The sequence below is a fragment of the Streptomyces sp. NBC_00273 genome, from assembly GCF_036178145.1.
Taxonomy (GTDB): Bacteria; Actinomycetota; Actinomycetes; order Streptomycetales; family Streptomycetaceae; genus Streptomyces.
Genome location: NZ_CP108067.1, coordinates 922,747 through 978,776 on the forward strand (window position 1 = coordinate 922,747; position 56,030 = coordinate 978,776).

A 56,030-nucleotide genomic window follows, 5' to 3' on the forward strand; every position below is an offset into this window, starting at 1 on the left:
GCTCCCGCCGAGGCAGCACGCTGATCCGACCCGGTGAACCGGCGCGTCGGCTCCCGTAAGCTGCTGCGCCGGGTCACGGGGATCCGGTCACGGGGGCTCCGGTACGTCGGGGCGCCGGTACACGGGGCTCCGGTGCACGACGCTCCGGTCACAGGTCGCGAGGGACTGTCTATGCACGCGCTTCTCGTCGAGGACGACGACCGCATGGCCCAGGCCCTCGGCACGGCCCTCGCCCAGCGCGGACACACCGTCCGCCGGGTCGGGCGCGCCCTGGACGCCCTGCGGCACGTCCGCGAAGCCGAGTTCGTCCTGCTCGACCTGGGCCTTCCCGACCTCGACGGGCTGGAACTGCTGCGCCGGCTGCGGACCGTCTGCGACGCGCCGCTGATCGTGGTGACCGCGCGCTGCGAGGAGCGCGACATCGTCCAGGGGCTGCGGGCGGGTGCCGACGACTACGTGGTCAAGCCGTTCCGGATGGCCGAGCTGATGGCCCGCATCGACTCCGTACGGCGCCGGACGGATCCGCACCCGGGCCGGGACCCCGCCCCGACCGGGTCCCGGCCCGTGCGCACCGGCGACGTCGAGGTGGACCTCGCGGGTCGCACCGTCACGGTGGCGGGCGCCGCGGTGCGCCTCACCCGACGCGAGTTCGACGTCCTCGCCTTCCTGGCCGCCCGCCCGAACGAGGTGCATTCCCGCGAGGTGATCCTGGACCGGATCTGGGGTGACGCCTTCCTCGCGGCCTCCCGCTCCCTGGACGTCCATGTGGCGGGCATCCGCGCCAAGACCGGGCGCTCCGGCCTGGTGCGTACGGTCCGGGGGTTCGGCTACCAGCTCGGCTTCCCGGCCCCGACTCCGGCCCCGGCTCCCGTCCCGACTCCGGTCCCCGGCGCCGACCCCGCCCCCGACGTGCGGGGCGGCGAGCGGTGAGGCGCAGGCTGCTGGCGGTGCTGATGGTGCTCATGGGGGCGGCGGCGCTGCTGCTGTGCATCCCCCTGGCCGATGCCTACGCGCGCGGGCGCACCGAGCACCTGCTCCTGCAACGGCGTTCGGAGGCCGTACGGTTCGCCGACCTCGCCGACCGGATGCGTACCGCCGCCGACCGGGCGGAGCTCTCGGCCGAGATCGGCCGCTACGCCCAGCTGTACGGGGCCGGAGTGGTCGTGGTCGACTCCGCGGGGGCGACGGTGGCCCGGGCCGGGACCGGACCGGCGGCCGAGGCCGCCACGAACGCGGCCACCGACGCCGATTCCCCCGAGGGCGGCTCCTCCGAAGGGACGGAGGCCCGTCGCCGTGCCCTCACCGGCCGCTCGACCGACCGGCTGCCCACCCTTCGCCCCTGGGGACCGCGCACCGTCGTGCTGGCCGAGCCGGTGGGCCGGGACGAGCGGGTGAGCGGGGCGGTCCTGATGGCCGTGCCCACCGAGGTCGCCCGCCGGGACGTGACCGTGCGCTGGTCGCTCATCGCCGCCGGGGCGTTCGGCGCCTTCGCGGCAGCCGCACTGGTCGCGGCCGGGATCACGCGCTGGCTGATGCGCCCGGTACTGGACCTGGACCGGGCGGTCGGGCGGCTGACCGCCGGCAGCCTGCAGGCCCGGGCCGTGTCCGACACCGGTCCGCCGGAACTGCGCCGTCTGCGGCAGCACTTCAACACCATGGCGGAGGCGATGGCCGACTCCATCGGCCGGCAGCGCGACTTCGTCGCGGACGCCTCCCACCAGCTGCGCAATCCGCTGGCCACTCTGGTGCTGCAGCTGGAGAACGTCGAGCCGCACCTCGTACCCGGGCCGGGCCTGGCCGAGCACGGCCGTGCGCTGGACGAGGCGGAGCGCCTGGAGGAGCTGCTCGACGGTCTGCTGGCACTCGCCCGCGTGGAATCGGGCGCGGCGGAGCTGGGCGACGAGGACGTGTCGCGGGCGGTACGGGACCGGGTGACGGCCTGGACCCCGGTCTTCCGCGCCGCGGGGGTGGAGCTCGTGGCCACCGGCCTCGCCGAGGGCCTGCCGGCGCGCGGCCTGCCCGACGCGGCGGGCCGGATCCTCGACGCGCTCCTCGACAACGCCGTGAAGTTCGTCCCGCGCGGCGGCCACGTCGAGGTGTGCGCCGCGCACGCGGCCGACGGGAGCGCCGACGCCGTCGTACGGGTCGCGGACGACGGCCCGGGGGTGCCGCAGGAGCAACTGCCGCTGCTGCTGCGCCGTTTCGCGCGCTCCCCGGAGCACCAGAACGTCCCCGGCAGCGGCCTGGGGCTGGCCATCGCCGACGAGATCGCCCGGATCAGCGGCGGCCGGCTCGACGTCCGCGGCAACGAGCCGCACGGCCTGGTGGCCGAGCTCCGACTCCCGTCCCCTCCCCCCGAGTGAGGTCTCAGCCGTACACCGAGCGGTAGTGGGCGGCCGCGCCCGGGTGGAGCGGGACCTCGCCGGTGGAGATGGCGAAGCGGGGCTCCAGCCGGGCCCCCGCCGTCACCTCCCGCAGCAGGTCGCGCCACCGCGCGAACACCACCTCGAGCAGGTCACGTACCGCGCCCTGCGGTACGTCGGTCCGTGCCAGGAGGTAGTTGCCGACGCCGACGGTTCCCACCGGCTCCGTCAGCCCGTAGACGCCGGCCGGCAGCGTGACCGCCGTGTAGACGGGGCCGTGGCGTTCCCGCAGCGCACCGACGTGGGCGTCGAGCGGCAGGAACCGCAGCGGCAGCTCGCGCGCCAGGTCCGCCAGGGCCGGTGTGGGCACCCCTCCGGACCAGAACAGCGCGTCGACCGAGCCCTCGCGCAGGGCGCTCACGGAGGCGGCGAGGCCCAGCTGCCGCTCGTCCGCCACCGGCGCCGCGGGCACCGGTGCGGGCGCGGGTGCGCCGCTCAGCCCGGCCGCCCGCAGGACCCGTTCCGCGACGACCTGCACCCCGGAGCCTGCCGCGCCCGCCGCGACCGGGCGTCCGGCGAGGTCCCGCACCGAGCGCACCGGCCCGTCGGCCGGGACGATCAGGTGCGTGTAGTTCACGTAGACCCTGGCCAGGGCCGTCACGGCGGCCGGCCGGGGGAACGGCTCGCGCCCCAGCACCGCGTCCTCGGCCACGTCCGCCATGGCCAGGGCCAGCTCGACGGAGCCCTCGTCCAGCTTCCGCAGGTTGTTCACGCTGGCCGCGGTGCTCACCGGGACGATCTCTATCCGGCGGCCGCTCTCGGCAACGGCCTGCGCGAGGGCCTGCCCGAACGCGTTGTACGGTCCGCCCTCGGGACCCGTCGCGAGCCGCAGTCGCCGTACCGGTCCGGAATCCCCCGAGCAGCCGGCCGGCAATGCCGCCAGGACACCGAGGCCGAAACCCATCACCCGCCGCCGGGTCACTTCTGAGCTGGTCACGCCGGAAGCCTAGGCCCAGATGTCAAGCCACGGGATTCCGGGGCGTGACCTGTCCTTTCTCATCCTTTTCCCTGAAAGAGGCAATTACTCCGGATCGAACAGGATCGAACAGGAGAAACGCGTGCGCATCGCGATCATCATTGGAGCAGCCGCCATCGCGGCGGTCGCCAGCGTCATCTACATCCGACATCTCTCAAAAATCGACTGCCGAGACCGGTACATTCTCCCGACATTCCTCAACCACGGAATCGTTCCGTTCCGGATCGAAATCACCTACGGGTTCGTGTTGGGCGTGAGCCTGGTCGTGCTCAACAACGTGCTGCCGCTATGGGCGAGCCTCGCCGTCTTCTTGGCAGCGGTACTGCCCTCCACGGAACTGACACGCCGCCGCCACAATCGCCGTGTCGAAAGCCTCACCACATCGGCCGGCGATTCCGACGTCCCCTAGTGCTGCGGGCAGCCCTGATGGCACACGGCCGCGCGCAGCGCAAGGCGCCGACTCCACCCACCCCGACCGCGGCCCCACCGCGGCCCGACAAGACGCTCGACGATCTCGGCGGTGTCCACGTCCCCACGGGGCTTACGGAGCACGGCGGCGCGGTGACGGCGTTCTTCCGGCCCTGGACCGTGGAATTCGAGCGAGTGACCGCCCCGTACGGACCCGGCCGGCCGGGCAGCCCCCCGGTAGCGTCGCCGCCATGCGCTACCACCACGTCGACGTGTTCACCGACCGCCCCTACAGCGGCAACAGCCTCGCCGTGTTCCCCGAGGCCGATCCGCTGACCGGCGCCCAGATGCGGACCATCACCCAGGAACTGCGCCACTTCGAGTCCGTCTTCCTCATGCGCGACGGCTCGCCCGGGCGGCCGCGCTCGTGGCGGGCGCGGGTCTTCGACCTCGCGGGGGAGCTGGACTTCGCCGGGCACCCCCTCATCGGCGCCGCCGCCGTCCTGCACGCCCTCCACGGCGCGGCCGACCACGAGGCCTGGACCCTGCACCTGCCCGACCGTCCGGTGGAGGTCGCCACCGAACGCCGGGGCCCCGGCCGGTACGCGAGCCTCCTCGACCAGGGCGCGGCCGCCTTCCTCGGCCGCCCCGAACCCGAAGGCCTCGCCCCCCTGTTCGCCCTCGACGCCGGTGACCTGGACCCCGGCCTGCCCCCGGAGGTGGTCTCCACGGGGCTGCGCTACCTGGTGGTCCCCGTCCGCGGCGACGCGCTCGCCCGCGCCCGCGTCACGCAACCGCTCGACGCACCCCTGGCCCGCCTCGGCGCCGAGTTCGCCTACTTGCTGGACGCCGCGGCCATGGAGGGCAGGCACTGGAACAACGACGGGATCGTGGAAGACGTCGCCACCGGGAGCGGTGCGGGGTGCGTCGCCGCCTATCTGCGCAGCCACGGCCGGATCGGCGCCGGGGAGCCGAGCCTGCTGCATCAGGGCCGCTTCACCGGGCGCCCCGCCGCGATGACCGTCAGCGCCGACGGCCACGGCCGGGACATCCGCTCGGTACGCGTCGGCGGCGGTGTCGCCCTCGTCGGCGAGGGACGCCTGCGCGAGCTCCCGCAGCCCTGAGGCTCTCCGGCGGCGGACGGCTCCCCTCGCGACCGGGGGCCCGTGCACCTAGCCTGAGGGTGTTGCCCGGGGCCCTCGGACGGCAGGAGACCATGCCGTGAAGCCAACCCACCTCCGGCTGCGCCGGGCCTGCGCGGCCGCCGCCGCAACAGGAGCGCTCCTCGTCCCGGCCGCGGGCTCCGCAGCCGGGACGGACCTTCCCGGGCGGTCGGCTCCCGCTCCCGTGGCCGCCGCCGCTCCCACCCCGCCCCCGCCCCCTTCCCCGGACACCGGTACGGGCTTCACACCGCTCACACCGGCCGTCGCGGCGCAACTGGACGCGGCCGTGCGTCAGGTCATGCGCGAAGCGCAGGTGCCGGGCGTGACGGTCGGACTCTGGGCCCCCGGCAAGGGAAGCTACGTACGGTCCTTCGGCGTGGCGGACAAGGCGACCGGCGCGCCGATGGCTCCCGACCTCCACGTGCGCATCGGCAGTGAGACCAAGACGTTCACGGTCACCGCCCTCCTCCAACTGGTCGACCAGGGGAAGGTGGGCCTGGACGACCACATCGGCGCCTACGTCACGGGCGTTCCGAACGGTGACCGCATCACCCTGCGCGAGCTGGCGGGCATGCGCAGCGGACTCTTCAACTACAGCATGGACGGGGACTTCATCACGCAACTCCAGGCCCATCCGGAGAAGTACGTCCCGCCGCGGCAGTTGCTCGACTACTCCTTCAAGCACCCCGTGCAGTTCGAGCCGGGCGCGGAGTTCGAATACAGCAACACCAACCTGATCCTGCTCGGTCTGGTGGTGGAGAAGATCACCGGCCGGCCGCTCCACGAAGTGATCACCAAGGACGTCCTGGGACCGGCCGGACTCCGCAGCACCGTCTTCCCGACGAGCCCGGCCCTGCCGGTGCCCTACGCGCACGGCTACACCGACCAGACGGCTTCGGGCAAGGTCGAGGACTCGACCCGCTGGAACCCGTCTTGGGCCTGGGCCGCCGGAGAGATGGTCTCCGACCTCCAGGACCTGCGCAGCTGGGCCCGCACCCTCGCCACGGGCACGCTGCTGAAGCCCGCGACCCAGGCGGAGCGCCTGAAGACCACCCCGATGGACATTCCGGGTGCCGGCTACGGACTGGGCATCTTCGACGTCCAGGGCTGGATCGGCCACAACGGCTCCATCCCCGGATACGAGGTCCTGCCCGTCTACCTGCCGTCGGCGAGGGCGACGATGGTCATCGTCTTGAACACCGACAACCAGTACAAGGGCCAGGAGCCCAGCACGCTCTTCGGCGAGGCGGTCACCAGCATCGTCACCCCCGACCACGTGTATCCCGGCCACAAACCCGTCGCACCCAAGAGCGACCGGCCGACCGACCGACCGGAATAGCCCGCAGTTCCAACGGGCCTTGAGGGTCCATCAGCGTCGAGTCCCGGCCAGAATCGACCGGGAGGAATTCCGATCGGCCGACCGATTCCATACGGGTGACCGTTCCGGAAACACCCGGTGAAACGCGGTCAACAAGCCGCCGCCAGGGCCGGATCGGCCGCGCTCAGAAGGTGCCCGGGTCAACTGTGTTGTCCGACAGATGAGTTACTACCCAGAAGACATGGAACGTCGCTCAGAGTTCGGGTAGCTTTCCTTCACGTCGCCGCCACACCCGGGGCACAGGGCCCCATGGGACTAGCGGCGCAAAGGACCCGACCCCTGTTGACGACAGCAACCGAAGTCTTCACAGTCCGGCCGTACACCCCGCATTGCCAGGTGATCAGCACCGAAGGCGATCATGCCGTCATCGGTATTTCCCCGGGGAACAGTTACTTTTCGGCCCAACGTGTCAATGACCTTGCCCACTGGGGCCTGCGCAACTTCGAGCAGGTCGACCTCATCTACACCGACATGCACGTGGCCGAGATGTACGAGGCTCTCGGCTACGGCGAGGACGAAGCGCGCCGGAAGGCGGTGAAGAACCTGCGCGGCGTCCGCGCCAAGGTGAACAACGCCGCCGCAGAGGCCGACCCCACCGGCACCCGCCTCCGCGCCCGTCCGATGTCGTCCCTCACCGACATCCCGGCCTACCGGGCGCTCCACAGTCACCTGACCACCCTGCTGGACACCGACCCGGAGTTCCGCAAGACCAGCAACTCGCTGGTCGACGCGTTCCTCTCGTCCAAGGTCCTGAACGGGAAGGCCGCCACCACACGGCAGCGCGACGTGTGCTTGGAGTACGTCTGCGCCGAGATGCCGCTCTTCCTCGACACGCCGGCCATTCTGGGCGTGCCGTCCTCCCTCAATTGCTACCACCAGCTCCTGCCCATGGCGGAACTGCTCTACTCACGCGGCTCGGGCCTGCGCGCCTCGCGCAACCAGGGTCACGCCATCATCACCCCCGCCGAAGGAGCTCCCGATGTCCGCTGACACCCTGCTCGACTTCCCCTTCTCCGCGCGCGGCGACCAGCTCCCGCCCGAGGTCGAGGAGCTGCGCGCCGAACCGGTGAAGCGGGTGCGCACGATAGCCGGGGACGAGGCCTGGCTCGTCTCCTCCTATCCGCTGGCCAAGCAGGTCCTCGAGGATCCCCGGTTCAGCCTGAAGGACACCTCGGCCCCGGGCGCGCCCCGCCAGTACGCGCTGACGATCCCGCCCGAGGTCGTCAACAACATGGGCAACATCACCGGCGCGGGACTGCGCAAGGCCGTCCTCAAGGCGATCAACCCGAAGACGGACGGGCTCACCGACTGGATGCGCGCCCAGGCCACCAGCCTGGTCGACGGTCTCCTGAGCCACGGGGCGCCGGTCGACCTGCGCGGCCAGTTCACCAACCCGTACGCCGAGAACCTGCACTGCCGCATCCTCGGCATTCCCGAGTCCGACGCTCCGCGCCTCGCGGCCAGCCTCGACATCGCGTTCATGAACTCGGCCTGCCCGGTCACCGGCGCCAAGCTCAACTGGGACCGCGACATCGCCTACATGGTGGAGCGCCTCGACGACCCCACCACCACCGGCCTGATCGCCGAGCTCGCCGCCCTGCGCAACGACCCCGACTACGACCACCTGACGGACGAGATGCTCGCCACCGTCGGCGTCACGCTGTTCGGCGCGGGGGTCATCTCCACCATGGGCTTCCTGACCATGGCGATCTTCTCCCTCCTCCAGAACCCCGAGATGTGGGAGCGGCTGCGCAAGGAGCCGGAGAAGATCCCGGCCGCCGTGGACGAACTCCTGCGCATCAACCTGTCGATCGCCGACGGCCTGCCCCGGCTCGCGCTGGAGGACCTCACCCTCGGCGACGTCGAGGTGAAGAAGGGCGAGCTGATGCTCGTCCTGGTCGAGGCCGCCAACACCGACCCGGACGTGTACCCCGACCCGCACGTCGCGGACATCGACCGGCCGAACGCCGGCACGCACCTCTCCTTCGGCGGCGGACAGCACTACTGCCCGGCCACCGCACTCGGCAAGCGGCACACCGAGATCGCCGTCGAAGTGCTCCTGGAGAAGATGCCCAACCTGGCCCTCGCCGTGCCGGTCGACCAGCTCGTGTGGCGCACCCGCTTCATGAAGCGCATCCCGGAGCGCCTGCCCGTGCTCTGGTGACCGCGTGGGCGCGCGGGACGACGCGCCTGCCCGATGATGGCCCCGGCCGGGGGGAATCCGGCCGGGGCCGTCGCCCTGCCCGCCCGGCCCGAACCGCCCCGCCCCGCGCCGCGCCCGGCCCCCGTAACGGCCACTGCACCTAGGCCAGGAACGCCGCGGTGGTCGCCACGAACCGGTCGGCGTCGTCGAGCCAGGGGTAGTGGCCCGCGCCCCGCTGTACGACGAGGGTGGCGCCCGGGATCAGCCCGGCGAACTCGGCCACCGACCGAGGGGGGCTGTTCAGGTCGAACTCCCCCGCGAGCAGCAGCACGGGGCCCCTCCAGGTGGTGAGCGCTGCGCGCGTGGCCCGCGGGTCGAAGGCGCCGTCGGCCGCGAAGAGGGTGACGGCCTCCGTGTTGTCCGGGCGGGCTGCCGCCTGGTGCTGCCGGGCCGCGGCGTCCCACCGGCCGTGGAGGAAGGGGCTGATGGCGTCCCAGTCGCTGCCGGTGCCCCCGGTGATCGCTTCCAGCGCCGCGAACGCGCCGGGGAACCACGGCTCGTCCTTCCGCAGCTGCGCGAGCTCCCGCCGGTCCTCCCCGGTGATGACCACGCCGACGGCCCGGGTGCCGGGGGTGATCAGGGCGAGCCTGCGGACCCGGTCGGGGTACCGGGCCGCGTACTGCGTGGCGAGGTTCGCCCCGGCCGAGTGGGCGAGCAGGTCGATCCGGGCGCGTCCGAGGTGCTCGCGCAGGGCCTCGAGGTCATCGACGAGGCGGTCGCAGCGGTAGGTGGAGGTGTCCTCGGGGACGTCGGACCGGCCGGTGCCGCGCAGGTCCAGGACGATCAGCCGGCGGTGCGCGGACAGGCCCCCGAGGTCGCCGAGGTAGGCGGAGTCCGCGGGGCCTCCCGGGACGCAGACGACCGGGTCGCCGCTCCCGTGGATGCGGTAGGCGAGCCGGGTTCCGTCAGGTGCGGTGAAGGTGGGCATGCCGCGGATCCTGTCAGCCATAACTCGGTTATACAACTTGGTTATGGCGGATGGCGGGCTCCGGTGTATAACCGAGTCGTGGCAGACCGAGAGAGTGTGGAGCGTGCGCAGTTGACACCCGAAGCGCTGACCGAGGAACAGGCCGCGCGGATGCTCGCCGGCATGAACGAGGTCATTCGAGCGGGTGAGGAGATGCGGAAGCTGCGCGCCGAGATGATCAAGCTGTTCGCCGGCTTCGGCTGGACCCAGGACACGATCGCCCGGATCGCCGACATGAGTCAGCCCGCCGTGTCCAAGCAGGTGGCGAAGCACGCGCTCGACGACCAAGCGCCCCCGATGGGGCTCGCCCTCGACCAGTACGACACCCCGTGGCTCGAAGGGCGCCTGTGGGGACTCGCGGAGGCGGTCGCCGAGACCCTCGACGCCGCGGGCTGCACCCGCTGCGTCGACGCCCTCGCCCGGGGCCGCAAGCGCTTCACGCCCCGGACCGTCGACGAGCTGCGGCGCCTCCTCGAAGCGGACCTGACGCTCCGTCGCACGGAGTTGCCGACGGCCTTCCGGGCCGCGTACGACGAGATCAGCCGCGCTCTCGACGTGCCGCCGAAGGCGACGACCGGCACGCCGGTCACGGTTTCGGCCCCGGTACGCCGCACCCTCGCCCACCGGGTGCAGCGCGACCGGCTCCAGGACGAGCGGCTCCCGGGCGGGCGGCTCCCGGGCGGCGGGCACTGATCCCTCCGCCCGCCACACTCGGACGAACGCGCGGCCGACCGTCCCGTACCGGACAGATGTGCCGATCGGCCCGCGCGGGCCCGACTCCCGCTGCTGAAGTGTGTGTCGTCAGCACTCCGATCCGGAGAAGGGGAAGATCCTCATGCGCATGCGAGTCCGCGGCACCCTCGCCACCACCTTCGTCGGCACCACTGCGGCCCTCGTCGCCCTGCTCGTTCCCGGCACCGCGCACGCCGCCCCGGCGAAGCTCAGCCATGCGTCGGCGGTGAGCCAGTTGAACGCCACGGGCGGCATCGGCCTGTCCTCCAGCGGCGGTTGCAGCAACCGGAACAACAGCACCTGTACCTCGCTGGAGCAGGTCAACGCCGCCACCATCAGCGACGTCATCACCCTGCGCAACGCGAGCCACTGCGCCCTCACCATCACCGGCGGCACCGAGGTGGGACACGCCTCGGGCACCTACAGCCACTGGAACGGCTACAAGATCGATTTCAGTCCGACCAGCTGTGTCAGCACCTACGTCACCGGCAGCTTCACCCGGATCGCCGACCGCGGCGACGGGGCCGCCCGCTACCGGTCCGCCGCGGGCAACGTCTACGCCCGGGAGGGCAACCACTGGGACGTCACCTTCTGCGGCGGCAGCGCGGCCTGCACCTCCGCGGCCAGCTCCTGAGCGCACCCGACCGCCGGACGGCCCGCCCGGGCCCGGCGCAGGCCGGGCCCGGGCGGGCCTCACCGTCGGTGCTCTCCGAGCACCTCCCGGATCACGTGCCGGGCGTTGGCCGCCATCGCCGGGTTCGTCGTGCGGTAGTAGGGCAGCGCGATCAGCGCCTGCGAGAGCGTCCTCGCCCGGCCGCGGCGCCAGGTCACGTCGTCCACGCCGAGCCCTTCGCGGAAGACCGTCCTCGCAGCGGGCGGCAGCAGGTTCCATGCCGGAAACAGATCGCAGGCAGGATCTCCCGCCCCCGCGCACCCGAAGTCGATGACCGAGGTCAGCCTGCCCCCGTCCACCAGCAGGTTGCCCGGCATCAGGTCGGCGTGCAGCCATACCTCCGGGCCGGTCCACTCCGGGGCCCGCAGCGCGTCTTCCCATACGGCGGCCACGGCATCGCAGTCGACGCCCTCCCCGGGGATCCCCCGCAGTTGCTCGATCGCCGCCCGGGTCGACGCATCGAGGGAGGCGAGCGGCCCCCCGCGGTAGGCCTTCGGTGCCCCGGGCAAGGCGATGCTCCGCATGGCCGCCACGAAGGACGCCAGGTCACGGGCCAGCGCCACGGGCTCGTGCACCGCCCCGGCCTCGGGATTCTCCCCCGCCAGCCACCGGTACACCGACCACGACCACGGGTAGCCCTCCGCGGGCTCCCCGGCCCCGAGGACTTCGGGGACGGCCGTCGGCAGCCGGGGCGCGAGGCGGGGCAGCCATTCGCGTTCCATCGCCACGTCCTCGGCCCCGCCCGCCAACATCGGCAGCCGTACGACCATGCCGTCGCCCAACCGGTACATCCCGTTGACCGTGCCGCCCGACGGCAGCCGCTCCACGGTCAGCCCGGCCCACCGGGGGAACTGCCCGGCGATCAGACGGCGTACGAGGTCCTCGTCAACGGGGTGTGCGCCGGGATGCATCGGTGCGGTGCTCATGGACCACCATCCGATCGCCGACCGCCCACGGCGTCAAACCCTTTTCCCACCGCACCGCCACCGCCACCCGCACCCGCGCGCGCCGCACCGTTGCCCGACCGGGGTCGTGATCGTTTGCGTGGCTGACGGGACATTCGGGGCAGTCATGACGGACGGGGCGAGTGGTCGGGTTGCGAGTTGCGCGAAGGACCGTACTGCAGGCGGCGTCCGCGGGCGCCCTGACCGCGCTGCTCGGCCGCGCGTCCGTGGCGGCGGCCGTCCCGGGCGGCGCCGCCGGGGACCGGGTCAGGCTGCGCTTCACCCGGGCGACCAACGGAGCGGCCACCGCCTCCGCCACCGGGGAGCGGGTCGTCGCCGAGGTTCAGGGCGTTCTCTGGTCGCTGCCCCCGGACGGTTCGCCCGCGACCCCGCTGACCCCGCCCGATCTGGAACCCGGCCGCCCGGTGTTCTCCCCCGACGGTCGCCAGGTGGCGATGAGCGCCTACCGGGGCGGCACCTTCCACATCTGGCTGATGAACGCGGACGGCTCCGGCCTGCGCCCGCTCACCGACGGCCCGTTCGACCACCGCGCGCCCGCCTGGTCGCCCGACGGCCGCTCCCTCGCCTTCTGTTCCGAGCGCGGCGGCGATCCGGTGGCCGGGAGCCCGTACCGGATCTGGACCGTCACCGTGACCGGCGGCCGCCCGCGCCGGCTGACAGGCCTGCCCGGGCAGGAGGGCCCCGGCCAGGACGGGGAGTGGGAGGACTTCGACCCGGTCTGGTCGCCGGACGGCTCGCGCGTGCTGTTCGTACGCGGCACGCCCACCGGGGAAACCCTGACCGCCCGGACCATCGCCTCCGTGGCCACGGAACCCGGTTTCGGGGGTCCGGTCCGGGTCGAGCACACCGTCACCGACGGCAGGCTGCTGGCTCCGGCGCTCTCCCCGGCCGGACGCACCGCCTGGCTGTCCGCGGCTCCCGGCCCCCGCAAGGCCGAGACCTTCTCCCTCTTCGCCGACGGCCGTCCGGTCCCCCTCGACGATGATCTCGCGCCCGCTCCCCCGCGCTGGATCGGTGACGACCAGCTGCTGATCACCCTCGACGGGCGGTTCCGGGTGGTCCGCCCCCACCGGGACGCAGGCGCCGACGGCCGCGAGATCCCCCTCGACGCCACCCTCGAAGTGTCCCGGCCCCGCTACCGGGTCAAGGAGTACGTCCTGGAGGCCGAACGGAGCCTTCCCGTCCGGGGCATCCACCTGCCGGCCCTCTCCCCCGACGGCCGCAGCGTCGCCTTCGCCGCACTGAACGCGCTGTGGGTCGCGCCCGTCTCCGGCGGCGCGCCCCGCAAGATCGTCCAGGCCCCCGTCACGGCGTACGTCCAGGGACCGGTATGGAGCCCGGACGGCCGCGCGCTGGTCTACACCGACGACCGCGACGGCCTGAACACCGTGCGCCGCAGGGAACTCGACAGCGGCCGGGAGAGCGTCCTGGCCGCGGGCGGCCGCGTCTACGGGGTGCTGTCGCCGGACGGCACGAGGCTAGCCGCCCTCGACCTCGCCGGGCGGCTCCTCGTCCGCGACCTCGCGAGCGGGATCGAGACCCCCCTGGTCGCGGCCCTCGGCGGCGGCGGTCTGCCCGGCCCGCCCAGCTGGTCGCCCGACGGCCGCCACCTCGCCCTCTGCGACCGCAACCGGCTCAGCCGGCGCTTCCGCGAGGGCTACAACCTCGTCCGGATCGTCGACACCGCCACCGGGGCCGACCGCCTGCACGCGCTCGCCCCGCACGCCTCGCTCGCGGACCGCTACGCCTCCGGCCCGGTCTGGTCCCCCGACGGCCGCTTCCTGGCCTGCGTCGGCGAGTCGGCCCTGTGGCTGCTGCCCGTCGGCCCCGACGGCGCGCCGACCGGACCGGCCCGGCGCCTGACCGACGAGCCCGCCGACCACCCTTCGTGGTCCGCCGATTCCCGCACCCTGCTCTACCAGTCCTGTGCCCGGCTCCGTCTGCTCGCCCTCGACGCTGCCGGCGCACCGGCCGGAGCGCCGCGGACCGTACCCGTCTCCCTGAACTACCGGCGCCCCGCACCCGTCGACACCGTCGTGCACGCAGGACTGCTGTGGGACGCCACCGGCTCCCCGCCGCGCGCCGACGTCGACGTCCTGCTCCGCGGCGGCCGGATCACCGCCGTCGAGCCGCACCGACCGGGCCGCCGCGCCACCCGCACCGTGGACTGCTCCCACGGCACGGTCCTGCCCGGCCTGTGGGACGCGCACGTCCATCCGTACCCCTACACCTACGGGGCGCGCCAGGGTGCGCTGCACCTCGCGTACGGGGTCACGACCGTCGTGTCGCTCGGCGGCTCCGCCTACGAACAGGCCCGGCTGCGCGAGGACATCCGGGCCGGGCTGCTCGCCGCACCCCGTCTACTGGCGGGCGGGGAGCTCCTCGACGGCTCGCGGGTCGCCTACAGCATGGGGCGCGCCCATCGCACGCGCGCCGGGTTCGCCCGCTCGCTGGCCCGGGGCGCCGCGCTGGACTGGGACTTCGTCAAGACGTACGTACGGGCGCCGTACGCGTACATGGCCGAGGCGGCCCGCTTCGCGCACGAACGGCTCGGCGTCCTGGCCGGCTCCCACCTGTGCGCCCCCGGTATCGGGTCCGGCCAGGACCTGACCACGCACCTGGTGGCGACCGAGCGGGCCGAGTACGGGCACGGGTCCACCCCGCGGGGGCACACGTACCAGGACACCCTGGAGGTCTACACGCGCGGCGGTTTCGACCTGATCGCCACCCCTTTCACGGCCCTCCCGCTGATCGGCGCCGATCCGGCGCTCGCCGACGATCCGCGGGTGGCGTCCCTGATGCCGCCGTGGGACGTGGCGGCCGTCCGGGCCGCGGCCGCCGGGCCGCCGAGTGCGGAGCAGAGCGCGGCGCTGGAGCGGGAGGTCGGCGTCTACCGCCGTGTCGTCGAAGGCGGCGGGCGCCTCGCGCTGGGCACCGACGCCCCGCTCACCCCGGTGGGCCTCCACCTCCACCTCGCCCTGCGGGCCCTGCACCGGTACGGCCTGACGCCTGCGGAGGCCCTGACGACGGTGACCTCGGCCCCGGCCCGGATGTTCGGCGTCGCGGACCGGCTCGGCACGGTCGAGCCCGGCCGGATCGCCGACCTCACCCTGGTCGACGGCGATCCGTTCACCGACTTCGACGACCTGGTCCGCGTACGGGCGACCGTCCGCGGCGGGAACCTGCGTGAACGCCCGTCCCTGGAACGTGCCTTCGCGCCCTCCGCCGAACCCTCGGCCTCCGACCCGGACCCGGACCCGGCCGACTGGCGCGCGGTACTGGACCAGATGCTGCGCGACGGCTGCTGCACGCCGCACGTCTAGGCGTTTCGAGCAGGCCCGTTGTCAGAGCTCGCTGGCAGCATCGACCCCATGAACGTCACCTTCACCACCCCACGGCGGCCGGTCGAGGTCACCGCGCTCTTTCCTCAACTGGCCCCGCTGGCACGCCCGGCCGTCCGGTTGCACCCCCGCGCCGGTTCTCCGTCGGTGCACGACAGCTCGGTCGGCGGGCCGCTGCTGTGGCCCGCCGACGAGCCGTGGCCGTACTGTCACGAGTCGCACGACCAGGTGGACCAGCTGTACGAGGCGTACGGGGTGAAAGTCAGTTCGGACATCGAGTGGCACCCGGGTCCGAACCCCATGGTGCCCGTGGCCCAGCTGTACGTGCGCGACATACCCCTGCTGCGGCCCCCGGGGCGGGCCGACCTGCTCCAGGTGCTGTGGTGTCCCTTCGAGCACGAGCCGGACCTCAAGCCTCCAACGGCACTGTTCTGGCGGTCTTCCGCCGAGGTCACCGACGTCCTCGCCGCGCCGCCCGGGCCGTTCGCGGTGGAGTACGGAGAATACGTGCCGCGGCCGTGCGTGCTCGCGCCCGAGCAGATCACCGAGTACCCCAACTTCCTGGAACTGAGCGCGGAGTTGCGCGAGCAGCTCCAGGACTGGAGCCGGTGGCAGGCGGCCGGATCCGGAGTGGACAGCTCCTACGCTCCCTACCCGAAGTCGTTCTACGACAGCCACCTGTCCCTCGCCCCCGGCTGGAAGGTCGGTGGCTGGGCCCCGTGGGGCCTCACCGATCCCGTCGCCCGGTTCTGCTCCGCCTGTGACGCCGGCATGGTCCCGCTGCTGACCATCTGCTCGGGCGAATGGGACGGCGGCACCCACAATTGGATCCCGTACGAGGACCAGTCCGTCGCCCAGCAGGGCGGCGACATCGAGTCGAACCCGCCCGAGGTGCAGGTCTCCAAGGGTGACCACCTGCAGCTCTACGTCTGCCCGGAGTCCCCGGAGCACCCGCACACCAGCCTCATCCAATGAGCCGTTGCTGAGGCCCGGCCTGCCCTGTCAGCGGTCGCGCCTACAGTCGCCGCATGACGGTGAACGACCGGACGGCAACGGCAGGGCCCGGCCGCGCCGCCCTCGACCATCTCCTGCGGCTGATCTCGGAATCCGCGTGGGGCGACGACCTGGTCCTGCGCGGCAGCATGGTCATGCCCGCGTGGATCGGTGGCCGGGCCCGGCCACCGGGTGACCTCGACTTCGTCGTGCCGCCGCCGTCGCCGGTCCCCATCGATCGGCGGGACCCCCACCCGTACGTCCCGGCGTACGACACCGTGCAGCAGTGGCCGGAGGCCGCCGACGGTGCGGCCCGCTACGAGATATGGGCGGACGGGGAGGAGGAGTTCGAGACGCGGGGGCTGCGCGCGAACGTGCCGCCGGAGGGCCTGGTCTGGCAACCGGAGCCGGAGCCGGCGGACTTCCCGCCGTACGAGGACCTGCTGGACCGGGTCCGTGCCCGCCCACTGGCCGCCGCGGGCGTCCTGCTGGACGCGGACGGGGCGCGCCGGGACGGTACGTGGGCCTACGCGTACACGAACGGCGAGGTCGGGCCCGCCGGGATCAGGATCCTGATCCCGTGGCGGGCGGACTCCGGCGCGGTGGGGGTGGCGCAATTGGACTTCTCCCGCGACGAGCGGCTGCCCGAGGCACCCGTCTGGACGGCCGTGCCGCGCAGCGACGGCGGGGTCACGGTGGCCCGGACGGCGAGCCGCGAACTGTCGCTGGCCTGGAAGCTGCGGTGGCTGGTGGCGGACGCCACGGCCGGGGACGGTCCGCAGTGCAAGGACCTGTACGACGCCGTGCTGCTGGCGGAGGCCTGCCGGGAGCGGTCCCTCCCGGAGCCCCCGTGCCTGGCCGGCGTGCGGCCGGACGAGCGGGCGTGGCAGCGCTTCTGCGCGGCCCACCCCGGGGTGCGGGGCTCTGCCGCCGACTGGCTCGCCCGACTCCGCACCGCGCTGGCCCCGGCCCCGGCCCCGGCCCCGGCTGGCCTATAGGGGCCGGTCGGGGCCGATCCGGTCAGGCGTCGGCGTCGGCGGTCCGCCAGCGGCGCAACCCGATGGAGGAGAGTTCGATCAGCTCGCCCCGGGCGTGGTCGTGGTGCGTGGGGCGGAATCCGGCGAGGGCCCCGAGGCGGGCTCCCGTCGTGGGGTTCCAGATCTCGAGCCCGGACTCGGAGGAGGAGAACAGCAGCCCGTCCGCGGCGAAGGAGCGGCCCTCGGGCCCGCCGAAGGCCGCGATCTCGGCGGGCTCCCCTGTTCCAGCGGGTCCGCCCGCGCCTCGGCGACCGAGGTCGAAGACGCGTGCCCCGGGCGCCAGTTCCACGTCGTCGTAGCCCAAGCCTTCCAGGACCGGGCGGTCCTCGTCGAGCCAGACGATGGAGCGGTCCCAGTAGTACGCACAGGCCGGCGGTCCGGCCCAGCCGATTTCCCCGGACCAGGCGCGCTCGCCGTCGGTGAGCCACTGGTCCAGGTTCCAGGCGACGGGCCGGCCGAGGGGGTGCCGCACCCAGGCGTCCGACGCGATCCTGGTGCCTGCCGGGCCGGGGTGCAGGGCTCCGTGGAAGTGGCCCGACCAGACCGAGGAGTCGTCCTCCGCCCCGGGCACGCGGGCGACCTGGGCGCCCGTCACGGCCCCGGGCGTGGGCGAGCATGGCCAGCGTCGACGGACCGGCCGCCCCGGCCGCCGGCATGCGGTAGCGGCGGGCGACGGCGAGACCGAGGCGGGCGCGGCGCTCGACGGCCTCCGCGTCGTTGCAGGTCGCCGCGATCATCGCGGTCACCTACGGCCGCGAGGAGGAGGACGTCCAGCGGACCGAGAACTCCCGCACGCACCGTGATCGGCCCGATGTACCAACGGCCCTGCGTTCGAACACGCCTTGCGGCCGACGGCCCGCGGTGGGCCGGGGCCGAGGCGGCGGGCCGTGATCAGGGCCGGTCGCACCAGGCGAAGGCCGCGATCCGCCAGCCGTCCGGCGTACGGACGAACTGGATGGTCTTGGTGCCCGCCCCCTCGAACGGCTTGCCGTCCAGGAGCCCGGACTTGCGGTACTCGCCGAAGCGCGACGCGATGTCGCCGGCGATCTCGGTCCGTTCGGAGGTCTCCCACTCGGAGAACTCGGCCAGGCGTCCGCCGGCGGCCAGCAACACGCGGCGCGGCTCGATGAATTCGTCCACGGTCCAGACCGTGAACTGCGGGCCGGTCATGGTGATCACTCCGCCCGGCAGGACCAGTCGACGGATCCGGTCCAGATCGGCGGCCTTGCCGCCCCGGTTGTCGAAGGCGCCGAAGAACTCCGCGGTCACCACGTCTATTTCGGCCTTGGACGACATGGCGCGACATTAACACCGGGGAGCATCGTGCGCGGCGGACGGGCCGCATCGGGACCGCTGCGGCCGTCCGATCAGGCCGCGAGCGCTGTCGTGATCACCAGCGGCGGTCGCGCCCGCTCCGCCGACCACGCACGGCCGGCCGCGAAGTCGGCGTCGGCCACGGTCAGTGCCTCGTCGACGGTGGGCCGGTGCTGGACGACGTCCCGGAATCCCGCGCGCTCCAACAGGGGCGGGAGGATTGCGACGGGCCACGCGTGGTTGCGTACGTCCTGCCAGGTTCCGTCCGTGCGCCGCAGCCGTACCGTCAGCTCGTCGCCCGGCCCGTACGCCCCGCCCGGGTCGCCGATGCGCAGCGAGGCGTACTCCGTGCCGCTGCACGCGGGATCGGTGGCCAGCAGTACGAACGGGGCGCCCGGGCGCAGGAGCCGGCGGATCTCGGTGAAGACGCCGAGCACGGCCTCTTCGGTCGGCAGCGAGGCCAGTACGTGGTTGCACATCACCGCGTCCGCGCAGCCGTCCGGCAGGTCGCTCACGCGTCCGGCCTCGACCAGGTGGTACTCGGCCACTGCGGTCGCCGAGCCGCGGGCCAGCGCCAGCATCTGCGGGGAGGTGTCCACCCCCAGCACCCTCGCCCCCAGCTGCCGGGCCGCCGCGTCGGCCACCTTGCCCGGCCCGCACCCGTAGTCCACCAAGACCTCGCCCGCGCCGATCCGGCGGGCCAGGGCCCGGAAGACGAACGGATACCCGAGCAGCCAGTCCGTGGCCGCCTCCACGGCCGCGAATGCCCGCGCCCCTTCACGTCCGGACCAGTCGGTACCGTCTTCGGCGCCGCAGGGCCCGGGTCCTTCCGGCCTGTCGTTCACCATCCCACTATCGACCCACGGCGGACGCACGGCAGTGGAACGACACGGGGCCCGGGGTGTCCGCCCGCGGGTGCAGGACGCCCCGCTAGAGGTCGATCCAGTAGCGCCGCTTGGGGCCGATCAGGGTGTCGCGGACGTCCTCCAGTACCCCGCCGTTGCCCTCGATCGTGCGGACCGACGCCTCGTTGTCCGGGTCGCAGGTCAGCAGGACCCGGTCCATCCCCAGGACGCGCGCCTCGTGCAGGACGGCCGCGAGGGCCCAGGTGGCCAGCCCCCGACGACGCGCCGAGGGCCTGACGCTGTAGCCGATGTGGCCGCCCGCGTCGAGGAGGAAACCGTTCAGGTAGTGCCGCAGGTCGATCGCGCCCAGGTACGTGTCGCCCTCGGCGATCCACCAGTACGTCGCGTGGACCCGGCCGTGGTCGACCGGCAGGGTGCGGTCCGACTGCCGGCGCAGTCGCTCCGCCCAGGCCGCGAAGCCCTCCGGGGTGTCCACGTCGTCGTCGGAGCCGAGCCCGGCGCCGTCCAGATGGGCGTCCGGTCCCCATTCCCGCTGCGCGGCGAGCCAGGAAGCGTGCAGGTGGGAGGTGGGGGCTATGAGCTCGGGCATACCTCGGACGATAACAGTCGACCGGGCCGGGCTCGTGCAGCAAGATCCGTCGGGGACGGCCCGTGCGGAACGAGGGACGGTCTAGGCGGAACCCGTCGGCAGGGGCCGTGCACGGGCGATGACCAGGGCGACGTCGTCGTGGTCGTCCGTGCGGCGCAGGGAGTCCAGGAGGCGGTCGCAGGTCTCCTCCAGCGGGCGTCCGGTGTCGGCGAGCAGGGTCAGCAGGAGGTCGAGGCGTTCGTCGATGGGCTGGTCGCGGGTTTCGACCAGGCCGTCGGTGTAGAGGACGAGCTGGTCGCCGGGGTCCATGGCGATGGTGGTGGACTGGAACGGGATGCCGCCCACGCCGAGCGGTGCGCCGGTGGGCAGGTCGAGCAGTCGGGGCTGCCGGCCGGAGCGGATGAGGACGGGGGGCAGGTGTCCGGCGAGGGCGACCCGGCACTGGGCCTCGTGGGGGTCGTAGACGACGTAGACGCACGTGGCGATGGTCTCCTCCAGTGCGGCGGTGGTGTGGTCCAGCTGGTGGAGCACCTGGGGCGGGTCGAGGGCGAGTTCGGCGAGGGTGCGGGTCGCCGTGCGCAGTTGTCCCATGCTGGCCGCGGCGTTGATGCCGCTGCCCATGACGTCTCCGACCACGAGGACGGTGGTGTCGTCGGGTCCGGCGATGGCGTCGAACCAGTCGCCCCCGATCTCGCTGCTGGCCGCGGCGGGCCGGTAGCGGTAGGCGACTTCCAGGCCGGGCGTGGGGGGCGGGTGGTGGGGCAGGAGGTGGTGCTGGAGGGCGAGGGCGGTGTGGTGCGCGTTGCGGTACCAGCGGGCGTTGTCGATGCACACGGCGGCGCGGGCGGCGAGTTCGCCGGCCAGCACGATGTCGTCGTCGTTGAACGGCAGCGGGTTGCGGGTGCGTTTGAGGTCGAGCGCGCCGAGGACCTCGCCGCGGGCGATGAGCGGAACGGCAAGGTAGGAGCGCAGCCCGGCGCGGCTCAGGAGGTCGGCGGCGGTGCTGTCGCGGGCGATGCGCGAGATGTCCTGGGCCTGTACGTGCGCGACGAGGACCGGGTGGCCGGTCGTCACGGACTGGGTGACCAGCCGGTCCGCGGCGTAGCGGGCAATGTCCCCGGGCGGGTCGGCGGCGCGGACGGCGTCGCTGGGGTAGGCGGCCGCGAGGGCCAGCGCCCGGAACACCGCGGGCTCGTGGGCGGAGGACCTCAGGGTCGGCCGGCCTTCGAGGACGGAGTCGAGGATGTCGACGGCGGCGATGTCCGCGAGCTCGGGCACGACGACGTCGGCGAGCTCGCGGGCGGTCTGGTCGAGATCGAGGGTGGTGCCGATGCGGACGGTGGCGTCCGCGATGAGGGCGAGGCGGCGGCGGCTGCGGGCGATCTCGATGGCCGCCCGGTGACTCTGGGTGACGTCGACCACGGAGGTGGCGAGGCCCAGTACCCGGCCGGTGGCGTCCTCCAGTCGGTAGTACGACACCGACCAGGCGTGTTCGGTGCGGTCGCCGCCGTGCGTGCGGCCGGCCGTGAACTGTTCGAGCAGCGGCGTTCCGGTGGCCAGGACCTGGCGCATCGCCGACTCGGCGGCCTCCGCGTCGTCGAGGAAGGCCAACGCCTCGCGGACCCCCCGGCCGATGTGGTCTTCGGCGGGCAGCCCGTTGATCCGCTCCAGCGTCGGGTTGACGAGCACGTACCGCAGCTCGGTGTCCAGGACCGCGAGGCCGATCGGGGACTGGGCCACCAGGCGCGCGGACAGGGCGAGGTCCCGCTCCAGCTGGCGCAGCCGGGTCCGGTCGGTCGCGATGCCCAGGGCGAACATGTCGCCGTGCTCGTCGAGCAGCCGCATGTTGCGGAACTCCACCAGGCGCGTGGTGCCGTCCCTGCGCCGCACCGGGAAGGCCCCCGCCCAGTCCCCGGCGCCTCCCATGACGCGCGCGAACAGCTCCGTGACCAGGCCCACGTGGTCGTTGGCGGCCAGCAGCCGGGCAGCGGGGCGGCCGAGTGCCTCCGCCGCCGTCCAGCCGAACAGCTGCTCGGCCTGCGGGCTCCACAGTGCGACCCGTCCTTCGGAGTCGAGGACGACCGCCGCGACGTTCAGGACGTCGAGCAAACCGCTCGGCGGGGAGACCCCGGCCATGCCGGGTCTGATCCCACCGGTCCCCGCCCCGTCGATCGCACTCATCGGCGACGCTCCTTCCGGCATCGTCGGCCCGGCGCCGCCCGCCGCCACCCGCCCTGGGGCGGTCCGAGGCGCACGGCTTCCTCTCATCGTGCCCCCGAACCCGCCCGGCAGCGTCCGGAGCGTCCCCGCCGGGACCGCCGCGCACCCGCCGCCCGCTCGTCACGCACGGAACGGCGCGCGTCGCAACCCGACGTTCGTCGGGGTCCGGGCCGGCCGTTCGGCCGGGGCGGGAGGGCCCCGGCGTTCCTACGGTCGGGCCATGGAATCGAACACCCGATACGGATGGGCCCGACGGCTGCCGCTCGCCGGCGCGACGGCCGGAACGGGCGCCGCGGCCGTCGCCTGGGCGGCGCCCGGCGGCGCGCTGGGCACGAACGAGCCGGTACGCGTCACGGAGGGCGCCTCGGCGACGGTCTACCGGTCACTCGCCCGGAGCGTGGCGGGCGACTGGCCCGCCTGGGCCGGGACGGCACTGGAGGCGGCGAGCGAGGGCACGCTGGTGCTCCTGGTCCTGCTGCTGTTCGCGGCGGGCCTGTGCTCCCTGCGGCGCCGTGATGCGCCGGGCCTGGCCGGGGTGACCCTGGCGGCCGCCGGGACCGTGGCCGCCTACGCGCTCAGCCAGGCGCTGAAGCTCCTGGTCGACGAGGAGCGGCCGTGCCGGGCCGTGGCGGGGGCCCTGGCGGTCGCACCGTGTCCCGCGCCCGGCGACTGGTCGTTCCCGAGCAATCACGCCACCCTCGCCGCCGCTCTGGCGGTCGGGGTGACGCTCGTACGTCCCCGGCTGGCGGCCCTGGCCCTGCCGGTGGCCGTGGCCGCCGCCCTGCTGCGGGTCCTGGTCGGCGTGCACTATCCGCACGACGTCCTGGCGGGCGCGGCGCTCGGGGCGGGCGCCGTACTGACCGCACGGATCCTCCTGCTGCCCGCCACCGGGCGCGCGGCGTCAGCGCTCCTCGTGCGGAGCCCGGCCCGCGGGCGGCGCCGGGACCGCGCCGGCCTCGTGGGCGACCACCGCCGCCGCGGCCCGGTTGTCGACGCCGAGGCGGGCGAGGATCGAGCTGACGTGGGCCTTCACCGTTCCTTCGGCCAGGTGCAGGCGGCGCGCGATCTGCCCGTTGGACAGTCCGCCGCCCAGGAGGCCCAGCACGTCCCGTTCCCGCGCGGTCAGCGCGTCGACGCGGGCGCGGGCCGCGGAACGGCGGCTCGCGCGGGCGCCGGCGCCGTCGGCCGCGAGATGGGCGACGACCCGGGCCGCGACCTTCGGTGACAGGTAGGCGGCGCCTTCGGCGACCGCCCGGACACCGGCCTGTAGCTCCTCCGGATCGCCGGACTTGATCAGGAAGCCGGTGGCGCCCTCGCCGAGCGCGCGCAGGATGTAGTCGTCCTCGCCGAAGGTCGTCAGCATCACGACTCCCGTCGCCGGTACGGTCCTTCGTATCTCGGCGGCGGCCGCGATGCCGTCGGTGCCCGGCATCCGGATGTCCAGGACGGCGACGTCCGGGCGGTGGTGCTGCACGAGCCGCACCGCCTCGTGGCCGTCGGCGGCCTCGGCGACGACGGTGATGCCGGGATCGGCAGCGAGGACGGCGCGGACGCCCGAGCGGATCATCGGCTCGTCGTCGGCGATCAGGATCCGGATCATCGGACTTCCCTCCCGGTGAAGGTGTCGGTGGAGACGAGCCGGCCGGCGCGGAAGCAGAGCCGGTAGATGTCGCCCGAGCGGTCGTCGAAGGGGTCGGCGGTCTGTACGTAGAACTCGCAGGTCGCACCGTCCGGTTCGGAGGTGGGGGCGACCGGCCTGCGGGTCGTCTGCCGTGCCGGCAGGTACGGCGCCACCTCGGCGCGGGGCTGTCCGAGACTGAGCCGGGCGTGGTCACGCGGGGCGAGGACCGACTGCCGGGCCGCCACGGTGTCCCAGGCCCGCACCCCGAGGACGAGCGCGGCCGCAGTCGACAGCGGCACCAGCACGGCCGCGACGGCGGTACGGCGCAGCCGGCGGCGGGCGCTGCGGTGCTCCGGGGGCAGTACGACGCCCGGGCGGGCAGGATCGGCAGGCCGCGGCGGGGCCGCGCCAGGCCGGTGCGGGAGCACGGCGCGCACGGCGAAGCCGTCTCCCTCGGGGCCCGCGGTGAAGGAGCCGCCGGCCAGCCGGACCCGTTCCTCCAGGCCGATGAGCCCGAGTCCGTGGGGCTCGCCGGGGGCGGCGCCCGGGGGCGGGGCGGTGGGCGCCGGGCCGCGGACCGGCCCGTTCGTCACGACGACCTCGGTCCGGCCCGCCCCGTCCGCCGCGTCCGCCGCGTCCGCCGCGTCCGACGTGCCCGCCCTGTGCCGGACGACGACCGTGGCGCGGGAGGCGGGCGCGTGCTTGGCGACGTTCGTCAGCGCCTCCTGGACCACGCGGTACGCGGCCCGGTCGACGGCCCGCGGCAGCGCCGCGGCCCCCGGTTCCCCCTCCACCCGCAGCCGGACGTCCAGTCCCGCCCCGGCGGCCCGGTCCACCAGGCCCCCGATCGCGGCGAGCCCGTTCTCCGATCCGCTCTGCGGCCCGGGCACCGGGTCCGAGGGGCCGTGCAGGACGCCGATCACCTCCCCGAGCCGCTCCACGGCGGCTCCCGCCCTGGACCGGATGTCCCGCGCGGCGGTGCGGTGGGCCTCGGGGAGTCCGGGGGCCAACTGCAGCGCTCCCGCCGACAGGGCGACGAGGCTGAGTTCGTGGCCGAGGAGGTCGTGCATGTCCTGCGCGATCCTGGTCCGTTCGCGCAGTCGGGCCCGTTCGGCGAGCAGGAACTGCTCCCGTTCCAGCCGCGCGGCCCGCTCCCACCCGGCGCGCACCAGTTCGCGGTACTGGCGTCGGAACCGGCCCGCGAACCACGGGAGCACCGCCGCGGCGAGCAGCGTCAGTACGAACCGGGTCGCCCACGCGAGCCACCCGGGCACCAGGATCGCGACGGGCACGGTCGCCACGAGGACCATGGCCAGGGCCGCCCCCGCGCTCCGGCCCGGCCCCGGTCCGCGGCCGGCGAGGTAGGCGCTGACCACCGCCGGGATCCCCCACCACGGGTCGGCCACGCTCGCGCCGACGGCGGCGACCGCCGCGATGAACAGCCCTGCGGGTAATACCTGTTGCAGGACCCGGGGCTCAATGATCACTGATCTCACGCGCCTGACCCTACGGAACTCCCCCGGACCGGCGGCACTGCCGAAAGTCCACCTTCGGACCCCATCGGTCCCGACGGCTGCTCGCCGCCAGGTCGCCGCGGCCCTCGGCGGGCGGGCCGGCGGGCCCGGCCGTACCGGCGCCGGGGTCCCGACCGCGTAGGCTCGGCGGATGGCGAAATACTTCGACGTACACCCCGAGAACCCCCAGCGGCGCACCATCGACAACGTGGTCGACATGATCCGCGGCGGGAAGCTCGTCGCATACCCGACCGACTCCTGCTTCGCGCTGGGCTGCCAGCTCGGCAACCGTGACGGCATCAACCGGATCCGGTCGATCCGGAACCTGGACGACCGTCACCACTTCACCCTCGTGTGCCAGAACTTCGCACAGCTGGGCCGGTTCGTACAGATCGACAACGACGTGTTCCGCGCCATCAAGGCGGCGACCCCGGGCAGTTACACCTTCATCCTCCCCGCGACCTCGGAGGTGCCGCGCCAGCTGCTGCACCCGAAGAAGAAGACGGTCGGAGTCCGGATTCCCGACCACGTCGTCACGCAGGCCCTGCTCGCCGAGCTCGGCGAGCCGCTGCTCTCCAGCACCCTGCTGCTGCCCGACGAGGCCGAGCCGATGACCCAGGGTTGGGAGATCAAGGAGCGGCTCGACCACGAGGTGGACGCCGTACTGGACTCGGGTGACTGCGGTACCGAGCCGACCACCGTCATCGACTTCTCCGGTGGTGAGGTCGAGATCGTGCGCCGGGGCGCGGGCGACACCACCCGGTTCGAGTAGCCGCACCGGAGCCCCAGGACGCCCCGGCCGCCGTTCACCGCCCGGCCCCGGGAGCCACCTTCGGGTAGATGCCCAAGTACCGGTACGCGCCGGATTCGACCTGGTAGAGGTGCGCGGTACCGGCCCGGGTCAGCACGTGGGTGTTGGAGTCGAAGGACAGCGGTTTGGCCAGGCCCTCGTGAGCCGTCCGGAAGATCCGCCGGGTCACGCCCGCCCGGTCCCTGCCCTCCTCCACCAGGCCGGTCAGGGTCGCGGCGAGCAGCCCCACGGCGTCGTACGCCTCGGCGGCCCAGCGGGCGGGCGGTTGCCCGTACGCGGCGCGGTGGGCGGTGACGAACTCGGCGGCGGCGGGGACGGCCAGCGGGTCGGTGAAGAGGGCGGCGAACGCCCAGCCGTCGGCGGCCGGACCGGCGGCCGTGAGGAAGGCCGGTTCCATGGCGTACTGGAGGCCCATCCGGCGGCCCTGGAATCCGCCCTCGGTCAGGGCGCGGGCCATCTGGGCCGCGCGCTGCGGTGAGGTGCCGGCGTAGACGACGGCCTCGGCCCCGGCTTCGGTCAGCGCGCGTACGGCGCCGGCGAAGTCGGAGCTGCCCGCGGGGATCCGGTGCACGCTGAGCGTGCCCTGCGACGGCGGTGACTGTTGCAGGTGCTGGACGACCAGGGAGGCGGGCTCGCCGCCTTCGACGTCCTCGACCAGGCCCGTGCGGTTTACGGGCCGGATCCGGCTGAAGTAGTCGATCACCGGGAGGGCGAGCTGGTCGCCGGCCGGGCGGGTGGCGACCACCGTGCGCCATTTCTCCCGGGAGAGGGCGTTCTCGGGGCTGTCGGCGGACACGAGCAGCAGGGCGAGGTCGGCCGCGCCGGCGGCGACGGCCAGTTGGGGCACCGCGTCGTCCCAGGTGGGACCGGCGAGTGCGACCACAGCGGGGTCGGCGGCCAGTTCCGTGAACACCTGCGCGGCGCGCGTGGCGTCCCCGCCGTCGTCGGCGATGCGCAGGGCCAGCCGGAACGCGGCGTCCGACCGGCCGTTGTGCCGTTCCACGGCGAGCTTCATGCCGCGCTCGTGGGCCTGGCCGATCTCCTTGCCGGGCCCGGTCAGGTCGGCCAGGAGGGCGAGGGTGTGGGTGGCGAGTGCGCGGGCGGGCGGCGGTGTCGTGCCGCGGGCCCGGCCGCGGGTGGTGAACCAGGCGACCGGCGCGCCGATGACGGCCAGGCCCGCGCCGGCCCCGAGCAGCCGTCTGCGCGTGAGGCCCCGGACGGCCGCCTCCGGCGCGTCGATCCGCGTCGGCTCCGGGGCGGGCAGGTCCAGGGCCCTGGTGGAACGCTCGGCGATCAGCCGGGGCAGCGGGGGCGGCAGCCAGTCCTCGCCGTCCGGGCCGGTGAGGTCCTCCCCGAGTACGGCGCCCAGCTCGTCCGGGGTCGGCCGGGCCGCCGGGTCCTTCGCCAGGCAGGCCAGCACCGGGTCGAGCAACTCCGGTGGCAGTCCGGAGAGTTCGGGCTCGTCGTGCACCGTACGGTAGACCACCGCGGCGGCGTGCCCGCCGCCGAACGGACCGTGCCCGGTCGCCGCGTACGCCAGGACGCAGCCGAGGGAGAACACGTCGCTCGGGGCGCCCGCCACGGCGCCGTCCGTACGGGCCTGCTCCGGTGCCAGGTATCCCGGAGTGCCGAGGACCGCGTCCACGGCGGTCAGCGTGACCGCGCCCTCGGCGCGCGCGATCCCGAAGTCGATCAGCCGGGGCCCGTCCGGGGCGAGCAGGATGTTGCCCGGTTTGACGTCGCGATGGACCAGTCCCGTGGCGTGCACCTGCGCCAGTGCCTCGGCGAGCCGCGCGCCCAGGGTCCGTACCGCCCGGACGGGCAGTGGACCGTACCCTCCGACGGCCTCGGCCAGGGAGGGCCCGGGGACGTAGGGGGTGGCCAGCCAGGGCTCGCGCGCCAGTGGGTCGGCGGCGACGACCGGGACCACCCAGCGTCCGGTCAGCTGTCCGGCCGCCTCCACCTCGCGCCGGAACCGGGCGCGGAAGTCCGGGTTCGCGGCGTGGTCGGCGCGGATGACCTTGACGGCGACCAGGGTGCCGGCGGCGGAGCGGGCGAGGTACACGGTGCCCATGCCGCCCGAACCGAGGCGTCCCAGCAGCCGGTTCCCGCCGATCTCGGCCGGATCGGCGGGGGTGAGGGGGCGCATCCGGGGCTATCCCGCCGCGGGCGGGATAGCCGGGCCGAGGTAGCGCATCCGGCCCCCTTCCACCTTGTGCATGAAGTAGGTGTTGCCCGTGAGCCGGCGATCTTCGTTGAAGGTGTATTCCTTGGTCAGGCCGCGGAAGGTGCCCCGGGTGAGCGCGGTGAGCAGCCCGGCACGGGTCGGCCGGTTGCCGCCCGCGGCGGCGGTGACCAGGCGGTCGATGATCAGTTGGGTGGCGTCGAAGGCCTCCGCGGTCCAGATGTCGGGGGCGGATCCGTACGCTGCCCGGTGCGCCCGGGTCACCTCCGCGACCTCGGGGGCCTCCGGGCCGGTGTACGGGGTGAAGAACTGCCAGCCTTCGGCCGCCCGGCCGGCCGCGGCGAGGAACTCGGGGCCGGCGATGGTGTAGTCGGCCGCCCGGGGCCCCTGGAAGCCGGCGGCGGCCAGCAGCCCGGCGACCTTGGCCCCGCCGGCCGGGGTGCCGGTGTAGAAGAAGCCGTCGATGCCGTGGGCGAGCAGGTCGGTGATCACCGGGGTGAAATCGCCGGCTCCGCGGGGGACGACACGACCGTAGTAGGTGGCCTCGGGTGCGAAAGAGCCGATGGTGCGGCTGATCAGCTGGGCCGCCTGCCAGGTGTCCGTGTCCCCGCCGCGGTCGCTGAGGATGCCCATCCGCCGGACGCCCTGCTTGCCGGCGAGTTGCAGGTTCACCGCGGCGCCCTGGGCCGAGGAGATCGAGCAGCCCTGGAAGAAGCTGCGCCGGTTGGCGATGCTGAAGGTCATCGCCAGGGCGGAGACGGTCACCAGGGGGACGGAGCTCTCGCCGTAGAGTTCCAGGCACGGGAGCACGGAGTCGTTGCCCGTGGGGCCGACCACGGCGAACAGGTCGCGGTTGGCGATGAGTCCGGTGGCGGCGGCCGCCGAGCGGTCCGCCTTACCGGCGTCGTCGGCAGTGGCGACGGTGAGCGTGAAGGGCTTTTCCTTGCGGGAGTTGAAGGCGTCGACGGCGAGCCGCACCCCGCGCTCCTGGGCCTGTCCGGCGGCCTGCTGCGGGCCGGAGAGGTCGGCGTGCACACCGATCACCCACTGTCGCGGGGCGTCCGCGGCCGGGGTCCCGGCCTTGTCCTGGTCGCGCAGCGCCAGCCAGGCGGCCAGGCCGCCGCCGGCCGCGAGGACGGCGCCGCCGGAGGCGAGGGCGAGGAACCACCGGCGGGAGGGCGCCGGCGCGGCCGTGCCGGGCGCGGGGGCGGCGTCCGGGTCGGCCACGGTCTCGTCGATGCCGGGCAGGGCGAGCAGCGCGGCGGCCCGTTCGGCGATGGTGGCGACGACCGGGTCGGGCAGCCAGTCGGTGCCCTCCCCCGGGGTGTCCTCGGTCAGTGCCGCGTCCAGTTCGCGCGCGCCGGGCCGGATGTCGGGGTGTTTGGCGACGCAGGTGCGCAGCAGGGCGGTGAGTTCGGGGTCGGCGAGGACCTCGGGACCGAAGTCGGGCTCGTCGTGGACCGTGCGGTAGAGCACCGCGTCGACGGTGCCGGTGCCGAAGGGCAGCCGTCCGGTGGCGGCGTACGCGAGGAGGCAGCCGAGCGAGAAGACGTCGCCGGCCGGTTCGGCGGGGCGGCCCTCGGCCTGCTCGGGCGGGAGGAAGCCGGGGGTGCCGAGTACGGCGCCGTCGGAGGTCAGGGCGGTGTGTTCGCCGCCGCGGGCGATCCCGAAGTCGATCAGTCGGGGCCGGTCCATGCCGAGGAGGACGTTCCCGGGCTTCACGTCGCGGTGTACGAGGCCCTGCTCGTGCATCACCGCGAGGGCCTGGGCCATGGCCTTGCCGAGGATCCGTACGGCGCGCAGCGGGAGCGGGCCGTGGGCTCCGACGGCCTCGGCGAGGGAGGGTCCGGCGACGAAGGAGGTGGCGAGCCACGGTTCGGTGGCGTCCGGGTCTGCGCCGGTGACGCGGACGGCCCAGGGGCTGTCCACCTCGGCGGCGATCTCGGCCTCGCGCCGGAAGCGGGCCCGGAAGTCGGCCTCTTCGGCGTACTCCGCGCGGATCACCTTGACCGCGGCGAGCGCACCGTCGTCGGTCCGGCCGAGGTAGACGACGCCCATGCCGCCGGCGCCGAGGCGCCCGAGGAGCCGGTGGCCGCCGATCCGGGAGGGGTCAGAGGGATGGAGCGGCTCCATCAGCCCGCCGCCTTTCCGAGCTCCTGCTTGGCCTGGATCATCATCTGGCCGGTGCCCTTGGCCACGTAGGTGTTCAGTTCGTCGTTGGCGATGCCCTGCGCGCCCTTGACGGCAATGGCCACGGTCACCGGCCCGAACTGGGCCTGGGACCAGGTGTAGTCGTAGGGCCCGCCGCCGTCCTGTGCATTGACGTACTTGCCGGATTCGGTGAAGGCGTCCTCGGTCCATTCGTTCATCTGCTCGCCGAGGTAGAAGACGCCGCCCCACAGGCCCTTGAGGTCCTCGCCCTCACGCAGCTTCTGGTCCGGGCACCGCAAGACCTCTTCCATGGCGCGGGCGGTCTCCCAGCCGGATTCCTCACGGCTGTGGTGGACGGTGACCGTGGCGTTGATCCGCACGCGGCCGCGGCCGTCCTTGGCCGGGATGTGGAAGTGTCGGGTGCTCGTGGCGAGCACGTCGGCCGGCAGGCCCTCGGTCTGCCAGACGCAGCTCTCGTCGAGCACGGGCCAGCGGCCGGGACCGCTCTCGAAGGGGGTGCTGCGCACGACGTCGGGTCCGAGGTCGTGCTCGGCGATGATGATCCGGGCGAGCAGGTCGCGGGCCTCGGCGGCCGTCTTCGGCTGCTTGGACTCGTCGACCGGGGGCATCGGGATCGGGGGTGAACTGCTCGGTCGGGCGGCCGGGGCGCTCGCGCCGGTGCCGCCCGTACCCGAAGCACCCGTGCCCGACGGCGTGGCCGACGTGCCCGGGGTGCCGCTCGCCGCGCCGCCCTTCGAGCTGCCGTCGGCCGCACACCCTGCGATGAGGAACAGACCCGCCACCGCGCAGCCGCAGGCGCGCAGGACGGCCTTCCTCTTGCTCTCTCCCACCGGTCCCCCCACGGCACGGATCGTACCCCGCCGTGGACCCGCTTAACTGGCGTATGGAAAAGGGATGTTGAGGCCTCACATCGCGCTACTGCAGGCGGTCCGGGGTCCAGGCGGACTCGTGGCGGGTGAAGCCGAGGTGCGGGTGGTGGTCGACCGCGGCCGGCGCGGCGAGCAGGACCGACTTCGCCTCGGGCGCCGCTTCCCGCGTGACGCGGATGAGCTCGCGGCCAACGCCCCGCCCCTGGTGGGCGACGTCGACGGCGAGGTCGGCTCCGGCCAACATCCGGGCGAAGCGCTCGACGTCGTCCGGGCGGGCCAAAGACAAACCGGTCCACCGGTATGTAACGCACTGCGACCGGGCATGCTCCAGGAGCGTCAATCCATGGGGAAGGAGCCGCTCGTGCTCACTCAGGTTCTCTCTTGGCTCCGACGGCTCACGGGACGCTCCACCGGTACCCCCACCGGTGGGGACGCACAGCTGAGCGCCCGGGCCCCGGTCTTCACCGCGGACTTCAGGTCGACCACCCAGTGGGTCGCCGGCCGGTCCTGGGCGTATCCGAACGGTGGACCCACCAACACCGGTGACAACAAACTCGACTACCTGGTGGCCGACCCCTCCTACAGCCGCACCGGCACCTTCCGGGCGACCCGCCGCCCGGACGGCAAGTGGAACGCGGGGCTGCTGACCACCGAGGGCAGCGACGAGGGGTTCATGGTGCGGACCGGTGACGTACTGGAGTCCCGGGTGCGGCTGCCCGCCGAGATCGGGGCCTGGCCGGCGATCTGGACCTGGCGGGACGGCGGCAACGAGATCGACGTCTTCGAGTACCACCCCGACAACCCCGACCTGCTCGAACTCTCCAACCACGTCAGGGGCGGCTCGCGCTACCACCGGGACTCCTCCATCGCCCCGGGCGGCTGGATCGACCTCAAGGTCGAGTTCGGGTCGCGCTCGGTCGTGTGGTGGGTCAACGGCACCCGGGTCTTCGCCGACCGCCGGGGGGTCGGGCGCAACTGGCGGGCGTACCTCATCGTCAACCTGTCCGTGTGCGCCGGGCGCTACCACCCGGCGCCCGACCCGGGCGTGTCCCAGATGTCCTACGCGGTGGAGTACCTACGCGTCCACCGCCCCTAGCGAACCGCAGGCCTGGTGGCCCCACCGGCTGCCGTTCTTGGTGATCATGTCGCCGGCCGCGTAGGGCTTTCCACAGGCACAGCTGCCGGGGAACTTCGCCTTGATGGCCCGGGATCCGCCGCCGCCCGTCGCGGTGCGCGCGGACGAACGCTTCCCCGGCGCAGCCGCCTTGCGGCGCGCGGGGGAAGCCGCGGCCGGAGCGGGAACCGGCATCTGCGTGCTGCCGAGGGCGGTTCCGGCGGCCTCCTGCCTGCTCGCCGCGTCGCTAGCGGCCTGGTCGGCGATCGCGTTCAGGTGGTCGCCGTCCTCGCGGTGCGCGGGAACGTACTGGAAGGTGACGTCACGGTCGGCCAGCAGCCGGTCGATCGCCTCGACGAGCTCCCGGTTGGCGACGGGCTGGCCGGAGGCGGTCTTCCACCCGTTGCGCTTCCAGCCCGGCAGCCACTGGGTCACGGCCTTCATCGCGTACTGGGAGTCCATCCGCACCTCGACGGGCGTCCCCGGGTCCACCGCCTCCAGCAGCCGCTGGAGGGCGGTCAGCTCCCCGATGTTGTTGGTGGCCCGCCCCAGCGGACCGGCCTCCCAACGCTCGGGGCGCCCTTGGGAGTCGGCGATGACCCAACCCCAGCCGGCCGGCCCGGGATTACCTTTGGCCGCTCCGTCACAGGCGGCGATGATGCGATCAGACATCCCCCGATCATGCCTCATCCGCCGGGGCTCCCCGATCGCTCAGCCCGGCAGCACGTCCTTGGCCGCCAGCCGGGAGCCCGCGTAGCAGAGCCGGTAGACGTCGACCTGCTCGAGGAGGTTGCCGTTCGAGCGGTAGTACGCGCACACGGTGCCGGGGGGTACGGGCAGCGCCCGGAGGGCGTCCGGGACGTACCGGAACTGCTGCTCCGGAAGGAACCGGACCACTTCTGCGGCGTCCTGGCCGACCCGGACCGCGGCGAAGTCCGCGGGGCGCAGGACACAGGTGGTCAGCTGCTGGGCCAGGTAGGCGCAGGAGGCGAGTGCCACGAGGCCGAAGCCGACGGGGGCGGCGAACGCGGCCACGAACCTGTACCGGGCGACGGCGAGCCGCCGCGCCGATTCGGAGCCGGTCGGCTCCCTGGACTCCCTGAGCTCCCCGGCGCTCCTCGCGCGCCCCGGGTTCACCTGGTCCGGCAGCGTGGCGAGGACCTCGAAGCCGCCTTCCCGGGGCGCGGCGTGCAGCGTTCCGCCGATGAGGAGGACCCGTTCGCGCAGGCCGGTCAGACCACGGTGTCCCGGGGCCCGCCCTACGGCGGCCCCCGGGCCGGCGGACGGCGAGCCGGCCCGCGGCGCGGAGTTGGTCACCCGTACCTCGGTCCGGTCCGCCTGCCGGGCGATGCTGACGTGGACCGTGCTGCCCGGTGCGTGCTTGATCGCGTTGGTCAGGGACTCCTGGACCACGCGGTACGCACTGCGGTCGACCAGCGGCGGCAGGGCCCGGGCCGGCCCTTCCCGCCGCAGGTGCACCCTGGCCCCGGACTCCCTCGTCCGGGCGACGAGTTCCTCCACGGGCTCCACGGACGAGGCCGTCGGCTCCGCACCGTCGGAGCCGTCCCGCAGCACTCCGACGGTGTCCCTGAGGTGCCCCACGGCGTCGGAGACGGCAGCGCGCAGCACGGCCAGGTCCGCCCGGTCCTGGCCGGTCAGCGTGGGCGAGAGTTCCAGGGCCCCGGCGCGCAGGGCGATGAGGCTCAGTTCGTGGCCCAGCGAGTCGTGCATGTCGGAGGCGATCCGGGTGCGTTCCCGCAGCCGGGCCTGCTCGGCCACGGACCGCTGGCGCTGTTCGAGGTTGCGCGCCCGCTGCCAGCCCTCGTGCACCAGGGCCAGCCTGGCCTGCCGGTAGCGACCGGCCAGCCAGGGTAGGAGGAGGGCCGCGGGGATGAACGACATCGCGTAGAACCAGTACACGGCGCCGACGCCCAGGACCGCGCACAGCGCGAGGTCGATGGCCGTGCAGGCTCCGAACAGCACCAGTGCCGGCCCCGTACGGTCCACCCGCAGGCCGAGGAGGTACGCCAGTACGGCCAGCGCCGTCAGGTACGGACTCGCCGTCGTGGTCGGATCGGCCAGGCCCGAGGCGACCACCGCGTTGGCGAGGAACACGGCCGCCCCGGGCCGGGTCCGGCCGGCGGGCACCGCCACCGCCAGGACCAGGAGCGGCAGGACCAGGCCGAAGACCGGCGAGGGATGGGCCTCTTCCCGGTGGGCGAGCACAGCAGCGCCCGCCATCACCGCCCACAGCGCTGCGTCCCGCACGGCCGGCCCCCGCCCCGCGGCCGTCGACGCGGCACCCCGCGTCCTCACGCCCACCCCCCGCCGCTCCCCTCTCATCGGTCCCGCTGCTCCTTTCCGCCCGTGGCACCGACCGTGTCACCTGCCGGGGCCAACCCTGTCACCCGTCGCGCCGCCGCAGTACGAACCGGCCGATCAGATGAGCGGCCGCCGCCCAGGCCAACACGATCAGGATCGCGACCGCGGGCGGGTAGGGGGCATCGCCGTCCGCCAGCATGAAGTGGCCGCCCGCGGTCTGCGGGAGGACGTCGTTCACCGCCAGCAGGACGGGGCCACCGAGTCCGGTACAGATGGTGGGGAGGGCGGAGACGAGGCCGAAGACCGCCGCCAGCGTGCCGACCGCGGCCCGCAGGGCGAAGGCCGCCCCCACCGTGAGCACGGCGACCAGGGCGCAGTACAGGCCCATCGCCAGGGTCTGGGCGACCGCCTTGCCCGGGTCGAAGGACGCGTGACCGCGGAAGGGTGCCCGGGCCACGGCCATGCCGAGGACGGCGAACAGGCATCCGGCGGTGAACGACACCGCCGCCGCGACGACCGCCTTGGCCAGCTGCAGGCGATGCCTGACCGGCACCCACTGGAGCGAGGTGCGGACACTGCCCGTCGCGTACTCACTGGTGACCACGGTCATCGCGAGTGCGACGATGACGAACTGACCGAGGATGACGGAGGAGACCGGGGCGTTGCCGAGCGGCTGGACGGGCTTGTCGTTGATCCGGGCGATGGAGCCGTAGTAGAAGGTGAAGACTCCCGTCAGCAGGATGCCGACGAGCAGGCATGCGTACGGCGTGCGGATGGACCACAGTTTGACCCATTCGGCGCCGATCGCACCGGCCAAGCCGCCGCCCGCGGGAGCCGGGGCGGCGCGGTGCGCCGGGTCCGTCATGGTGTCGGTCATCGGGGTCACGCCTTCTCCGTTCGGGTCGCGTACTCGACGCTGTGCTCGGTCAGTTCCATGTAGGCCTGTTCCAACGAGGCCGAAACGCTGTGCAGTTGGTGGAGGCGGATGCCGAGGCGGTGGGCGAGGTCGCCGATCTCCCCGGCGGTCCTGCCCCTGACGACGATCTCGTTGCGCTCGCCGCCGGGTGAGGGGGCGGGCTCGGCGGACACCCCGTCGTGGGCGAGCAGGCGATCGGTCAGGGCGCGCAGGTCGTCGGGGCCGGCGGTGCGCACCCGTACCGAGGCCGAGGCGCTCGCGGCGAGCAGCTCGGCCATGGGGGTGTCGGCCAACAGCCGGCCCCGGCCGATCACGACGAGCCGGTCGGCCGTCAGCTGCATCTCGCTCATCAGGTGACTGGAGAGGAAGACCGTACGGCCCTGCGCGGCCTGGGCACGGACGAGTTCGCGCACCCAGCGCACGCCGTCCGGGTCGAGGCCGTTGACCGGCTCGTCGAGGATGAGCACCTTCGGGTCTCCAAGGAGGGCGCCCGCGATGCCGAGCCGCTGGTACATGCCCAGGGAGAACGCCCCGGCGCGTCGGCGCGCCACCGTGGCCAGGCCCACCGTCTCCAGGACCTCGTCGACCCGGCGCACGGGGATGCCGTTGCTACGGGCCTGCGCGATCAGATGGCTGCGCGCCGGGCGGCCGGGGTGCAGGGCCTTCGCGTCGAGGAGGGATCCGACCTCGCGGACCGGGTGGCGCAGCGACGCGTAGGGCTTCCCGTCGATGAGCGCCCGGCCGGCGGAGGGCCGGTCCAGGCCGAGGATCATCCGCATCGTGGTCGATTTCCCGGCCCCGTTGGGGCCGAGGAAGCCGGTCACCCGTCCCTCCTCGATGTCCAGGGTCAGTCCGTCCACGGCGACGGTGTCGCCGTGGCGTTTGGTCAGGCCTCGTAGGGTGATCACGGGTGTCCTTCCGGTGTCGTCGCTGCTGTGACGACCGTAGGAACCGGCAGGGCCGGCAGGCATCGCTCGCAGGTCGGCGATCGGATCCCCTACTTTCGTCGGGGGTCCCCCGACGAACGGCCCGACCTCAGCCCGCCGTTAGACTGCACCGGTGGTCGAGGTGCTGCTGGCGGACGACGAGGCGATGGTCCGGGCGGGCGTGCGCGCCATCCTGGCGCGGGATCCGGAGATCGAGGTCGTCGCCGAGGCGGCCGACGGGTACGAGGCCCTCGACGCCGTACGCGCGCTCCGCCCCGCCGTCGCCCTGCTCGACATCCAGATGCCCCGGCTCGACGGGATCGCGGCGGCCGCGCGGATCCACCAGGAGCTGCCCGGCACCGCAGTGATCATGTTGACCACCTTCGGTGAGGACGAGTTCATCGGCCGCGCCCTGCGCGACGGTGCCAGCGGGTTCCTGCTCAAGGCGGACGATCCCCGGGAACTGCTGACGGGTGTGCACGCGGTGGCCGCGGGCGGCGCCTACCTCTCCCCGAAGGTCGCCGCCCGGGTCGTCGCCGGACTGCGCAGCGGGCGGATGGCGGGCGGCGGGCCCGCGCGGAACGCCGTGGAGGGGCTGACGGAACGGGAGAACGACGTCCTGGCGCTGCTCGGCGCCGGTCTGTCCAACGCCGAGATCGCCGCTCGCCTCCTGCTGGTCGAGGCAACGGTGAAGGCCCACGTGAGCGCGATCCTGGGCAAGCTCGGGGTACGCAACCGGGTCGAGGCGGCGATCGCCGCGTACGAGGCCGGGCTGGCCGAACGGAACCGTCGAGCGGGTGCTTGAGGGGCCTTGGACGGGCCTTGAACGGCTTGATGGGGCCTTGAGCGCGGCCGGGCCGGCCGCACCGATCAGGAGCCGGGACCTTCGGCGGAGAGCAGCGCGCACTTCTCGAAGTTCATGCATCCGCAGGCCAGGCAGTCGGCGACGGCGTTCCGCAGGATCTGCGTCTGCTCGATGAACCGGTCCAGTTCGGGGAGCTTGCTCTCCGCGAGCGCACGCCACTGCCGGGTGGCACCGCGCTCGGCGTCGCCGTCGAGCAGTCCGCGGATCTCGGCGAGGGTGAATCCGGCCCGCTGGGCCATCTTGATCAGGGCGAGCCGCCGCACGGTGCCGGCCGGGTAGACGCGCCTGCCCGCGGCCCGCTCGGCGGGCGGCAGCAGGCCGATGCTCTCGTAGTAGCGCAGCGCCGAGGGTCTCATCCCCACCTGCCGAGCGAGCTCACCGATCCCGAGCTGTCGCACCCGTCACTCCCCCTTGACTTCAAGTGCGCTTGAACCATGAGTCTGACCTGGTGACTCCCGTACAGACAACTCGCCTCCTCCCCCGGGCCTATCGGCCGCTGTTCGCCCATGCCGACTTCCGGCGGCTGCTGCCCGCGCTGGCGGCCTCCGACCTCGGTGACGGGATGAGCGTGGTCGCCGTGGCATGGCTGGCCATCGAAATCGCTCCGCCGGGGCAGTCCGGGATGCTCCTGGGGGCCGCGCTCGCCGCGTACGCGCTTCCGGGGGCGGCCGGAGCGCTGCTCTTCGGGCGGTGGCTGCGCCGCCTTCCCGCCGGGCGGCTGCTGGTGGCCGACAGCCGGATCCGCGCGGTGCTCCTCGGCTGCGTGCCGCTGGCCTGGGCCGCGGGAGTGCTGCACCCGGTGCTCTACGTGGCCCTGCTCGCGGGCTCGTCCGTCCTGCACGCCTGGGGGAACGCGGGCAGGTACTCCCTGGTCGCGCAGATACTTCCGCCCGACCAGCGGCTGGCCGCCAACGCGCTGGTCAGTTCCACTGGCTCGGCCTCCATCATCGTCGGTCCCGCGCTCGCCGGGTTCCTGGCGGCGGTGATCAGTCCTGCCCTGCTCATCGGCCTCGACGCGCTGTCCTTCGCCGTGCTCGCCGCCCAGGTCGGGCGGCTGCGGAGCGCGGCGGCCCGGCCGGACGGGAAGGGGGCGACGGCCGCGCCCGTCGACGCCGACGGGTCGGCGACCGGTCTGCGCCTGCTGCGCAAGCAGCCCGAGCTCCTCGGCATCCTGGCCCTGACCTGGTTCTTCAACTTCCTCTACGGGCCGGCGGAGGTCGCGCTCCCGTTGCACGTCACCGAAGACCTGCACGCCGGGGCGGGCCTGCTCGGGCTGTACTGGACGCTGTTCGGGGCGGGCGCCGTGCTGGGCGGCCTGGCCGCGGGCGCGCTGCGCCGGTTCCCGCTCTGGCCGGTCACCCTGGGGATCGTCGCGGGCTGGGGGCTGGCGCTCGTGCCCTTCGGCCTCGGCGCGCCCGCGGCCGTCACCCTGGCCTGCTTCACCCTCGGCGGCCTGATCTACGGACCGTTCACGGCACTGTCCTACACCCTCTTCCAGGAACGCACCCCGGCCGCCTCGCTGACCACGGTCCTCGCCGCCCGCAGCGCCGCCCTCCTGACTGCCGGGCCGGTGGGCACCGCGCTCGGCGGCCCGCTGGTCGCGCTGCTGGAACCCCGTCAGGTGCTGGCCGCGTCGGGGATCGCGACCGTCGCGCTCGCCGTGATCGGGGCCGCGGTACGGGTCCGGGGACTGCGTCGCGTCAGGCCCCCTTCGCTCCTGTGACCGCCGACCTGATCTCGTCCGCCAGCATCCGGGCGACCGTGTCGGCCGCGCCGCCCACCAGGCGCGTCCGCGTGAGGCTGAAGGCCGGGCCGCGGGCGCGATCGGCGAAGGCGATGCTGCCACCGCTTCCGTGGTGGCCGAAAGCCGTGCGTTCACCTGCCATCTGGGGCAGGCCGACGAAGTAGCTGAGCCCCTTGGCGTACCTGCCGAGGAGCATCAGGTCCTTGCCCTCGACCGCCACGGCCGCCGCGCGGAGCCGGGGAGACGGATCAGGGCCGTGCGGCGGCGCCGCACGGCCCTGATCTTTCCCGCGGCCCGTTCACGAACGGGCGGGACGGGGAAACGGTTCTCCGGAGCCCGGTGGTCACACCGGGCCGTCGTCCGGGACTAGGCGGGGGTGATGTTCTCCGCCTGCGGGCCCTTCTGACCCTGCGTGATGTCGAAGGTCACGGCCTGACCCTCCTGCAGCTCACGGTAGCCAGAGGCGTTGATCGCCGAGTAGTGGGCGAAGACGTCCGGGCCGCCACCGTCCTGGGCGATGAAGCCGAAGCCCTTTTCCGAGTTGAACCACTTCACAGTTCCCGTAGCCATGTTCATGCCTTCCCGTTGACGTACGTCTTCCACACGGCGTGGAAGACGGAGGTGATCGCCCTGGTCCTACGGCACAACACAGCAAAACTGCCCACACCAAAAGGCACGGGCAAGGCACTTGGAACCACGACAGCTACCCGTGAAGGTACACGCCTGCACGCACTGTCACCAGGGGGAATGATCTCGCCTTCGGGACGAGATTCAGCCCTTTCGCCCACACTCCGGGCACGGCCGCCCGTAAATGCGTCGAGTACCGCCCCCGGGATGCCGTAGGGTGAGGTCTACCGACGCGGGGTGGAGCAGCTCGGTAGCTCGCTGGGCTCATAACCCAGAGGTCGCAGGTTCAAATCCTGTCCCCGCTACTGATCAGAAGGGCCCGGATCCTCATGGATCCGGGCCCTTCTGCTGTGCCGGGCCCCTATCCCTCGCGCAGCGCGGCACGTCGGCCGGCGCCGGAACCGGGTCCGGGAGCGGGTCCGGGAGCGGGTCCCCCTCCGGAGTCCTTCCGTCCTCCGGGCCGCGGGCCGGCGCCGGCGCGGGGCCCTGATCCACGTCACCCGGCGGCCCGTGGCGCCGCCGCCCCACCGCGCCGTGGCCGCCGCGACGATGAGTACCCCGACCGCCGTGTGACGGCACTCACACAACGATCTGCCGTCCGGTGTCGACCGGACGGGGTGCGGCGGACGTATGCCCAGTGAGAGGGACACATGGATTCGGGAGCGATTTTTTGACCATCGAGGAGTTCGAGGAGTTCTACGCGCAAGCGGCAGGACGGCTCACAGGACAGCTCTACGTGATGCTCGGCGACCACCACGAGGCGCAGGACGTGGTGCAGGAGGCCTTCGTCAGGGGGTGGAGCCGCCGGCGCCAGCTGGACCGTGACGGCCGGCCCGAGGCGTGGATCCGCACCGTCGCGTGGCGGCTCGCCGTCAGCCGTTGGCGCGGGCGGCGGCGCACCGCCGATGCCTGGCAGCGCACCACCCCCGCCGGTCACGTGGAGGGGCCGGGGCCGGAGGTGGTGGCGCTGGTCGAGGCTCTGCGCCAACTGCCCCTGAAGCAGCGCCGGACCATGGCGCTGCACTACGTGTGCGATCTGAGCGTCGAGCAGATCGCCGCCGAGACCTCGCTGTCCACGAGCACGGTCAAGACCCATCTGTCCCGCGGCAGGGCCACGCTCTCCCGCCATCTGCAGGACCCCCGCATTGAGGAGGCTCCCGATGCATGACTCCCACGACCCGCTGCGGTCCCTTTTCCAGGAAGCGGCCTCCGCCGGACAGTCCGCGAGCACGGCCCCGCCCGTCGCCGTCATCGAGCGGCGCGGCGAACGGCACCGCCGGCACCGGATCGTCGGCATCGCCGCCGCCTGCTTCCTCGTCCTCGCCGGATCGGGTGCGGCCCTGTCCGCCTTCCTCCCCGGGGACTCGGGCCCGACCCTCCCCGCGACCACTCCCCCGCCCGTAGCCCCGTCCCCGACGTCGGCGCCGCCCCCGCCGCCCAGCTCCACCACACCGACGCTCAATTCCATGACGCCGCCGGTCAACACCACGCCTCCGCCGCTCAACAGCACGATGCCGACGGGCAGTAGGACGACGACGCCGGTCAACAGCACGATGCCGACGGGCAGTAGAACGACGACGCCGGTCGAACCCACCGGGACCGTGAGCCCGACCATGTCGGCCACGCCGCCCCAGGCGCCCCGGTAGCCCCGCCCTCTCCCTCGGCCTTCTCCTCCCCTTCTTCACCCCTCTCCCCGCAGCACGCCGCCCGCGGACACCGGCCCGGACCAGTGCCGGTGACTCCGCACACCTTCAGACGGTCAGGAGATCCAGATATGCCCGTTTCTGCCCCCCGCCAGTCGGTCGAGCTTCCCGGCTCGCCCACCGCCTGGCCGCCCGTGCACGAGACCGGTCGCCGTCCCCGCCGCACCCTCCCGGCGTTCCTGCGCCTCGGCCCGGGCGAACGCGAGGTGGTGTGGCTGTACCTGCTGACCCGCGTCGGCATCTGGGCCACTGCGGGTGCCGTCAGCTGGCTGTTCCCCTCCGACGGCGAGGCCCGCCGGCCCGCCTCGCTGCTTTCGCCCTGGCAGCAATGGGACTGGTGGCACTACCTCCACATAGCCCAGGAGGGCTACTTCCCCGACCGGGCGGGACCCTGGACGGCCGGCTGGGACAACCGGGAGGCCTTTCTGCCCGGCTTCCCCCTCACCCTGCGCGCCGTCCACACCGTGGTTCCCGACTGGGCCGCGGCCGGAGCGCTGGTCTCGTTCCTCTCGGGAGGCGTCGCCGTGCTGGCCCTCGCCCGGATCGCCCGCCATCACCTGGCCGACCTCGAAACGGGCCGCCGTGCGGTGGCCTTCCTGTTGCTCTCGCCGTGCGCCGTGTTCCTCGCCGCGGGCTACACCGAGGCGCTCTTCCTCGCCCTGGCCCTGCCCGCCTGGCTGGCGGCGCAGCGCCAGAACTGGCCGGCGGCGGCGGTACTGGCCTGCCTGGCCTGCTCGGTCCGCATCACGGGCCTGTTCCTCGCGGCGGCCCTCGCCCTGCACTTCGTCCTCACCGCCCGCGACCGCACCGCCTGGCGCGCGGCTCCGTGGCTCTTCCTGCCGGCCCTCGCCCCCGCCCTCTACAGCTGGTACCTGCACAGCTGGACCGGCGACTGGATGGCCTGGAAGCACTCCCAGGAACGCGGCTGGTACCGGGACTTCCACGCACCGTGGGAAGCCTGGGCGAACACCTGGGAAGCCGGCTTCCACCACACCCACCCCACCGGGTACGCGCTGATGTGGCAGGCCGAACTCCTGGCGATGGTGGTCGGCGTCGTGCTCCTGGTCCTGCTGCTGCTGGGCCGCCGCTGGCCCGAAGCCCTCTACATGGGACTCACCCTGTGGGCCCTGGGCACCTCCTACTGGTACACGTCCGTGCCCCGCTCCACGCTCCTGTGGTGGCCGCTGTGGATCGGCCTGGCCTCCTGGAGCCTGAAGCGCCCCCGGATCCAGACCGCCTACCTCTACGTCGTGACCCCCCTGTCCACCGCGGTCGCCATCACCTTCCTGACGGGCCGCTGGGCCGGCTAGGCGGCCCGAGCCCCGTCGTCGAGGTGGCGTCGACTGGCCGGTCGCGCAGGGTGGGCGTTCCATCGAAGGGTGGGCCTCGTCCCGAGGGGCTCTTCGCCGCAGGAGATCGCCATGACCGGAGTGAGGACCGCGCACCCGGGCCGCGCCCGGACGGCGCTGCTGTGCGCCACCGCGCTCCTCGGCACGGTCCTGCCGGCCGGTGGCGCGTGGGCGGCGACCGGGGCGGGGGCCGCGACCGCGTCGTGCGTGGCGTCTCCCCAGCCCTCGGGCGGCGAGGCGAAGCAGATCCTGGACATCGCGAAGGCGGCGCAGAAGGAGCTGGACCTGAACGCCGTCGTCCTGCGGGTCACGCGCGACGGGCGGGAGATCGTCACCGGAGCACTCGGCGAGTCGATGACGGGGGTCCCGGCCACGGCGGACATGCACTTCCGGGCCGGGTCGGTGGCCATCGTCTACATGGGCATCGCCATGCTGCAACTCGTCGAGGACGGCAAGGCCGACCTCGACGACCCGATCTCGCGCTGGCTCCCGGACGCGCCGCACGCCGACGCGATCACCCTGCGCATGCTCGGCGCCTCCACCTCGGGCCTGCGCGACTACGTGCCGGACCCGAAGTTCCTCGCGGCCCTGTACGCCGACCCGTTCCGCCAGTGGACCCCCGACGAACTCGTGGGCATCTCCGCCGCCCACCCGCTGCTGTACGAGCCGGGGACGAGCTGGAGCTACTCCCACGCGAACTTCGTGCTCCTCGGGCAGGCCCTGGAGAAGATCTCCGGCATGCCGCTGGCCAAGGTGATGGAGCAGCAGATCACGGGGCCCGTCGGACTGGACAACACCCGCAACAGCTTCACGCCCCAGATCGAGGAGCCCGTCCTGCACTCGTTCGACGCGGAGCGCGGCAAGTACGAGGAGTCCACCTACTGGAACCCCTCCTGGACCACCGCCCCCGGAGCGGTCCTGAACACCCGCATCTGCGACCTGGCCCGCTCGGCCGAGGCCGTGGGTACGGGTGAGCTCCTGTCGCCGCAGAGTTTCAAGGTCCAGCTCGATCCGGGCACGGTGGGCCTCGGCGGCAACACCCCCGGCTGCGCACCCAAGGACTGCTTCCGCCAGCTTCCCGCCCGGCACTTCGGCTACGGCGTGATCGTCCAGAACGGCTGGATCCAGTCGAACCCGTCCTTCGCGGGCTACGCGGCGATCCAGGCGTACCTCCCGAGCGAGCGCCTGGCCATCGCGGTGTCCACCACGGTCGGCCCCAAGAGCCCCGAGAACAACACGGCGCAGACCATCGCCGCCCGGATCGCCGCCGTCCTGGCCCCCGAGAACTCCCTGACGGGATGACGGCGTCGCCCCGCACGGACGCACCGGACCGGACGGGAACCCGGTCAATCACCCGAGACCTCCAGTTCCCGCACCATCCGGGCCACCGCTTCACCGCGGAGCGCGTTGTCCCCGTACGGGTCCACGTCCGCAAGGGCGGGCACGCGGCCCGGGCTTCCGGCGCGTCCGAGCCTCGGACACCCCACGCCGAAGTTCGATGACGAGCGTCACAGCGCCACTTCCTCGCATCGCCGTCATGACGGGACCGTCTCGTCCCAGCACAGGCGCAGTCGTTCCCGCAGGTCCGGAACGGATGCCGGCGCGCAGGACATGACGATCACGAGCCTACTGAGGTCGAGTCCGTCGAACCGCCGCGTGAAGGACCATCGCCGGCCTGCCCGCAGAAGGGTCCTGAAGAGCAGTTGCTGTGTGTCGACATCGTCCGGCAGGACCTCATCCGCAGCCTCGACGATGAATACGTAGCGGTCCGCGGGCAGCAGCCAGTGCAGATCGCACAGGCAGTCGAGGAGGGCGTTCCAGTTCCACCCGAAGTAGTCCGGCAGCTTCAGTCGTTCGTAGAACTGCAGGAAGACCGCGTCGGTGTCCCGCATCTCACGGCCGTCGAGGCGCACCACGTACGTCCTGCCGGTCGCGGGTAGCAACAGGTCGACCGGCAGAGCGCCTTGCTCCGGAACGACGTGCACCCAGGGCACGGTGTGCACACCGCCACCTCCCCAGCTGTTCCGGCGTCGCCTCCACCATATCCGGCAGCTCACACTCGCGTTGAGCGGGAGCCGGGCCGGTCGTCCCCGGCGGCGCGTGCGGCATCATCGGGATCATGACTCATCCCTCCCTGCCGACCACCGAGTCGGCCGTCGCCGCGATACGGGCCGTCGCGGACGAGTACCGGCTGGCCGTGTCCGTCACCGACGACATCGGCGCCGACCAGACGTCGCGGCGGACCTCCTCGGCCCCGTTCGCCGTCCTCGACCCCGACGGATCCCTGCCCCACGAGGCGTTCGTCGAACTGGGCGGCAGCCCGACCGTCAGCGTGCGGATCTACCCCGAGGACGATGCGAAGATCACCGTCGACGGGGTGGAGTTCGAGGACGTCCCCCGGGACTCCGTCCCCGCGTTCCTGAGGTCCGTCTACAGCGGACTGGCGTTCGTGAAGGGGCGGTTCTTCCCGCCGGGCTACTGGCTCTCCGTCCCCCTGCCCGGTGACGAGACGTACCGGGAGAAGGTCGGGGGCCCCTCGCTCACGCCCTGGCTCTCCGGCCGCGTCCGCAGCTAGGCACCGGCGGACGGCCTAGAGCAGGCCGTGGTCGCGGGCGTAGATGGCGGCGTGCGTGCGGTCGCGCAGGCCCAGGCGGGACAGCACGCGGGAGATGTGGTTCTTGACCGTGCCCTCGCTGAGGAAGATACGGCCCGCGATCTCACGGTTGGTGGAGCCGGTGGCGATCAGGCGCAGTACGTCGGTCTCCCGCTCGGTGAGCGCCGAGAGGGCGGGGGCAGGGGCCGGGGCCGGGGCCGGGGCCGCCGGGCGGGAGAGTCCGGCCGCGAGCCTGCGGGCCACCGCGGCATCGAGCTGGGCCACGCCCGCGCGTGCCAGGCGTACGGCGGCGGCCAGTTCGGCCGAGGGCAGGTTCTTCAGCAGGTAGCCGATGGCGCCCGCCCCCAGGGCCCGGCCGACGTACTCGTCGTCGTCGAAGGTCGTCAGCACGATCACCTTGCAGTGGGGGCGCGGTCGGCCAGTTCGGCGACGGCGGTCACCCCGTCCATGACGGGCATCCTGACGTCCATGAGGACCACGTCCGGGTGGTGGGCCACGGCCGCCTCGACGGCCTGCCGGCCGGCCGCCACGGCCCGCCGGACCACCTCCGAACCGTCGCCGGACCACCGGACCACGGCGGAACCGGACCAACGTACCGGGGCCCGTTCCCCGTAGGCTGCACGCCTGCGCCGAACGGGCCCCCGCCCGGTCACCGGGCGCGCATACTCGGAGCATGGCCGACACCACCACCGTCGAGGTCGACACCGATGTGCACGACCGCCTCTCCGTGCTCGCCGCGGACCGCGGACTGAGCCTGCGCGCGTACCTCGCCGAACTCGCCACCGCCCAGGAGAACGAGGCCGCGCTCGCCCGGGCCGCGCTCGCATTCGAGAGGGCCCTGGAGCGGCCCGGCTTCCGCGAGGGCTTCGCACGTGACTTCGGCCGGCTGGCGTCGCGCGACTGAAGCGGGTGCGGTCCCGCGGACGCCGTTGGGGCGCCCGCGGGACCGCCGACGGGCCGGTTCCACGAAACGTACCTATGCTCGGAGAAGGGGCTGCACCGAGCCCTGGAGGACGGCTGTCATGACCGAGGCGAGCGATGCGGCCCAGGCGGACCGCACTCTGAAGGCCCGGCACCGCGCGATGTGGGCGCTGGGCGACTACCAGTCGGTGGCCTCCCACGTCATTCCGGATCTGGGGGCCGTGCTCGTGAAGGAGTGCGGCGTACAGCGCGGCGACCGGGTGCTCGACATCGCGGCGGGCTCGGGCAACGCCGCCATCCCGGCGGCCCTGGCCGGGGCCGACGTGGTGGCGTCCGACCTCACTCCCGAACTGCTGGAGATCGGCCGGCACCTGGCCGCCGTACGCGGGGCCACGCTGGAGTGGCGGGAGGCGGACGCCGAGCACCTGCCCTTCGCCGACGGCGAGTTCGACGTCGTGATGTCCTGCGTCGGCATCATGTTCGCCCCGCACCACCGGCCCGCCGCCGAGGAGATGCTGCGCGTCTGCCGCTCCGGCGGCACGGTCGGGCTGATCAACTGGACCCCGCAGGGCTTCGTGGGCCGGATGTTCGCCACGATGAAGCCGTACGCTCCCCCGCCGCCGCCCGGCGCCCAGCCGCCCCCGCTGTGGGGGGAGGAGGAACACGTGCACGAGCTGCTCGGCGACGCGGTCACGGACGTGGACTCCCGGCGCCGGACGGTGCGCGTGGACCGCTTCACGGGGCCCACGGACTTCCGGGAGTTCTTCAAGGCCTGCTACGGGCCCACCGTCGCCGTCTACCGCGCCGTCGCCGGCGAACCGGACCGGGTGGCCGAGCTGGACGCCGCGCTCGACGCCCTGGCCGCCGAGCACATGGTGGACGGGGCCATGGAGTGGGAGTACCTGCTGCTGTCGGCCCACCGCCGGAGCTGAACGCCACCGGAGCCGAACACCGCCGGAGTTACCCGCCACCCGCCCCCGCGACGCACCACCGGTCAGTCGAACACCGGATGCACCTCCGGGTGGGCGTCCCACCACACCTTGTGGAAGGGGTTGTTGTCCACATTGGCCAGGTACGCGCGCGCCGCGGCCCGGTAGAGCAGTTCTGCCTGCCCGGCCGAGAGCGCCGCACGGCTCCACGCGAGGCGGATGCGGCCGATGATGGGGGTGCCGACGAGCGGGCGCATCACCGTGCCCTCCCCCGACGGGGCCGTCGGCTGGCTGAGCGCGACCGCGCGTCCCGCTGCGATCAGGTCGTGCTGCATCTTTCGGTCGGTGATCCGGTAGCGCAGTGAGGGGCTGAATCCGGCCTTCGCGCAGGCGGTGACGAGCGCCTCGGGGCCGCCGTCGTCGTCCTCCACCAGCGTCATCCACGACTCCCCGGCCAGGTCGGCCAGTTCGATGCGGTCCAGACCCGCGAGGGGGTGCGCGGCGGACAGCCGGATGCAGAACGGCTCCTTCGGGATCAGCGTCCTGGCCAGGGTTCCTTCCGGCAGCGGCACCTCGTGGCCGTTGACCTCCCCGTACACGATGGCGTCGTAGCGTCCGGCGCCGAGCATCCGCGCCAGTACGGTGACCGAATCCTCCAGGTCCACGGCTATCTCCCGGCCTGACATGGACAGGTCGGTCTGGGCGAGGAGGCCGTCGAGCAGCACGAGCATGATGCAGCCCAGCCGCAGCGGGCCGCCGGTCGATATGGCGCGCGCCTCCGCTCCCAGAGCGTCCATCTCGCTGAGCACCCGACGCGCCTTGGCCAGCACGAACTGGCCCAGTGCCGTGGGCTCCACCCCGCTGCGGCCCCGTACGAAGAGCTCGCCCCCGGTGACCCGTTCGATGCGGCGCAACTGGGCGGAGAGTGCGGGCTGGGACACTCCCAGCCGCCGCGCCGCGCCCCCCAGGCTGCCCGCCTCCGCTATCCGGCAAACGGCTTGCAGATGCCTCAACTCCAGCTGCATCCGGGCAGCGTACGAGTCGGGCCGCCGCGGCACCATAACGCGGACCTTATGCCCCTCGAGATGTCCCAATCTCGTCATGTTCACGCTCATACTCAGCCGCGAACGACACTCATCCCCGACCCCCCACGATCGGAGTGGACGTTGCATCCCAGCAGATGGACGGCGGCCGTGGCAGCGATGGCGCTGACCGCGAGCCTCGCCGGCGCTCTGGCCGGGACGGCATCGGCGGCGCAGCCGGCCCAGCCCTCCCCGTCCCAGAAGGACACACCGGCCGCACGTGCGGTCGCGGCCGCCGACCAGGCCGTCGACAGCGGCCTGGACTCCCTGGTCAACTCCTCCCAGGAACAGTACGAACGACGTCTCGTCACCCCTTGGGTGAAGGACCTCTACTCCGTCTCGTACGAGCGCAGTTACCGCGGCCTGCCGGTCGTCGGCGGCGACGCGGTCGTGCTCGCGGACGGCACCGGCAAGGTGCGCGCCCTCCAGTCCGCCTCCTCCGTGCGCATCGACGTCTCCACCCGGGCGTCGGTCTCCGCGAAGGACGCCGAGTCGACCTCGCGGGCGAAGCTGGCCTCGGTCGACAAGGTCGAGAGCAGCCGGCTCGTGGTCCGCCTCAAGGACGACAAGCCGGTGCTGGCATGGGAGACCGTGCTGGTCGGCCGGACCAAGACCGCGCCCAGCAGGCTGCACGTCTTCGTGGACGCGCGGACGGGCGCCTTCGTCGACAGCTACGACGAGGTGGTCGCGGGCACCGGCAACAGCAAGTGGAACGGGCCGGGCCCGGTCACCATCGACACCACCAACTCGGGCTCCACGTACACGTTGCGCGACCCGGTCCGGACCGGCCTGAGCTGCGCGGACTACAGCACCGGTACGGTCTTCTCCAAGTCCTCCGACTCCTGGGGCACCGGCAACCCCACGAGCAAGGAGACCGGCTGCGTCGACCTGATGTTCGCGGCGCAGAAGCAGTGGGACATGCTCTCCCAGTGGCTGGGCCGCAACGGCGTCAGCGGCAACGGCCGCAGCTTCCCCGCCAAGGTGGGCCTGAGCGACCTCAACGCCTACTGGGACGGCAGCTCCGTCACCATCGGGCGCAACAGCGCCAACGAGTGGATCGCCGGGATCGACGTGGTGGCCCACGAGTACGGGCACGCCATCGACTCCAACACCCCGGGCGGCACCAGCGGCCAGGAGTCCGGGCTCGGCGAGGGCACCGGCGACATCTTCGGCGCGCTCACCGAGGCCTTCGCCAACGAGCCGGCCCCGTACGACACCCCGGACTACACGGTCGGCGAGGTCATCAACCTACAGGGCCGGGGCCCGATCCGGAACATGTACAATCCGCCGGCCGTCAACAACGACCCGGCCTGCTACAGCTCCGCGATACCCGGCACCGAGGTGCACGCGGCGGCCGGCCCCCTGAACCACTGGTTCTACCTGCTGGCCGAGGGCACCAGCCCCGGCGGCGGCAAGCCCAACAGCAGCACCTGCAACGGCACCTCGCTCACCGGTGTGGGCGTGCAGAACGCCGGCAAGATCTTCTACGGCGGCATGCTGCTCAAGACCAGCAGCATGTCCTACAAGAAGTACCGGACGGCGACGCTGAGTTCGGCCAAGTCGCTGGACGCCACCTGTGACCTCTTCAACAAGACCAAGGCCGCCTGGGACGGCATCAGCGTGCCCGCCCAGACCGCCGATCCGACCTGCACCCCGAGCGGTCAGAACAACGACTTCTCGATGTCGCTGAGCCCGTCCTCGGGCACCGTCCAGCAGGGCGCTTCCGTCACCACCACGGTCGGCACCACGGTCACCACGGGCAACGCCCAGTCGGTGACGCTGACCGCCTCCGGCCTGCCGGCCGGCGTGAGCGCCTCCTTCAACCCGGCCACCGTGCAGTCCGGCCAGTCCTCGGTGCTCACCCTGACCGCCACGGCCAACGCGGCTCCCGGTGCGTCCACGGTCGTCGTCAAGGGTCAGGGCGCGGCCCTCTCCCACACGGTCGACTACGCGCTCAACGTCGGCGGGACCCAGCCCGGCAACGACCCGCCGGACATCGACGTCGCCAACGTGCAGGCGCACCTGACCCAGTTCAACACCATCGCGAGCCAGAACGGCGGCCACCGCCGCGCGGGCAGCGCCGGCTACACCCAGTCGCTGGCGTACGTGAAGGGCAAGCTGCAGGCGGCCGGTTACACCGTCACCGAGCAGAACTGCACCTCCTGCACCTACCCTTCGAACAACCTGATCGCCGACTGGCCGGGCGGCCCCGCCGACCAGACCGTCATGTTCGGCGCGCACCTCGACAGCGTCTCGGCCGGCCCCGGCATCAACGACAACGGCTCGGGCTCCGCGACGCTGCTGGAGAACGCCCTCGTCCTCGCCCAGAAGAACCCGACGATGACCAAGCACGTGCGCTTCGCCTGGTGGACCGACGAGGAGCAGGGCCTCAACGGCTCCGAGTTCTACGTCAACCAGCTGAGCAGCGCCCAGCGCAGCGCCATCAAGGGCTACTACAACTTCGACATGGTGGGCTCCACCAACGGCGGCTACTTCATCAACAACGTCAACTCCACCACCGCGGCCCCGCTGAAGTCGTACTGGACCTCCCTGAACCTTGCGCCCGAGGAGAACACCGAGGGCCAGGGCCGCAGCGACGACTACTCCTTCCAGCAGGCCGGCATCCCCACCTCCGGCTACGCGGCCGGGGCCAGCGCCCGCAAGACCTCGGCGCAGGCCACGAAGTGGGGCGGCACGGCCAACGCCGCCTACGACTCCTGCTACCACAGCTCCTGCGACACCACGAACAACATCAACGCCACGGTGCTGAACCGCAGCGCCGACGGCGTCGCCTACGCCGTCTGGAAGCAGGCGGTCGGCGGTGAGACCCCCGCGCAGGACTTCTCCATCGGCGTCAGCCCGTCCGCGGGCAGCGCGGCCCCCGGCGGTTCCGCTTCCGCCACGGTCAACACCGCCACCGTGAGCGGCGCCGCCCAGACCGTCGCGCTCTCCGTCTCCGGCGCGCCGGCCGGTGTCACCGCGACGCTCAGCCCGACATCCGTCCAGTCCGGCAGCTCCTCGGCGCTGTCCCTCCAGGTCGGCGCGAGCACCGCGCCCGGCACCTACACCTTGACGGTCACCGGTGCCGGCACCGTCAGCCACACCACCACCTACACGCTCACCGTCACCGGTGGCGGCTCCTGCACACCGCGCCAGCTCGTGGTCAACGGCGGCTTCGAGAACGGCTCCAGTCCGTGGAGCGCGACCGCCGGTGTCATCACCAACCAGTCCGGCCAGACCCCGCACGGCGGCAGCTACAAGGCATGGCTGACCGGGTACGGGTCCACGCACACGGACAGCGCCGCGCAGACGCTGGCCATCCCGTCGGGCTGCTCCACGTACCGGCTCGGCTTCTTCCTCCACATCGACACGGACGAGGACGAGGACGTCGTCTACGACCGGTTCACCGTCTCGGTGGCCGGCCAGACCTTGGAGACCCTCTCCAACCTGAACGCCAACTCCGGCTACGTGGAGAAGTCCTACGACCTCTCGCAGTTCGCCGGGCAGACCGTGACCCTGAAGTTCAACGGCACGGAGGACCAGTCCCTGCAGACCTCCTTCGTCGTGGACGACGTCACCCTCCAGGTGAGCTGACGCCCGCCTGACCGCTCGATCGCCCGAAGCCCGGCCCGGTCCCCGCAGCGCGGAGGCCGGGCCGGGTCCGTTCGTTGCGCTACGGCGCCCCGGCGGCCCGTGTGGCCCGCCCGCCCCGCGCGGCGCCTGCCGCGGCCACGGACCAGCCCGCCACCCACAACGCGCCGACCACCAGCGCCGCGACGGCCGTCGGCAGGTGGGGAGGCCTGTCCCCCAGGCCCGGGGCCAACCCGGCCGCCCGGGCGCCGAAGCCCATCACCCCGGCCCCGACCATCGCGACGCCCAGCCAGGAGACGCCGACCACGGACCGTCGCAGCCAGCGGGCGACCGGCGGGCGGACCAGCAGCAGGGACACGACCGCCATGAGCAGGCCGAGGCCGGCATTGCCCAGCTGGGCGGCCGTGACGTCGGCGACCTGGTCGTAGGCCTCCGGCGGGGCGGGGAAGCCCGGCATGCCCAGCTCGCCGTCCCGCGCGAGGTCCACCTTGCTCACGGTGTAGGCGAGCGCTCCGGCACAGGCGGTGAGCGCGGCGCCCAGTTGCCTTCTCGGTGATCGGGTCATGGCCTCATCCTGCTGGCCGGGACACCGCCGCCGCTTCCTCCCCGCGTACCGTCCGCCTCCCCCGCCCGGGGGAGCCACGGCCCTCGTCCGGGAGGACGCTCCCTACGGCATCAGCTGGTACTCGGGGAAGTTGCCGGGCAGCCGTTCGCCGCCCAGGCCGTCCGTGACGGCGTGCACGAGCAGTTCACCGCCGACGAACGCGCCGCGCCAGGAGCCGCCGAACCCGCCGAAGAGCTCCTCGCGGTCGCCGCGCGAGCGGGGCTTGCCGTGGCCGAGTTTGAAGGCCCGGATCTGCGGGGCGAGCCGGGCGAAGGTGGCCGGATCGTCGGTGGACAGGGTCGCGACGAGGGCGCCGCCCGAGGCGTTCATCGCGGCGAGCAGCTCCGCCTCGGTGTCGACGAGGACGATGGTGTCGACGGGCCCGAAGGGTTCCGCGTGGTAGAGCGGGGAGGAGGCCGGCGGGCTGAGCAGCGTGAGCGGGGCCATGTACGCGGAGGTGTCCTGGCCCTCCAGGAAGCGGGCCGGGTCCAGCGTGCCGCGGTAGAGCGGTACGGCGCCCCGCTCGATGGCCTCGGCGGCGTGGTCGGTGAGCTCCTTGGCCTTGGCCGCGTTGATGAGGGGGCCGAAGTCCAGCTCGGGCAGCGGGTCTTCGGGGTGCGCGACGGCGAGCGGGTGGCCGGTCCGGATGGCGGAGACGGCCGGCAGGTAGGCGGCGAGGAAGGCGTCGAAGGCGGTGCGCTGGACGACGAAGCGCGGGTAGGCGGTGCAGCGCTGCTTGCCGTAGTCGAAGAGTTTGGGGATGACGGCCGTCAGCGCGGACCAGTCGGTGTGCTCCCAGATGCCCCAGGTGTTGAGGCCCTCCTGCTCCAGGATGTGGCGTTTGCCGAGGTCGGTGACGGCGGTGGCGATCCGTGCTCCGGTGTCGCGGCCGCCGACGAAGGAGACGCAGCCGATCTCCGGGGAGCGTACGAGGGCCTCGGACAGTTCGGCCCCGCTGCCGCTGACCAGGGTGACGGGGATGCCCTCGCGGCGGATCAGCGCGCCGGCGAGGGTGAGGCAGGCGAGACCTCCGTCGGTGGGGGTCTTCGCGATGACCGCGTTGCCCGCGAGGGCCTGCACGAGCATGGCGTGGACCAGCACGGACATGGGGTAGTTCCAGCTCGCGATGTTGGAGACGGGCCCGGCGAGCGGGGAGCGGCCCTCGGTCATGGCCTCGATGTGCTCCACGTACCAGCGGACGCCGTCCACGGCCCGGTCCACATCGGCCTGGGCGAGGTGCCAGGGCTTGCCGATCTCCCAGACCAGCAGGAGGGACAGCAGTTCCCGGTGCTCGGTGAGGGCGTCGAGGGCGGCGGTGACCCGGGCCCGCCGTTCGGCCAGCGGGACGTGCCGCCAGGCGCGGTGCTCGTCGAGGCAGGCCCGTACGGCCGCACCGGCGGTCTCCGGGTCGATCCGCGGCGGGCCGGCGACGGGGCTGCCGTCGACCGGGCTGGTGGCGGGCAGGCTGCGGCCGTCGGGCTGCCAGGAGCCGGCCCAGAGGTTGAGGACGCGGTCGTCGCGGAAGGCCTCGGGGGCGGCGGTCAGGGACCGCCGCCACGCGTCGGACCAGGCCGTACCGGGCTTGAGGGCGAGGGTGGGTGCCATCTGTGGTTCTCCGCTCAGGGGGTGGGCGGGGCAGGGAGGTGGCTCGCGTACGGCGGCCCTTCGCACGGGGGCGGCCGCACATCGAGGCTACGGGGCATCACCGCGACCGTACGTACCGTGGGTGCGAAATGGCCGGTGCCGGCTCCGGGCGGCGCGTCGCCCGGACCTGCTCGCGAGGTCCGGATCCCGCGCCTCGAACACCTCCTCAGCGCTTGCCGCGGCCCCGCTCGGGAGCGATCATGGCGACCAGCCCGTAGTCCAGCTCGGCGCCGTCGACCAGCAGGGCCTCGACCGTGCGCGTGGTCGGGTCGATGTCGGCCTCCACGCCCTGCCCGCGGTAGCGGGGATAGCCCGAGGCACCCGTCTCGCCGGTCGCCTCGACCGTGGCCGCCCGCAGGGCCCGGTCCGCGGGGGACTCGCCGCGCAGGTTCTCGATGTGCCCGGGCACCAGCAAGATCTCAAAGCTCTGCGGCTCTGTGCTCATGGACCGAAGCTACCGGATGAGGTGCCCCGGAGCGGGCGTGCACACGCGCCGCCTCGTAGGCTCTGCGGGACCCCCCACGCAGATGAAGAGGAATGACATGAGCGGCGACACCCCCGGCAGGATCCTCCTCGTGGCGAAGGAGACCACCCTCCGGGGCCTGCTGGAGCGCCTCCTCGTGGCCCGCGGGTTCACCGTGGTCGACGGCGGGACCGGGGCGGACACCGTCTCCCTGCTGGGCAGCGCCGGCCCGATCTCCCTGGTGATCTGCGAGCGCACCGGGCCGGGCCTGGACGAGGTGGCGCTGTTCGAGGAGATCCGCCGGCACCCCGAACACGGGCGGGTGCCGATCCTCGCGCTGCCGCCCGCGGATCCCGAGTGCACGGTGCGCGCGCTGGAGGCCGGTGTGAGCGACTGTCTCGCGAAGCCGTTCCATCCCGCGGAGTTCGTGGCCCGTGTCGAGCGGCTGGCCCGGCCGACCGCGGCCTGATTCCGCTCTTCGGCCTCCGGCCGGTCGTCCGGATCCGGCCGGTCCGGGCCGGGCAGCACGATTGGCCGGACATCGCCCTGGTCCGGGCCGCCCGGGGTTCCTACGATTCGGGCACCCGGTCTTCACCGATCGGGAATTGTCAGGGACATGCCCAAGTTCCCCTTCCTGGGCCTGCCCCGTTCCACCCTGCACACCGGTCTGTGACGACCCGGCCCCGCTCTGGCCGGCCGCACCCCCCACCCACCGGCACTCAGGCACCCCCGCCTGCGCGCCGCCCGGTACCGAAGCAGTGGATCGGAGAACCATGTCCGGCGGATTCCTCGTGAGCGGCGCGATCGGCGCCCTGCTCACCGCCACCCTGCCCACGCACGCCACCCCCTCCACGATCGTGAACCCGCCGCCCGACCGCATCGTGATCGAAGTCGCCACGGTCAACGGATCCGGGTGCCCCAAGGACACCGCACAGATCGCCGTGTCCCAGGACAACACCGCCTTCACCGTGACCTACAGCCAGTACCTGGCCCAGGTCGGCGGCGGCGCCCCGCCCACCGCAGCGCGCAAGAACTGCCAGCTCAGCCTGATCGTGCACGTGCCCCACGGCTTCACCTACGCGATCGCCAGCGCCGACTACCGCGGCTACGCCTCGCTCGCGTCGGGCGCCAAGGCCACCGAGAAGGCCTCGTACTACTTCCAGGGCTCGCCGGACACCGCGGCGCGCACGCACAAC

General features: G+C 73.2%; 55 protein-coding genes, 1 tRNA gene and 1 pseudogene (2 of these 57 only partly in view). 29 read left to right on the top strand and 28 right to left on the bottom strand.

The features are described from left to right. From OG386_RS03755 to OG386_RS03765, 3 genes are all read left to right on the top strand, one after another. Positions 1-24 carry the final stretch of an MFS transporter gene (locus OG386_RS03755; RefSeq protein ID WP_328793155.1) on the top strand. 1,362 nt of this gene lie to the left of the window's left edge, so only the last 24 of its 1,386 coding nucleotides appear in the window; the start codon falls outside the window, past its left edge; its stop codon occupies positions 22-24. Between the two features lie 147 nt (positions 25-171). Further along, positions 172-930, top strand: a complete 759-nt coding sequence (locus tag OG386_RS03760; protein ID WP_328786727.1) for a response regulator transcription factor — start codon at positions 172-174, stop codon at positions 928-930. Beyond that, complete coding sequence (locus tag OG386_RS03765; RefSeq protein ID WP_328786728.1) at positions 927-2,363, top strand: sensor histidine kinase; 1,437 nt, start codon at positions 927-929, stop codon at positions 2,361-2,363. The genes OG386_RS03760 and OG386_RS03765 overlap by 4 nt, the downstream gene beginning before the upstream one ends. 4 nt (positions 2,364-2,367) lie before the next feature. On the opposite strand, the gene OG386_RS03770 is transcribed toward OG386_RS03765, so the two are convergent. Continuing rightward, entirely contained in the window at positions 2,368-3,360 is a 993-nt protein-coding gene (locus OG386_RS03770) for a TAXI family TRAP transporter solute-binding subunit (protein WP_328786729.1), read from the bottom strand. A gap of 121 nt (positions 3,361-3,481) precedes the next feature. Here OG386_RS03770 and OG386_RS03775 point away from each other — a divergent pair, with 121 nt between their 5' ends. From OG386_RS03775 to OG386_RS03795, 5 genes are all read left to right on the top strand, one after another. After that, a complete protein-coding gene (locus OG386_RS03775) occupies positions 3,482-3,808 on the top strand; it encodes a hypothetical protein (protein WP_328786730.1) in 327 nt (108 codons plus the stop codon). A 250-nt stretch (positions 3,809-4,058) separates the two neighbouring features. After that, positions 4,059-4,931: a PhzF family phenazine biosynthesis protein gene (locus tag OG386_RS03780; protein ID WP_328786731.1), complete on the top strand. Its 873-nt coding sequence runs from the start codon at positions 4,059-4,061 to the stop codon at positions 4,929-4,931. 97 nt (positions 4,932-5,028) lie between these two features. Next, a complete protein-coding gene (locus OG386_RS03785) occupies positions 5,029-6,309 on the top strand; it encodes a serine hydrolase domain-containing protein (RefSeq protein WP_328786732.1) in 1,281 nt (426 codons plus the stop codon). Between the two features lie 288 nt (positions 6,310-6,597). After that, positions 6,598-7,338, top strand: coding sequence for a tRNA-dependent cyclodipeptide synthase (locus tag OG386_RS03790; protein WP_328786733.1), 741 nt, complete (start codon positions 6,598-6,600; stop codon positions 7,336-7,338). After that, positions 7,328-8,512 carry a cytochrome P450 gene (locus OG386_RS03795; RefSeq protein WP_328786734.1) on the top strand — a complete coding sequence of 395 codons (1,185 nt, stop codon included), beginning with the start codon at positions 7,328-7,330 and terminating at the stop codon, positions 8,510-8,512. The genes OG386_RS03790 and OG386_RS03795 overlap by 11 nt, the downstream gene beginning before the upstream one ends. 139 nt (positions 8,513-8,651) lie before the next feature. On the opposite strand, the gene OG386_RS03800 is transcribed toward OG386_RS03795, so the two are convergent. Next, positions 8,652-9,479 (bottom strand): alpha/beta fold hydrolase, encoded by an 828-nt coding sequence (locus OG386_RS03800; RefSeq protein ID WP_328793156.1) that lies wholly within the window; start codon positions 9,477-9,479, stop codon positions 8,652-8,654. A gap of 78 nt (positions 9,480-9,557) precedes the next feature. Between OG386_RS03800 and OG386_RS03805 the strand changes: the two genes are divergently transcribed. Further along, the gene (locus tag OG386_RS03805; RefSeq protein ID WP_328786735.1) at positions 9,558-10,211 is read left to right on the top strand and encodes a sigma-70 family RNA polymerase sigma factor; all 654 of its coding nucleotides are present in this window, start codon (positions 9,558-9,560) and stop codon (positions 10,209-10,211) included. A 148-nt stretch (positions 10,212-10,359) separates the two neighbouring features. After that, positions 10,360-10,884, top strand: a complete 525-nt coding sequence (locus tag OG386_RS03810; RefSeq protein WP_405790893.1) for a hypothetical protein — start codon at positions 10,360-10,362, stop codon at positions 10,882-10,884. Positions 10,885-10,943: 59 nt separating this feature from the next. Here OG386_RS03810 and OG386_RS03815 read toward each other — a convergent pair whose 3' ends face one another. Beyond that, positions 10,944-11,834 carry an aminoglycoside phosphotransferase family protein gene (locus tag OG386_RS03815; protein WP_328793157.1) on the bottom strand — a complete coding sequence of 297 codons (891 nt, stop codon included), beginning with the start codon at positions 11,832-11,834 and terminating at the stop codon, positions 10,944-10,946. Between the two features lie 185 nt (positions 11,835-12,019). On the opposite strand from OG386_RS03815, the gene OG386_RS03820 reads away from it, so the two are divergent. The 3 genes from OG386_RS03820 to OG386_RS03830 are packed head-to-tail and all read left to right on the top strand — an operon-like array spanning position 12,020 to position 17,220. Then, positions 12,020-15,211 (top strand): amidohydrolase family protein, encoded by a 3,192-nt coding sequence (locus OG386_RS03820; protein WP_443053087.1) that lies wholly within the window; start codon positions 12,020-12,022, stop codon positions 15,209-15,211. A gap of 48 nt (positions 15,212-15,259) precedes the next feature. Then, positions 15,260-16,204, top strand: coding sequence for a hypothetical protein (locus OG386_RS03825; RefSeq protein WP_328786738.1), 945 nt, complete (start codon positions 15,260-15,262; stop codon positions 16,202-16,204). A gap of 53 nt (positions 16,205-16,257) precedes the next feature. Continuing rightward, a complete protein-coding gene (locus OG386_RS03830; RefSeq protein ID WP_328786739.1) occupies positions 16,258-17,220 on the top strand; it encodes a hypothetical protein in 963 nt (320 codons plus the stop codon). Between the two features lie 22 nt (positions 17,221-17,242). On the opposite strand, the gene OG386_RS03835 is transcribed toward OG386_RS03830, so the two are convergent. The 5 genes from OG386_RS03835 to OG386_RS03855 all read right to left on the bottom strand — a co-directional run bounded on the left by OG386_RS03835 (position 17,243) and on the right by OG386_RS03855 (position 22,209). Beyond that, positions 17,243-17,854, bottom strand: a complete 612-nt coding sequence (locus tag OG386_RS03835) for a hypothetical protein (RefSeq protein WP_328786740.1) — start codon at positions 17,852-17,854, stop codon at positions 17,243-17,245. 296 nt (positions 17,855-18,150) lie between these two features. Then, positions 18,151-18,555 (bottom strand): DUF4440 domain-containing protein, encoded by a 405-nt coding sequence (locus OG386_RS03840; protein WP_328786741.1) that lies wholly within the window; start codon positions 18,553-18,555, stop codon positions 18,151-18,153. Between the two features lie 71 nt (positions 18,556-18,626). After that, a complete protein-coding gene (locus tag OG386_RS03845; protein WP_328786742.1) occupies positions 18,627-19,421 on the bottom strand; it encodes a class I SAM-dependent methyltransferase in 795 nt (264 codons plus the stop codon). Positions 19,422-19,503: 82 nt separating this feature from the next. Further along, positions 19,504-20,028 carry a GNAT family N-acetyltransferase gene (locus OG386_RS03850; RefSeq protein ID WP_328786743.1) on the bottom strand — a complete coding sequence of 175 codons (525 nt, stop codon included), beginning with the start codon at positions 20,026-20,028 and terminating at the stop codon, positions 19,504-19,506. Between the two features lie 81 nt (positions 20,029-20,109). Continuing rightward, positions 20,110-22,209, bottom strand: a complete 2,100-nt coding sequence (locus OG386_RS03855; RefSeq protein ID WP_327380932.1) for a SpoIIE family protein phosphatase — start codon at positions 22,207-22,209, stop codon at positions 20,110-20,112. Positions 22,210-22,468: 259 nt separating this feature from the next. Here OG386_RS03855 and OG386_RS03860 point away from each other — a divergent pair. Beyond that, positions 22,469-23,047: pseudogene (locus OG386_RS03860) on the top strand (phosphatase PAP2 family protein); the annotation flags it as partial. Between the two features lie 102 nt (positions 23,048-23,149). Here the strand turns inward: OG386_RS03860 and OG386_RS03865 are convergent. After that, positions 23,150-23,848, bottom strand: coding sequence for a response regulator transcription factor (locus OG386_RS03865; protein ID WP_328786744.1), 699 nt, complete (start codon positions 23,846-23,848; stop codon positions 23,150-23,152). Further along, entirely contained in the window at positions 23,845-25,365 is a 1,521-nt protein-coding gene (locus OG386_RS03870) for a sensor histidine kinase (RefSeq protein ID WP_328786745.1), read from the bottom strand. Before OG386_RS03870 ends, OG386_RS03865 begins: the two co-directional genes overlap by 4 nt. A 169-nt stretch (positions 25,366-25,534) precedes the next feature. Between OG386_RS03870 and OG386_RS03875 the strand changes: the two genes are divergently transcribed. After that, positions 25,535-26,155, top strand: coding sequence for an L-threonylcarbamoyladenylate synthase (locus tag OG386_RS03875; RefSeq protein WP_328786746.1), 621 nt, complete (start codon positions 25,535-25,537; stop codon positions 26,153-26,155). 34 nt (positions 26,156-26,189) lie between these two features. Here the strand turns inward: OG386_RS03875 and OG386_RS03880 are convergent, their stop codons facing one another. The 4 genes from OG386_RS03880 to OG386_RS03895 form a co-directional block, all read right to left on the bottom strand. After that, complete coding sequence (locus tag OG386_RS03880) at positions 26,190-28,343, bottom strand: bifunctional serine/threonine-protein kinase/ABC transporter substrate-binding protein (protein WP_328786747.1); 2,154 nt, start codon at positions 28,341-28,343, stop codon at positions 26,190-26,192. A 6-nt stretch (positions 28,344-28,349) separates the two neighbouring features. After that, positions 28,350-30,512 carry a bifunctional serine/threonine-protein kinase/ABC transporter substrate-binding protein gene (locus OG386_RS03885; protein ID WP_328786748.1) on the bottom strand — a complete coding sequence of 721 codons (2,163 nt, stop codon included), beginning with the start codon at positions 30,510-30,512 and terminating at the stop codon, positions 28,350-28,352. Continuing rightward, on the bottom strand, positions 30,512-31,393 hold the full coding sequence (locus OG386_RS03890; protein WP_328786749.1) for a hypothetical protein: 882 nt from the start codon (positions 31,391-31,393) through the stop codon (positions 30,512-30,514). The genes OG386_RS03885 and OG386_RS03890 overlap by 1 nt, the downstream gene beginning before the upstream one ends. 73 nt (positions 31,394-31,466) lie before the next feature. After that, positions 31,467-31,706 carry a hypothetical protein gene (locus OG386_RS03895; protein ID WP_328786750.1) on the bottom strand — a complete coding sequence of 80 codons (240 nt, stop codon included), beginning with the start codon at positions 31,704-31,706 and terminating at the stop codon, positions 31,467-31,469. A 153-nt stretch (positions 31,707-31,859) separates the two neighbouring features. Between OG386_RS03895 and OG386_RS03900 the strand changes: the two genes are divergently transcribed. Next, the gene (locus tag OG386_RS03900) at positions 31,860-32,516 is read left to right on the top strand and encodes a beta-glucanase (RefSeq protein WP_328793158.1); all 657 of its coding nucleotides are present in this window, start codon (positions 31,860-31,862) and stop codon (positions 32,514-32,516) included. Here the strand turns inward: OG386_RS03900 and OG386_RS03905 are convergent. From OG386_RS03905 to OG386_RS03920, 4 genes are all read right to left on the bottom strand, one after another. Continuing rightward, positions 32,496-33,206, bottom strand: a complete 711-nt coding sequence (locus OG386_RS03905; RefSeq protein ID WP_328786751.1) for a ribonuclease H family protein — start codon at positions 33,204-33,206, stop codon at positions 32,496-32,498. The genes OG386_RS03900 and OG386_RS03905 overlap by 21 nt on opposite strands. Positions 33,207-33,245: 39 nt before the next feature. Further along, entirely contained in the window at positions 33,246-34,802 is a 1,557-nt protein-coding gene (locus tag OG386_RS03910; RefSeq protein WP_328786752.1) for a sensor histidine kinase, read from the bottom strand. A 136-nt stretch (positions 34,803-34,938) separates the two neighbouring features. Further along, the gene (locus tag OG386_RS03915) at positions 34,939-35,733 is read right to left on the bottom strand and encodes an ABC transporter permease (RefSeq protein WP_328793159.1); all 795 of its coding nucleotides are present in this window, start codon (positions 35,731-35,733) and stop codon (positions 34,939-34,941) included. A gap of 5 nt (positions 35,734-35,738) precedes the next feature. Then, positions 35,739-36,680 (bottom strand): ABC transporter ATP-binding protein, encoded by a 942-nt coding sequence (locus OG386_RS03920; protein WP_328786753.1) that lies wholly within the window; start codon positions 36,678-36,680, stop codon positions 35,739-35,741. 160 nt (positions 36,681-36,840) lie between these two features. Here OG386_RS03920 and OG386_RS03925 point away from each other — a divergent pair, with 160 nt between their 5' ends. After that, on the top strand, positions 36,841-37,503 hold the full coding sequence (locus OG386_RS03925; RefSeq protein WP_443053300.1) for a response regulator: 663 nt from the start codon (positions 36,841-36,843) through the stop codon (positions 37,501-37,503). Between the two features lie 65 nt (positions 37,504-37,568). On the opposite strand, the gene OG386_RS03930 is transcribed toward OG386_RS03925, so the two are convergent. Then, positions 37,569-37,961 carry a MerR family transcriptional regulator gene (locus OG386_RS03930; RefSeq protein ID WP_328786755.1) on the bottom strand — a complete coding sequence of 131 codons (393 nt, stop codon included), beginning with the start codon at positions 37,959-37,961 and terminating at the stop codon, positions 37,569-37,571. Between the two features lie 50 nt (positions 37,962-38,011). Here OG386_RS03930 and OG386_RS03935 point away from each other — a divergent pair, with 50 nt between their 5' ends. Further along, positions 38,012-39,286, top strand: coding sequence for an MFS transporter (locus tag OG386_RS03935; protein ID WP_328786756.1), 1,275 nt, complete (start codon positions 38,012-38,014; stop codon positions 39,284-39,286). On the opposite strand, the gene OG386_RS03940 is transcribed toward OG386_RS03935, so the two are convergent. Beyond that, positions 39,264-39,527 carry a hypothetical protein gene (locus OG386_RS03940; RefSeq protein ID WP_328786757.1) on the bottom strand — a complete coding sequence of 88 codons (264 nt, stop codon included), beginning with the start codon at positions 39,525-39,527 and terminating at the stop codon, positions 39,264-39,266. The two genes, OG386_RS03935 and OG386_RS03940, sit on opposite strands and share 23 nt — an antisense overlap. 146 nt (positions 39,528-39,673) lie before the next feature. After that, positions 39,674-39,877 carry a cold-shock protein gene (locus OG386_RS03945; protein ID WP_030384970.1) on the bottom strand — a complete coding sequence of 68 codons (204 nt, stop codon included), beginning with the start codon at positions 39,875-39,877 and terminating at the stop codon, positions 39,674-39,676. Positions 39,878-40,165: 288 nt separating this feature from the next. On the opposite strand from OG386_RS03945, the gene OG386_RS03950 reads away from it, so the two are divergent. The 5 genes from OG386_RS03950 to OG386_RS03970 all read left to right on the top strand — a co-directional run bounded on the left by OG386_RS03950 (position 40,166) and on the right by OG386_RS03970 (position 44,288). Further along, positions 40,166-40,239: transfer RNA gene (locus OG386_RS03950), tRNA-Met, on the top strand. Positions 40,240-40,604: 365 nt separating this feature from the next. Further along, the gene (locus OG386_RS03955; protein ID WP_328786758.1) at positions 40,605-41,102 is read left to right on the top strand and encodes a SigE family RNA polymerase sigma factor; all 498 of its coding nucleotides are present in this window, start codon (positions 40,605-40,607) and stop codon (positions 41,100-41,102) included. Next, the gene (locus tag OG386_RS03960) at positions 41,095-41,580 is read left to right on the top strand and encodes a hypothetical protein (RefSeq protein WP_328786759.1); all 486 of its coding nucleotides are present in this window, start codon (positions 41,095-41,097) and stop codon (positions 41,578-41,580) included. The genes OG386_RS03955 and OG386_RS03960 overlap by 8 nt, the downstream gene beginning before the upstream one ends. A 128-nt stretch (positions 41,581-41,708) precedes the next feature. After that, positions 41,709-42,947, top strand: a complete 1,239-nt coding sequence (locus OG386_RS03965; protein WP_328786760.1) for a mannosyltransferase family protein — start codon at positions 41,709-41,711, stop codon at positions 42,945-42,947. A 111-nt stretch (positions 42,948-43,058) separates the two neighbouring features. Further along, on the top strand, positions 43,059-44,288 hold the full coding sequence (locus tag OG386_RS03970; RefSeq protein WP_328786761.1) for a serine hydrolase domain-containing protein: 1,230 nt from the start codon (positions 43,059-43,061) through the stop codon (positions 44,286-44,288). 233 nt (positions 44,289-44,521) lie between these two features. Here OG386_RS03970 and OG386_RS03975 read toward each other — a convergent pair whose 3' ends face one another. Then, entirely contained in the window at positions 44,522-44,989 is a 468-nt protein-coding gene (locus OG386_RS03975; RefSeq protein ID WP_328786762.1) for a barstar family protein, read from the bottom strand. Between the two features lie 116 nt (positions 44,990-45,105). On the opposite strand from OG386_RS03975, the gene OG386_RS03980 reads away from it, so the two are divergent. Next, complete coding sequence (locus tag OG386_RS03980; protein WP_328786763.1) at positions 45,106-45,561, top strand: hypothetical protein; 456 nt, start codon at positions 45,106-45,108, stop codon at positions 45,559-45,561. A 15-nt stretch (positions 45,562-45,576) separates the two neighbouring features. On the opposite strand, the gene OG386_RS03985 is transcribed toward OG386_RS03980, so the two are convergent. Both OG386_RS03985 and OG386_RS03990 read right to left on the bottom strand, forming a co-directional pair. Next, the gene (locus tag OG386_RS03985) at positions 45,577-45,990 is read right to left on the bottom strand and encodes a response regulator transcription factor (protein ID WP_328786764.1); all 414 of its coding nucleotides are present in this window, start codon (positions 45,988-45,990) and stop codon (positions 45,577-45,579) included. Positions 45,991-45,992: 2 nt separating this feature from the next. Beyond that, positions 45,993-46,175 carry a response regulator gene (locus tag OG386_RS03990; RefSeq protein ID WP_328786765.1) on the bottom strand — a complete coding sequence of 61 codons (183 nt, stop codon included), beginning with the start codon at positions 46,173-46,175 and terminating at the stop codon, positions 45,993-45,995. Positions 46,176-46,273: 98 nt separating this feature from the next. Here OG386_RS03990 and OG386_RS03995 point away from each other — a divergent pair, with 98 nt between their 5' ends. Further along, complete coding sequence (locus tag OG386_RS03995) at positions 46,274-46,504, top strand: antitoxin MazE7 (RefSeq protein ID WP_266607882.1); 231 nt, start codon at positions 46,274-46,276, stop codon at positions 46,502-46,504. Positions 46,505-46,622: 118 nt separating this feature from the next. Beyond that, positions 46,623-47,453, top strand: a complete 831-nt coding sequence (locus OG386_RS04000) for a class I SAM-dependent methyltransferase (protein WP_328786766.1) — start codon at positions 46,623-46,625, stop codon at positions 47,451-47,453. Between the two features lie 62 nt (positions 47,454-47,515). Here OG386_RS04000 and OG386_RS04005 read toward each other — a convergent pair whose 3' ends face one another. After that, entirely contained in the window at positions 47,516-48,475 is a 960-nt protein-coding gene (locus tag OG386_RS04005; protein WP_327380958.1) for a LysR family transcriptional regulator, read from the bottom strand. 177 nt (positions 48,476-48,652) lie between these two features. Between OG386_RS04005 and OG386_RS04010 the strand changes: the two genes are divergently transcribed. Next, entirely contained in the window at positions 48,653-52,126 is a 3,474-nt protein-coding gene (locus OG386_RS04010) for a M28 family peptidase (RefSeq protein WP_328793160.1), read from the top strand. Positions 52,127-52,205: 79 nt separating this feature from the next. Here OG386_RS04010 and OG386_RS04015 read toward each other — a convergent pair whose 3' ends face one another. The 3 genes from OG386_RS04015 to OG386_RS04025 form a co-directional block, all read right to left on the bottom strand. Further along, positions 52,206-52,688, bottom strand: coding sequence for a hypothetical protein (locus OG386_RS04015; protein ID WP_328786767.1), 483 nt, complete (start codon positions 52,686-52,688; stop codon positions 52,206-52,208). A gap of 102 nt (positions 52,689-52,790) precedes the next feature. Further along, entirely contained in the window at positions 52,791-54,332 is a 1,542-nt protein-coding gene (locus OG386_RS04020; RefSeq protein ID WP_328786768.1) for an aldehyde dehydrogenase family protein, read from the bottom strand. Positions 54,333-54,537: 205 nt separating this feature from the next. Further along, a complete protein-coding gene (locus OG386_RS04025) occupies positions 54,538-54,816 on the bottom strand; it encodes a hypothetical protein (protein ID WP_328786769.1) in 279 nt (92 codons plus the stop codon). A gap of 97 nt (positions 54,817-54,913) precedes the next feature. On the opposite strand from OG386_RS04025, the gene OG386_RS04030 reads away from it, so the two are divergent. Then, on the top strand, positions 54,914-55,303 hold the full coding sequence (locus tag OG386_RS04030; RefSeq protein WP_327380962.1) for a response regulator: 390 nt from the start codon (positions 54,914-54,916) through the stop codon (positions 55,301-55,303). Between the two features lie 304 nt (positions 55,304-55,607). Further along, positions 55,608-56,030, top strand: the 5' portion of a protein-coding gene (locus OG386_RS04035; RefSeq protein WP_328786770.1) for a DUF4360 domain-containing protein. It continues 228 nt past the right edge of the window; 423 of the gene's 651 nt are visible here — the first part of the coding sequence; the start codon lies at positions 55,608-55,610; its stop codon lies off the right edge, out of view.

Excerpts from the sequence above, each read along its gene's own strand:
- OG386_RS03945 (WP_030384970.1), bottom strand. The coding sequence starts at position 39,877 with ATGGCTACGGGAACTGTGAAGTGGTTCAACTCGGAAAAGGGCTTCGGC.
- OG386_RS03885 (WP_328786748.1), bottom strand. The coding sequence starts at position 30,512 with ATGGAGCCGCTCCATCCCTCTGACCCCTCCCGGATCGGCGGCCACCGG.
- OG386_RS03970 (WP_328786761.1), top strand. The coding sequence starts at position 43,059 with ATGACCGGAGTGAGGACCGCGCACCCGGGCCGCGCCCGGACGGCGCTG.
- OG386_RS03995 (WP_266607882.1), top strand. The coding sequence starts at position 46,274 with ATGGCCGACACCACCACCGTCGAGGTCGACACCGATGTGCACGACCGC.
- OG386_RS03795 (WP_328786734.1), top strand. The coding sequence starts at position 7,328 with ATGTCCGCTGACACCCTGCTCGACTTCCCCTTCTCCGCGCGCGGCGAC.
- OG386_RS03830 (WP_328786739.1), top strand. The coding sequence starts at position 16,258 with ATGACGGTGAACGACCGGACGGCAACGGCAGGGCCCGGCCGCGCCGCC.
- OG386_RS03760 (WP_328786727.1), top strand. The coding sequence starts at position 172 with ATGCACGCGCTTCTCGTCGAGGACGACGACCGCATGGCCCAGGCCCTC.
- OG386_RS03915 (WP_328793159.1), bottom strand. The coding sequence starts at position 35,733 with ATGACCGACACCATGACGGACCCGGCGCACCGCGCCGCCCCGGCTCCC.
- OG386_RS03815 (WP_328793157.1), bottom strand. The coding sequence starts at position 11,834 with ATGCATCCCGGCGCACACCCCGTTGACGAGGACCTCGTACGCCGTCTG.
- OG386_RS03850 (WP_328786743.1), bottom strand. The coding sequence starts at position 20,028 with ATGCCCGAGCTCATAGCCCCCACCTCCCACCTGCACGCTTCCTGGCTC.
- OG386_RS03780 (WP_328786731.1), top strand. The coding sequence starts at position 4,059 with ATGCGCTACCACCACGTCGACGTGTTCACCGACCGCCCCTACAGCGGC.
- OG386_RS03800 (WP_328793156.1), bottom strand. The coding sequence starts at position 9,479 with ATGCCCACCTTCACCGCACCTGACGGAACCCGGCTCGCCTACCGCATC.
- OG386_RS03825 (WP_328786738.1), top strand. The coding sequence starts at position 15,260 with ATGAACGTCACCTTCACCACCCCACGGCGGCCGGTCGAGGTCACCGCG.
- OG386_RS04015 (WP_328786767.1), bottom strand. The coding sequence starts at position 52,688 with ATGACCCGATCACCGAGAAGGCAACTGGGCGCCGCGCTCACCGCCTGT.
- OG386_RS03880 (WP_328786747.1), bottom strand. The coding sequence starts at position 28,343 with ATGCGCCCCCTCACCCCCGCCGATCCGGCCGAGATCGGCGGGAACCGG.
- OG386_RS03960 (WP_328786759.1), top strand. The coding sequence starts at position 41,095 with ATGCATGACTCCCACGACCCGCTGCGGTCCCTTTTCCAGGAAGCGGCC.
- OG386_RS03865 (WP_328786744.1), bottom strand. The coding sequence starts at position 23,848 with ATGATCCGGATCCTGATCGCCGACGACGAGCCGATGATCCGCTCGGGC.
- OG386_RS04000 (WP_328786766.1), top strand. The coding sequence starts at position 46,623 with ATGACCGAGGCGAGCGATGCGGCCCAGGCGGACCGCACTCTGAAGGCC.
- OG386_RS03965 (WP_328786760.1), top strand. The coding sequence starts at position 41,709 with ATGCCCGTTTCTGCCCCCCGCCAGTCGGTCGAGCTTCCCGGCTCGCCC.
- OG386_RS04025 (WP_328786769.1), bottom strand. The coding sequence starts at position 54,816 with ATGAGCACAGAGCCGCAGAGCTTTGAGATCTTGCTGGTGCCCGGGCAC.
- OG386_RS04010 (WP_328793160.1), top strand. The coding sequence starts at position 48,653 with ATGGCGCTGACCGCGAGCCTCGCCGGCGCTCTGGCCGGGACGGCATCG.
- OG386_RS03810 (WP_405790893.1), top strand. The coding sequence starts at position 10,360 with ATGCGAGTCCGCGGCACCCTCGCCACCACCTTCGTCGGCACCACTGCG.
- OG386_RS04030 (WP_327380962.1), top strand. The coding sequence starts at position 54,914 with ATGAGCGGCGACACCCCCGGCAGGATCCTCCTCGTGGCGAAGGAGACC.
- OG386_RS04020 (WP_328786768.1), bottom strand. The coding sequence starts at position 54,332 with ATGGCACCCACCCTCGCCCTCAAGCCCGGTACGGCCTGGTCCGACGCG.
- OG386_RS03855 (WP_327380932.1), bottom strand. The coding sequence starts at position 22,209 with ATGAGTGCGATCGACGGGGCGGGGACCGGTGGGATCAGACCCGGCATG.
- OG386_RS03790 (WP_328786733.1), top strand. The coding sequence starts at position 6,598 with ATGGGACTAGCGGCGCAAAGGACCCGACCCCTGTTGACGACAGCAACC.
- OG386_RS03905 (WP_328786751.1), bottom strand. The coding sequence starts at position 33,206 with ATGTCTGATCGCATCATCGCCGCCTGTGACGGAGCGGCCAAAGGTAAT.
- OG386_RS04005 (WP_327380958.1), bottom strand. The coding sequence starts at position 48,475 with ATGCAGCTGGAGTTGAGGCATCTGCAAGCCGTTTGCCGGATAGCGGAG.
- OG386_RS03840 (WP_328786741.1), bottom strand. The coding sequence starts at position 18,555 with ATGTCGTCCAAGGCCGAAATAGACGTGGTGACCGCGGAGTTCTTCGGC.
- OG386_RS03875 (WP_328786746.1), top strand. The coding sequence starts at position 25,535 with ATGGCGAAATACTTCGACGTACACCCCGAGAACCCCCAGCGGCGCACC.
- OG386_RS03980 (WP_328786763.1), top strand. The coding sequence starts at position 45,106 with ATGACTCATCCCTCCCTGCCGACCACCGAGTCGGCCGTCGCCGCGATA.
- OG386_RS03845 (WP_328786742.1), bottom strand. The coding sequence starts at position 19,421 with ATGGTGAACGACAGGCCGGAAGGACCCGGGCCCTGCGGCGCCGAAGAC.